At 59.3% G+C, this 57,671-nt stretch carries 35 protein-coding genes, 3 rRNA genes and 4 pseudogenes (2 of these 42 cut by a window edge); 29 read left to right on the forward strand and 13 right to left on the reverse strand.

Translation table 11 applies throughout. The features are described 5' to 3' along the window. From ACYZT3_RS01670 to rrf (ACYZT3_RS01680), 3 genes are all read left to right on the forward strand, one after another. Nucleotides 1-1,780, forward strand: a 23S ribosomal RNA gene (locus tag ACYZT3_RS01670) (it extends 1,112 nt beyond the left edge of the window). Between the two features lie 173 nt (nucleotides 1,781-1,953). Beyond that, nucleotides 1,954-2,069, forward strand: a 5S ribosomal RNA gene (gene rrf, locus ACYZT3_RS01675). Between the two features lie 107 nt (nucleotides 2,070-2,176). Further along, nucleotides 2,177-2,292 (forward strand): 5S ribosomal RNA (gene rrf / locus ACYZT3_RS01680). A 313-nt stretch (nucleotides 2,293-2,605) separates the two neighbouring features. On the opposite strand, the gene ACYZT3_RS01685 is transcribed toward rrf (ACYZT3_RS01680), so the two are convergent. The 3 genes and pseudogenes from ACYZT3_RS01685 to ACYZT3_RS01695 form a co-directional block, all read right to left on the reverse strand. Then, the gene (locus tag ACYZT3_RS01685) at nucleotides 2,606-2,740 is read right to left on the reverse strand and encodes a hypothetical protein (RefSeq protein ID WP_282383122.1); all 135 of its coding nucleotides are present in this window, start codon (nucleotides 2,738-2,740) and stop codon (nucleotides 2,606-2,608) included. A gap of 80 nt (nucleotides 2,741-2,820) precedes the next feature. Further along, a pseudogene (locus ACYZT3_RS01690) lies at nucleotides 2,821-3,306 on the reverse strand (STN domain-containing protein); the annotation flags it as partial. A gap of 11 nt (nucleotides 3,307-3,317) precedes the next feature. Next, complete coding sequence (locus tag ACYZT3_RS01695) at nucleotides 3,318-4,370, reverse strand: FecR domain-containing protein (protein ID WP_282383124.1); 1,053 nt, start codon at nucleotides 4,368-4,370, stop codon at nucleotides 3,318-3,320. Nucleotides 4,371-4,588: 218 nt separating this feature from the next. Between ACYZT3_RS01695 and ACYZT3_RS01700 the strand changes: the two genes are divergently transcribed. Further along, a complete protein-coding gene (locus tag ACYZT3_RS01700) occupies nucleotides 4,589-6,469 on the forward strand; it encodes a methyl-accepting chemotaxis protein (protein ID WP_462031368.1) in 1,881 nt (626 codons plus the stop codon). A 58-nt stretch (nucleotides 6,470-6,527) separates the two neighbouring features. Here ACYZT3_RS01700 and ACYZT3_RS01705 read toward each other — a convergent pair whose 3' ends face one another. The 5 genes from ACYZT3_RS01705 to ACYZT3_RS01725 all read right to left on the reverse strand — a co-directional run bounded on the left by ACYZT3_RS01705 (nucleotide 6,528) and on the right by ACYZT3_RS01725 (nucleotide 13,549). Beyond that, the gene (locus ACYZT3_RS01705; protein WP_282383128.1) at nucleotides 6,528-6,995 is read right to left on the reverse strand and encodes an SRPBCC family protein; all 468 of its coding nucleotides are present in this window, start codon (nucleotides 6,993-6,995) and stop codon (nucleotides 6,528-6,530) included. Nucleotides 6,996-7,026: 31 nt separating this feature from the next. Next, complete coding sequence (locus ACYZT3_RS01710) at nucleotides 7,027-10,443, reverse strand: amino acid adenylation domain-containing protein (protein WP_462031369.1); 3,417 nt, start codon at nucleotides 10,441-10,443, stop codon at nucleotides 7,027-7,029. A gap of 13 nt (nucleotides 10,444-10,456) precedes the next feature. Then, nucleotides 10,457-11,386: a diiron oxygenase gene (locus tag ACYZT3_RS01715; protein ID WP_282383133.1), complete on the reverse strand. Its 930-nt coding sequence runs from the start codon at nucleotides 11,384-11,386 to the stop codon at nucleotides 10,457-10,459. Next, the gene (locus ACYZT3_RS01720) at nucleotides 11,383-12,159 is read right to left on the reverse strand and encodes a DUF3050 domain-containing protein (protein ID WP_282383135.1); all 777 of its coding nucleotides are present in this window, start codon (nucleotides 12,157-12,159) and stop codon (nucleotides 11,383-11,385) included. Before ACYZT3_RS01720 ends, ACYZT3_RS01715 begins: the two co-directional genes overlap by 4 nt. 679 nt (nucleotides 12,160-12,838) lie before the next feature. Next, a complete protein-coding gene (locus ACYZT3_RS01725; protein WP_282383138.1) occupies nucleotides 12,839-13,549 on the reverse strand; it encodes a GntR family transcriptional regulator in 711 nt (236 codons plus the stop codon). Nucleotides 13,550-13,782: 233 nt separating this feature from the next. Here ACYZT3_RS01725 and lapG point away from each other — a divergent pair, with 233 nt between their 5' ends. Together lapG and lapD are read left to right on the forward strand one after the other, a co-directional pair. Then, nucleotides 13,783-14,475: a cysteine protease LapG gene (gene lapG, locus ACYZT3_RS01730; RefSeq protein WP_282383141.1), complete on the forward strand. Its 693-nt coding sequence runs from the start codon at nucleotides 13,783-13,785 to the stop codon at nucleotides 14,473-14,475. A 14-nt stretch (nucleotides 14,476-14,489) separates the two neighbouring features. After that, nucleotides 14,490-16,436 (forward strand): cyclic di-GMP receptor LapD, encoded by a 1,947-nt coding sequence (gene lapD / locus ACYZT3_RS01735; protein WP_282383142.1) that lies wholly within the window; start codon nucleotides 14,490-14,492, stop codon nucleotides 16,434-16,436. A gap of 162 nt (nucleotides 16,437-16,598) precedes the next feature. On the opposite strand, the gene ACYZT3_RS01740 is transcribed toward lapD, so the two are convergent. Both ACYZT3_RS01740 and ACYZT3_RS01745 read right to left on the reverse strand, forming a co-directional pair. Then, the gene (locus ACYZT3_RS01740) at nucleotides 16,599-16,937 is read right to left on the reverse strand and encodes a tryptophan synthase subunit beta (RefSeq protein ID WP_282383144.1); all 339 of its coding nucleotides are present in this window, start codon (nucleotides 16,935-16,937) and stop codon (nucleotides 16,599-16,601) included. A 148-nt stretch (nucleotides 16,938-17,085) separates the two neighbouring features. Continuing rightward, entirely contained in the window at nucleotides 17,086-29,121 is a 12,036-nt protein-coding gene (locus ACYZT3_RS01745) for a retention module-containing protein (RefSeq protein WP_462031370.1), read from the reverse strand. Between the two features lie 359 nt (nucleotides 29,122-29,480). Here ACYZT3_RS01745 and ACYZT3_RS01750 point away from each other — a divergent pair, with 359 nt between their 5' ends. From ACYZT3_RS01750 to ACYZT3_RS01785, 8 genes and pseudogenes are all read left to right on the forward strand, one after another. Next, complete coding sequence (locus tag ACYZT3_RS01750) at nucleotides 29,481-30,833, forward strand: TolC family outer membrane protein (protein ID WP_282383313.1); 1,353 nt, start codon at nucleotides 29,481-29,483, stop codon at nucleotides 30,831-30,833. A gap of 42 nt (nucleotides 30,834-30,875) precedes the next feature. Next, nucleotides 30,876-33,032, forward strand: a complete 2,157-nt coding sequence (locus ACYZT3_RS01755; protein ID WP_282383314.1) for a type I secretion system permease/ATPase — start codon at nucleotides 30,876-30,878, stop codon at nucleotides 33,030-33,032. Then, a complete protein-coding gene (locus ACYZT3_RS01760; protein WP_282383317.1) occupies nucleotides 33,022-34,389 on the forward strand; it encodes an HlyD family type I secretion periplasmic adaptor subunit in 1,368 nt (455 codons plus the stop codon). Before ACYZT3_RS01755 ends, ACYZT3_RS01760 begins: the two co-directional genes overlap by 11 nt. A 312-nt stretch (nucleotides 34,390-34,701) precedes the next feature. Beyond that, nucleotides 34,702-35,697: an IS110 family RNA-guided transposase gene (locus ACYZT3_RS01765; protein WP_462030744.1), complete on the forward strand. Its 996-nt coding sequence runs from the start codon at nucleotides 34,702-34,704 to the stop codon at nucleotides 35,695-35,697. Between the two features lie 291 nt (nucleotides 35,698-35,988). Then, nucleotides 35,989-36,628 (forward strand): annotated as a pseudogene (locus tag ACYZT3_RS01770) (TauD/TfdA dioxygenase family protein); the annotation flags it as partial. Next, nucleotides 36,606-37,283 (forward strand): annotated as a pseudogene (locus ACYZT3_RS01775) (ABC transporter substrate-binding protein); the annotation flags it as partial. The pseudogenes ACYZT3_RS01770 and ACYZT3_RS01775, both read left to right, overlap by 23 nt. 208 nt (nucleotides 37,284-37,491) lie before the next feature. Next, a pseudogene (locus ACYZT3_RS01780) lies at nucleotides 37,492-37,692 on the forward strand (ABC transporter ATP-binding protein); the annotation flags it as partial. A gap of 42 nt (nucleotides 37,693-37,734) precedes the next feature. Beyond that, complete coding sequence (locus tag ACYZT3_RS01785) at nucleotides 37,735-38,610, forward strand: ABC transporter permease (protein ID WP_462032328.1); 876 nt, start codon at nucleotides 37,735-37,737, stop codon at nucleotides 38,608-38,610. A gap of 109 nt (nucleotides 38,611-38,719) precedes the next feature. Here the strand turns inward: ACYZT3_RS01785 and ACYZT3_RS01790 are convergent, their stop codons facing one another. The 3 genes from ACYZT3_RS01790 to ACYZT3_RS01800 form a co-directional block, all read right to left on the reverse strand. Further along, nucleotides 38,720-39,103: a DUF6124 family protein gene (locus ACYZT3_RS01790; protein WP_462031371.1), complete on the reverse strand. Its 384-nt coding sequence runs from the start codon at nucleotides 39,101-39,103 to the stop codon at nucleotides 38,720-38,722. 358 nt (nucleotides 39,104-39,461) lie between these two features. Beyond that, nucleotides 39,462-40,220, reverse strand: a complete 759-nt coding sequence (locus tag ACYZT3_RS01795; protein WP_282383248.1) for a slipin family protein — start codon at nucleotides 40,218-40,220, stop codon at nucleotides 39,462-39,464. A 2-nt stretch (nucleotides 40,221-40,222) separates the two neighbouring features. Then, nucleotides 40,223-40,753, reverse strand: a complete 531-nt coding sequence (locus ACYZT3_RS01800; RefSeq protein WP_462031372.1) for an NfeD family protein — start codon at nucleotides 40,751-40,753, stop codon at nucleotides 40,223-40,225. A 198-nt stretch (nucleotides 40,754-40,951) separates the two neighbouring features. Between ACYZT3_RS01800 and ACYZT3_RS01805 the strand changes: the two genes are divergently transcribed. The 15 genes from ACYZT3_RS01805 to ACYZT3_RS01875 all read left to right on the forward strand — a co-directional run. Continuing rightward, nucleotides 40,952-41,413, forward strand: a complete 462-nt coding sequence (locus ACYZT3_RS01805) for an aminoacyl-tRNA deacylase (RefSeq protein ID WP_462031373.1) — start codon at nucleotides 40,952-40,954, stop codon at nucleotides 41,411-41,413. Between the two features lie 139 nt (nucleotides 41,414-41,552). Beyond that, entirely contained in the window at nucleotides 41,553-41,798 is a 246-nt protein-coding gene (locus ACYZT3_RS01810) for a DUF2789 domain-containing protein (RefSeq protein WP_282383253.1), read from the forward strand. A gap of 144 nt (nucleotides 41,799-41,942) precedes the next feature. Then, entirely contained in the window at nucleotides 41,943-42,188 is a 246-nt protein-coding gene (locus tag ACYZT3_RS01815) for a type II toxin-antitoxin system Phd/YefM family antitoxin (protein ID WP_462031374.1), read from the forward strand. Continuing rightward, the gene (locus ACYZT3_RS01820) at nucleotides 42,178-42,459 is read left to right on the forward strand and encodes a type II toxin-antitoxin system RelE family toxin (protein WP_462031375.1); all 282 of its coding nucleotides are present in this window, start codon (nucleotides 42,178-42,180) and stop codon (nucleotides 42,457-42,459) included. Before ACYZT3_RS01815 ends, ACYZT3_RS01820 begins: the two co-directional genes overlap by 11 nt. Before the next feature lie 395 nt (nucleotides 42,460-42,854). Continuing rightward, the gene (locus ACYZT3_RS01825) at nucleotides 42,855-43,283 is read left to right on the forward strand and encodes a MarR family winged helix-turn-helix transcriptional regulator (protein WP_282383258.1); all 429 of its coding nucleotides are present in this window, start codon (nucleotides 42,855-42,857) and stop codon (nucleotides 43,281-43,283) included. Next, nucleotides 43,280-45,352: an FUSC family protein gene (locus ACYZT3_RS01830; RefSeq protein WP_462031376.1), complete on the forward strand. Its 2,073-nt coding sequence runs from the start codon at nucleotides 43,280-43,282 to the stop codon at nucleotides 45,350-45,352. Before ACYZT3_RS01825 ends, ACYZT3_RS01830 begins: the two co-directional genes overlap by 4 nt. Continuing rightward, nucleotides 45,349-45,558, forward strand: a complete 210-nt coding sequence (locus ACYZT3_RS01835; protein ID WP_033058629.1) for a DUF1656 domain-containing protein — start codon at nucleotides 45,349-45,351, stop codon at nucleotides 45,556-45,558. The genes ACYZT3_RS01830 and ACYZT3_RS01835 overlap by 4 nt, the downstream gene beginning before the upstream one ends. After that, nucleotides 45,555-46,442 (forward strand): efflux RND transporter periplasmic adaptor subunit, encoded by an 888-nt coding sequence (locus ACYZT3_RS01840; RefSeq protein ID WP_462031377.1) that lies wholly within the window; start codon nucleotides 45,555-45,557, stop codon nucleotides 46,440-46,442. Before ACYZT3_RS01835 ends, ACYZT3_RS01840 begins: the two co-directional genes overlap by 4 nt. Continuing rightward, nucleotides 46,439-47,887, forward strand: coding sequence for an efflux transporter outer membrane subunit (locus tag ACYZT3_RS01845; RefSeq protein ID WP_282383270.1), 1,449 nt, complete (start codon nucleotides 46,439-46,441; stop codon nucleotides 47,885-47,887). Before ACYZT3_RS01840 ends, ACYZT3_RS01845 begins: the two co-directional genes overlap by 4 nt. 82 nt (nucleotides 47,888-47,969) lie before the next feature. Further along, the gene (locus tag ACYZT3_RS01850) at nucleotides 47,970-48,608 is read left to right on the forward strand and encodes an NADH:ubiquinone oxidoreductase subunit N (protein ID WP_462031378.1); all 639 of its coding nucleotides are present in this window, start codon (nucleotides 47,970-47,972) and stop codon (nucleotides 48,606-48,608) included. Between the two features lie 299 nt (nucleotides 48,609-48,907). Further along, a complete protein-coding gene (locus ACYZT3_RS01855; protein WP_462031379.1) occupies nucleotides 48,908-50,413 on the forward strand; it encodes a YdgA family protein in 1,506 nt (501 codons plus the stop codon). A gap of 251 nt (nucleotides 50,414-50,664) precedes the next feature. After that, nucleotides 50,665-52,734 carry a type VI secretion system Vgr family protein gene (locus ACYZT3_RS01860; protein ID WP_462031380.1) on the forward strand — a complete coding sequence of 690 codons (2,070 nt, stop codon included), beginning with the start codon at nucleotides 50,665-50,667 and terminating at the stop codon, nucleotides 52,732-52,734. Continuing rightward, nucleotides 52,731-53,564, forward strand: a complete 834-nt coding sequence (locus ACYZT3_RS01865) for a DUF4123 domain-containing protein (protein ID WP_462031381.1) — start codon at nucleotides 52,731-52,733, stop codon at nucleotides 53,562-53,564. Before ACYZT3_RS01860 ends, ACYZT3_RS01865 begins: the two co-directional genes overlap by 4 nt. Next, nucleotides 53,561-56,833, forward strand: a complete 3,273-nt coding sequence (locus ACYZT3_RS01870) for a toxin VasX (protein ID WP_462031382.1) — start codon at nucleotides 53,561-53,563, stop codon at nucleotides 56,831-56,833. Before ACYZT3_RS01865 ends, ACYZT3_RS01870 begins: the two co-directional genes overlap by 4 nt. Continuing rightward, nucleotides 56,830-57,671, forward strand: the 5' portion of a protein-coding gene (locus ACYZT3_RS01875) for a hypothetical protein (protein ID WP_462031383.1). 73 nt of this gene lie beyond the right edge of the window; only the first 842 of its 915 coding nucleotides appear in the window; its start codon is at nucleotides 56,830-56,832; its stop codon lies off the right edge, out of view. Before ACYZT3_RS01870 ends, ACYZT3_RS01875 begins: the two co-directional genes overlap by 4 nt.

A 57,671-nucleotide genomic window follows, 5' to 3' on the forward strand; every position in this document is an offset into this window, starting at 1 on the left:
GCGGAAGATGTAACGGGGCTCAAACCATACACCGAAGCTACGGGTATCACTTAGGTGATGCGGTAGAGGAGCGTTCTGTAAGCCTGTGAAGGTGAGTTGAGAAGCTTGCTGGAGGTATCAGAAGTGCGAATGCTGACATGAGTAACGACAATGGGTGTGAAAAACACCCACGCCGAAAGACCAAGGTTTCCTGCGCAACGTTAATCGACGCAGGGTTAGTCGGTCCCTAAGGCGAGGCTGAAAAGCGTAGTCGATGGAAAACAGGTTAATATTCCTGTACTTCTGGTTATTGCGATGGAGGGACGGAGAAGGCTAGGCCAGCTTGGCGTTGGTTGTCCAAGTTTAAGGTGGTAGGCTGGAATCTTAGGTAAATCCGGGATTCTAAGGCCGAGAGCTGATGACGAGTTACCCTTTGGGTGACGAAGTGGTTGATGCCATGCTTCCAAGAAAAGCTTCTAAGCTTCAGGTAACCAGGAACCGTACCCCAAACCGACACAGGTGGTTGGGTAGAGAATACCAAGGCGCTTGAGAGAACTCGGGTGAAGGAACTAGGCAAAATGGCACCGTAACTTCGGGAGAAGGTGCGCCGGTGAGGGTGAAGCATTTACTGCGTAAGCCCATGCCGGTCGAAGATACCAGGCCGCTGCGACTGTTTATTAAAAACACAGCACTCTGCAAACACGAAAGTGGACGTATAGGGTGTGACGCCTGCCCGGTGCCGGAAGGTTAATTGATGGGGTTAGCTAACGCGAAGCTCTTGATCGAAGCCCCGGTAAACGGCGGCCGTAACTATAACGGTCCTAAGGTAGCGAAATTCCTTGTCGGGTAAGTTCCGACCTGCACGAATGGCGTAACGATGGCGGCGCTGTCTCCACCCGAGACTCAGTGAAATTGAAATCGCTGTGAAGATGCAGTGTATCCGCGGCTAGACGGAAAGACCCCGTGAACCTTTACTATAGCTTTGCACTGGACTTTGAATTTGCTTGTGTAGGATAGGTGGGAGGCTTTGAAGCGTGGACGCCAGTTCGCGTGGAGCCAACCTTGAAATACCACCCTGGCAACTTTGAGGTTCTAACTCAGGTCCGTTATCCGGATCGAGGACAGTGTATGGTGGGTAGTTTGACTGGGGCGGTCTCCTCCTAAAGAGTAACGGAGGAGTACGAAGGTGCGCTCAGACCGGTCGGAAATCGGTCGTAGAGTATAAAGGCAAAAGCGCGCTTGACTGCGAGACAGACACGTCGAGCAGGTACGAAAGTAGGTCTTAGTGATCCGGTGGTTCTGTATGGAAGGGCCATCGCTCAACGGATAAAAGGTACTCCGGGGATAACAGGCTGATACCGCCCAAGAGTTCATATCGACGGCGGTGTTTGGCACCTCGATGTCGGCTCATCACATCCTGGGGCTGAAGCCGGTCCCAAGGGTATGGCTGTTCGCCATTTAAAGTGGTACGCGAGCTGGGTTTAGAACGTCGTGAGACAGTTCGGTCCCTATCTGCCGTGGACGTTTGAGATTTGAGAGGGGCTGCTCCTAGTACGAGAGGACCGGAGTGGACGAACCTCTGGTGTTCCGGTTGTCACGCCAGTGGCATTGCCGGGTAGCTATGTTCGGAATAGATAACCGCTGAAAGCATCTAAGCGGGAAACTAGCCTCAAGATGAGATCTCACTGGGACCTTGAGTCCCCTGAAGGGCCGTCGAAGACTACGACGTTGATAGGTTGGGTGTGTAAGCGCTGTGAGGCGTTGAGCTAACCAATACTAATTGCCCGTGAGGCTTGACCATATAACACCCAAGCAATTTGCAGGCTTTGAGCTGAAAAGCGAAAGAGCACCAGATTGCGGTGTGTGAAGACGAAATGAACCGAAAGTTCGAGATACTCACAAAACACCAAACTATCACTTACCCATTCGCTGGAGCGTGAACCTGAAAAGGCCCACGACCTGGCTCCCGAATTTCTTGACGACCATAGAGCATTGGAACCACCTGATCCCATCCCGAACTCAGCAGTGAAACGATGCATCGCCGATGGTAGTGTGGGGTTTCCCCATGTGAGAGTAGGTCATCGTCAAGATTAAATTCCGAAACCCCTATCTGCGTATGCAGGTAGGGGTTTTGTTTTAGTAGAAGTCACCAATTTTGCTGGCACGTTACCGCGGTAACGGGCTGGTCACAGAATTTCTTGACGACCATAGAGCATTGGAACCACCTGATCCCATCCCGAACTCAGCAGTGAAACGATGCATCGCCGATGGTAGTGTGGGGTTTCCCCATGTGAGAGTAGGTCATCGTCAAGATTGAATTCCGAAACCCCTGTCTGCTAACACAGACAGGGGTTTTGTCGTTATGGGCCCCTAAACGCTCAGTGACACCATATCCAAACCAATGGAATGTTCCCGACGAGATGACAAAGCCAGTCCCTGGAATCGGGTGCTGGCTTCATTTTTTGAGGAGTACTTAGAACTGGTAGCTTACCGTGGCGGCGACATTGCGTTCCTCGCCCAGGTAGCAGAAGTTCAGGTTGGCACAGGGGGCCACGTAGGACTCATTCGTCAGGTTGTTCGCATTCAAGCTGGACTTGCCCCTACCAAACCGGACACCAACTCCCTGTTAAATTGATGCTGCCGCCAAGCGCCTGAACTCCCTCGGCGAGCGATAGTTCAAGGTGCTGATCATCGGCTTCGAGTACTCGATGTCGATGAAGGTGTAGCTGCCGAGTACTTTAAGGTTGTCGGTCAGCCGCATGTGTGCTTCCAGTTCCAGGCCTTGGGAGCGGACAGCACCAACGGCGCGGTAGAAGTTTCCCTGCGGTAGTTTGGTAGCCAGGTTTTCCTGGTTTCCAGCAGCACAGTACTGGTCTTGGTGGAGATCTGGCCATGCATCGCGTTGGAGCCATCCATGCTGCCCAGTGCGTTACCGAGAGCAAAGCCTTTGATGTCGGTAGTGGGCAATGCCAGCGCTTCGGTTTCGGCGACCGGGCGCAGTACATAGCTGTTGCCATCCTGGCTCACGGCCTCCAAACCCGAACCGCTGAGCAAACGACGCAGTGCCTGATCTGCCGAATACTCGCCCTGTACGCCCGGTGACTGAAGGCCCCGGTTTGCTAAGGCGTCATAGACAAGGTAATGCCCGCCTGACGCGCAAACTGGTTGAGTACATCGCTCAATGGACCCGCGGCAATGTCGTAGCGGTGGCTGCTGACCTCGCTGACCTCGCTGCCCTCTGCCGCTACGCCCAGTGTCGCCAACACGCCGAGAACTCAGTGCAGTAGAAAGCAGCGCAGCGCAGGACGTCTGAATCGGCAGCGAAATGAAGAGGGTGCTTACTGGTGACTAAGCCGGACTTGCCCGCGCAACCCGCCAAAAATAATCCAGGCCTGTCGCTCCAGTGTCACCCACCAGCGAGTGCGATAACGCAGTTGCACCGGCAGGGTTTGCGGCAGGATGGCCAGCAACGTGTCGGTGTTCTCCAAGCGGAAAACACCGGACAGCCGCAAGTCCACAATGTCCGTTGAGCACGTCAGATATCCGTGGCGATAGCGTCCGACTTCATTAAGAAAATCCCCCAACCGCATGTTGCGGGTAACGATCAACCCGTCAACCCAGGCACCAACATCCCTGTTCAGAGGTGTCGCTAACCTCGCCTGGTGGCGATCGACCAGATAGCTCTGCCCTGCCTGCACCTGAGTCGGCATGCCATCGGCGGCAAGCGGCGAATGGATGACGACCCTGCCAGCGGTAACACTAAGTCGCGTGCAATCGCTCTCCTGACGCAGGATAAAACGTGCCCCAACGTCTTCATAAACACCGTGGCGACTTTGCACCCGAAGCGGTCGATCAAACGAAGATCCTTCGTCGATCCCGCCGCACGTCACGATGATCTCGCCGCGAGTCAGTTTGATCAGCCGCTGCTGCGCGTTGTAATCCAGATCCACTGCACTGGCGGTGTTGAGTTCCAGTCGTGTGCCGTCGGGCAATTGGAAACCGCGCCGTTCGCCGGTGGCGGTGGCGAAATCGGCGGTCCACTGTTGCCAGCCCGCATCTTTGCTCAGCCACGCCGCCGACCCTATCAGCAATGCACCCGACAGCAGCTTCAAGGCTTGGCGTCGTCCCAGTCCCTGGGCGCTGTTTTCCAACGTATTGAAGGCCACTTGAGCACCGGGCACAGCCCGCAGGTTACTGCTCAACTCGGCTTGCAGCGACTGCACTCGTTGCCAGGCAAGTTCGTGCTCATGATGTTCGGCCCGCCAGACATCGCATTGCTGACGTAGCCTGGAATTGGTCGAGTTGTTACGCAGACGCAGCAGCCAATGGATGGCTTGTTTGACCACCTGCTGGTGCGGTTCACCGTGCCGACTCAGCGACGAGTTATCCAAAAAGGCTGATCAGACGCTCTGGCACGCCGTTCGGCGGGTATCTGACAGGAATGTCGACCATTTCGTACAAACGCCTAAGTTTTCTCCGGTTTGTGCCGACAGCCTGATGAGACATGCGTGCACCAAAGTAGAGCGGCCCCAGAGCCCTGCCTGCGCTGTTACATGGAATGTTGCAACCCGGAACGCATCCCCACTTTTTGCATAAGAAGTCCCATGAAATGAATCTCAAATTCAGCCATAAAATCCTTCTGGCCGCCTCCGGCGTCGTGGTGCTGGCTTTTGCGTTGTTCACTTTGTACAACGACTATCTGCAGCGAAACACCATCCGTCAAAACCTTGAATCGAGCGTCCAGCAGGCCGGCGATCTGACCGCCAGCAGCGTGCAGAACTGGTTGAGCGGCCGCGTGCTGGTGCTGGAAAACCTCGCGCAGAACGTCGCTCATCAAGGCACCAATGCCGACCTCCCAGGGCTGGTCAATCAACCGGCCCTGACCTCGAACTTCCAGTTCACCTACGTGGGTCAGGCCAACGGCGTGTTTACTCAGCGCCCGGACGCGAAGATGCCTGACGGTTACGACCCGCGTCAGCGTCCCTGGTACAAACAGGCCGTGGCTGCCGACAAGACTATGCTGACTCCGCCTTACATGGCCGCCGTCGGTGGCCTTGTGGTGACCATCGCCCTGCCGGTGAAAAAGAACGGCGAGTTGCTCGGTGTGGTCGGTGGTGACCTGAGCCTGGAAACACTGGTGAAGATCATCAACTCGGTGGATTTCGGTGGCATCGGCCACGCATTCCTGGTCAGCGCCGACGGTCAGGTGATCGTCAGCCCGGACAAAGACCAGGTGATGAAAAACCTGAAGGACATCTACCCGAACGCCGGCGTGCGCATCGAGAAGGGCAATCAGGAAGTCACCCTGAACAAGCAGGACCGTATCCTTTCGTTCACGCCGGTCAGTGGTTTGCCCAATGCCGAGTGGTACATCGGTCTGTCGATCGACAAGGACAAGGCCTACGCACCACTCAGCCAGTTCCGTACTTCTGCGCTGATCGCGATGTTCATCGCCGTGACGGCCATTGCCGTGCTGCTGAGCCTGCTGATCAACGTGCTGATGCGTCCGCTGACCACCATGGGTCGTGCGATGCAGGACATCGCTCAAGGCGAAGGCGACTTGACCCGTCGCTTGGCCGTGGAAAGCAAAGACGAGTTCGGTGAGCTGGGCGGTTCGTTCAACCAGTTCGTGGAGCGAATTCACGCGTCGATTTCCGAAGTGTCGTCGGCCACCCGCCAGGTTCACGACCTGTCGCAACGGGTGATGGCTTCGTCCAACGCTTCGATCGTCGGCTCCGACGAACAAAGCGCCCGCACCAACAGCGTGGCCGCGGCGATCAACCAGTTGGGCGCCGCCACCCAGGAAATCGCCCGCAACGCCGCCGATGCTTCCCAGCACGCCAGCGGCGCGAGCGAGCAGGCCGATGATGGTCGTCAGGTGGTGGAGAAAACCATTCTGGCGATGACCGAGTTGTCGCAGAAAATCAGCCTGTCCTGCACGCAAATCGAAACCCTGAATGCCAGCACCGACAACATCGGGCACATTCTGGATGTGATCAAAGGCATCTCCCAGCAGACCAACTTGCTTGCGCTCAACGCGGCCATCGAAGCGGCCCGTGCCGGTGAAGCCGGTCGTGGTTTTGCGGTGGTGGCGGACGAGGTGCGTAACCTCGCTCACCGTACCCAGGAATCGGCGGAAGAGATCCACAAGATGATCACCTCGCTGCAGATCGGTTCTCGCGAAGCGGTGACGACCATGAACGCCAGTCAGGTCTCCAGCGAACAGAGCGTTGAAGTGGCGAACCAGGCAGGCTTGCGATTGGTCAGCGTGACCCAGCGCATCGGCGAAATCGACGGCATGAACCAGTCGGTGGCCGCCGCGACCGAAGAGCAGACGGCGGTCGTGGAAACCCTCAACGTCGACGTTAACCAGATCAACCTGCTGAACCAGCAGAGCGTGGCCAACCTCAATGAAACGTTGAAGGATTGCGATGCGTTGTCCCTGCAGGCAAACCGGTTGAAGCAGTTGGTTGATAGCTTCAAGATCTGATCAAACGATGTAAAAAAGAGCCCGCTGTGGAGTGATCCGCAGCGGGCTTTCTTATGCCTTACGCAAACCGCTTCAGCACATTGTTCATCGCATCATCGGCAAAACCCTGGACGAAATCCTTGAACCCCGGCAACGCCTCGGCACCGCCCTGTGCGGGTTCGGCGATGATGGTCCAAGTCGCCCGCGACTTACCCGCATCCAGCGGTTGGACACTCATCGCCGCCCACAAATTGGCCACGCCCAACGTGTTGTAAATCGTGGTCCACGTCATGTTCAATGCCTGGTCATCCCGCGAGTTAAGTTGCTCGACCACCAAGTTGCCGTCCTTGAAGAATTTCTTGCGCAGGGACGACACGCCTTCGCCGGTCATTTCGATGTGCGACAGCGCCGGAATGAATTGATCGAAGCCGGCAAAGTTACCGACCACTGCCCAGACTTTCTCGGCATCGGCCGGCACTTCCACCGAGGACACCACGTGGCAGCCTTGAGGATTTTTGATCAGGGTATCGGGTTGTAGAGTGCTCATGGTCTTGCTCCATTCTTGGGGTTGGGTTGAATCAGATGAAGTTGATTTCTTTGAGGTAGTCGCAGCCGCGCCGCAGCAGCGCCGGGGATTTTTCCGGGTAATGCGCGCCCATCTGCCGCACGCCCGCCTGGGCGTTGGCGTGGCCGATCATTGAGATGTCGCCGATGTCTTCCTCGAAGCCATTGAGGTAGAAACCAAGCACGCCGAACAAAGCGTTGTCGCTGTCGACCCGACCCAGTTGCTGCTGCCAGTCAGCGATGCTGACCATGGAAAACTCCCGACCGGCCTCACGAAATGACGCGACGTAGCTGTCCCAGCTCAGAGGCTCGGGGTTGTGCAGGTTGAACACCGCTTTTTCGGGTGAATAACGGCTGGCATGGAAGGCGATGAACCGGGCGAGAAAGTCCACCGGCATCAGGTCGAAATTCAGCGCGAACTCCGGCACCTGGCCGAGCTGGATCGAGCCTTTGAGCATCAGCATCAAGCGATTCTTGTGAGGCTGGCAGACACCCGTGAGGCTGTTGAAACTGATGTTGCCGGGGCGATAAAGATTGACCCGTACGCCACGCTCGCGAGCCCGTTCGAGGATCCGCTCACCCACCCATTTGGACAGGTTGTAGCCGTTCTTGATGTAGATCGGTGGCGTCTGCGCGGCAGGCAATTCCAGCACCCGGCCATCGGCGGCAATCGTGCTGGAGGCCGAGAGCGTCGAGACGAAGTTGAAGATCTTTTTGCTGCGTCCTTCGCACAACCGAAGGCACTCGAAGATCGGCTCGACGTTGTCCCGCGCCAGCGACTCGTAATCGAGTACGTGATTGACGTTGGCGGCGTTGTGCACCAACGCACCGAACTGCCGATCCAGTCGCTCGTAAACATCCGCTTCGAGCCCCAATGACGGACGCGTAATGTCCGCCGCATAAACCCGCACCCGACTCAGGTCCAGATGCTCCAGGCGGTTTTCTCGCAGCGCATGGGCAAAACGCTCGGCCGCCGATTGCCCACCGCCATCGCGCACCAGGCAGGCGACTTCGCTGGCGCCCCAGGCGAGTAATGCTTCGACAATGTGCACGCCGACAAAGCTGTTGGCGCCGGTAACGATCACCTTGTGCACATCGCCCATGCGGTTGACTGGCAACGGCTGGATATCCAGTTCGCGGAAGGCATCGGCCAAGGCCTTTTCGCTCAGCACTTCTTCGGTGCCGGAGCCACGCACCAAGGTCGCCAGCTTGGCTATGGTCGGCAATTCGATGAAGCGGTTGATCGAGATGCTGCGACCGAACGCTTCCCGCAAACGCAAAAGCATGCGCGAGAGCAGGATCGAGTGGCCGCCCAGGTTGAAGAAGCTTTCGTCGGTGGAAATATCGCTGGCCGGCAGCTCCAGCAGCTCGGCCCAGATCTCCAACAACAGCGCCTCATCGGCACTGGCGGGCAAGCGCCGCAGCGTGTTTTCGGAGACATTCACGGGCATCGCCAGCAGCGCCTTGCGGTCGACCTTGCCGTTGCTGGCAAACGGCATGCTCGGCAGTTCGGTCCACGCTGTGGGCTGCATGTAATCCGGCAGAAACTGCATCGAGTGAGCTTTCAGCGCTTCGCGAGCGGTGCCGGGTTGATCCTCCTGAGGCTGGGCGAGGAAGGCCAGAATCCGTCGATGGCTGTCGATGACCACCGCCACCTGGCGGTACAGCTGACTGTCGCGCAGGCAGCGTTCGATCTCTTCCGGCTCGACGCGAAAGCCGCGAATCTTCACCTGGTTGTCGCGCCGTCCGCACAGCTCAATGCCGTCGCGAGTCCACTTCGCCATGTCGCCGGTGCGGTAGGCGCGCAGGCTCCGGTCATTCGGCAGGCTCAGGTTCAGATAACGTTCGGCGGTCTGCTGCGGATTGTTCAGGTAACCCAGGCACACACCCGGGCCGACGATGTACAACTCACCGACGGTTTGCTCGGCGACCGGTTGAAAATCCTCATCGAGAATCAGTACCTGACTGTTGGCGATTGGCGCGCCGAGAGTGCGGTTGCTGTCGCCGGTGCGCAGTTGCCGCGCGGTGATCAACACCGTCGCTTCGGTCGGGCCATAGAGGTTGTAGAGGTTGCCCTGACGGGTGAGCTGCTCGATGACGTAGGGTTCGCAGACATCGCCGCCGGTCATCACGTGATCGAGGCATTGCAATTGATCCAGCGGCAGAATGCTCAACAACGCCGGCGGCAAAAAGGCGTGACTCAGATGCTGATGGCGGATCAGCTCGACCAGTTGCAACGGATCGCGGCGCTGATCGTCGTCGGGCACGATCAGCTCGGCGCCCTGGAGCAGGGTCGGGAAGATATCGATCAGCGATGAGTCGAAACTCAACGACGAAAACTGCAGCACCCGACTCTGCTTGGTCAGCTGCACGTAGTCGGCGTACCACGCGGTGAAATGGGCGAGGTTGGTCTGGCTGAGCAACACGCCTTTGGGATGGCCGGTGGTGCCCGAGGTGTAGAGCGCCATGCACGGCGCATCTAGATCGGGTCGTTGGCGCATCAAAGGTTGATCGAGATCCAGGTCATCGATGTCGATGCTACTGATGTCGAGTCCCGGTATTTGCGCAGCGAGCGGATGTTCACCGTCATGCAGCAACAACACGGCCCCGGCGTTTTCCAGAATGTACTGCTGGCGTTGCAGGGGATGGCTTGGCTCCAGCGGCAAATACACCGCGCCGCTGCCGAGAATCGCCAGAATTCCCGCATACAACGCGCTGCATTTTGGCAGGCAGATCCCGACCACCAATGGCCCCTGATGCCGAGCGAGCAACGGCAGCAATCGCTGCTGGATCGCACGGCTGTGGGCGTGCAAATGCTGATAGCTGAGGGACGTGCCGGCAATGTTCAGCGCGGGTCGTTCGGCACACTGGATGAAGCGCTGCTCAAGGCGCTCAATCATCGGGATCTGGCTGAGTTCCAGCAGCGCGGGTGCAGCCGTGATATTGAGCCGATGGAAAAACGCGAGGCTCTCCAAATAAAGCAGGTTTTCCACGTGCTCAAAGTGAGCGGGAACCGCAGAGTCGGTCTGCCGAAAATAGTCGGTATCGCGAGAGTAACGGCTGACCAGCAGCGCCACGTGATTGACCAGTTCCTCCACTGCCCTCAGGCGCAATGCCTGGCCGTTGCCCGAAGGTTCGTCGGTGATCGGCACGCGAGTGAACAGCGTCGAACCGTAGGTGCACAGCAAGTCCAGCGGCGGCAGGCCAGAAACCCCAGGCTCACCGATACCCAGTTGCAGCGTCAGTCGCGGCGCATCGCCGACGTCTTGAACAGGCAGGCTGGCGTCGTCGATCAGCAAATCAGCGTTACCCAACGGCTGCTTGTCGACGGTAGTCAGGCGCACCAGAGAATGACCGTGTTGTTCAAGTTCCAGCGCCAGGTCGGTCAGGGCTTGGCTGTGTCCAATGAGCAGAATGTCGAGACGTCTCATGATGTGCTCCTCGTTAAACCAGGTAATCGCTGAGGGCGTCTTGCACGCACGGCGAATCGAGCAGCGAACTGCTGCGGAAAAACCGCACGATGTTGGCGACCAATGGGTGATGGCGATTGATCGGGAAGGCCAGTCCCGACACTTCGCTCTTGAGTGCGTGGCGCGCGGCATCGCTGATCTTCAAGGACTCGATCAGCCGGAAGTCGAACGACTTCTGAATGTCGTTGGTCAGGTAATGGCCAATGAATATCGGCAGGATGTGCGCGATGCATCGACGGTCGTCTTCGCTCGCGGTGTGCCAGTAGATGCGCACCAGCCGCGCCCAGAACCCGGAGTGGCGACCTTCGTCGAGCAAGTGGTCGGCCATCAGGCCCTTGATCGACTGCTTGACCGTGTCGTCCTTGGCGAACGCCGCGACATCGCCGGTCACGGTGTTCTCGGCGATGGCCACGCAGATTAATTCCACGGCGCTGCGCAGGTGTTCCGGGGCAAGCGCCACGGCCGCTGGAATGGCTCGGCTCAGTTCGATTTCATCCGGCAGGTCGATGGGCGTGATGCCGGTCATGGCGACGGTCTGTTGCATGAAATCCATCGCCACCAGCGCGTGGTAGTCCTCGTCCACCACCACGGTCATGGCGTCGTAGCGGCAGGCGAACGGGAAGGCCACGGCGAAGCGATTCTTGGCGATGCTGCGGGCAGTCTTGTCGACGATTTCGGTTTCGAAAATCACCACGTCGTTGATGAATTTGTAGAGCGTCTGCACCAGTGCAAAGTCGCGCTGCTCCGGGCATTCGCGCAGGAAGGTTTCGCTCAGCACTAACGGTTGGCGGCTCAACGGGTAGATCAGCTTGTCGTCGTTCTCCAGTACGCGCCGGGGGCGGGTACGGATGGTCGCGCGGCTTTCCCAGGCATCGGCGAAGGATTGGTAGTCGGCGGCATTCATGCGATCACCTCAGCAACAGGTTCGCTCATGCTCAGACGCAGGCCGTCCCACAAGGCGATGCGGCTTTCCACAGCGGCGATGGCGCTGGCATAGACGTCTTCTTCGCGTTGCGGATCGCCATCGACCAGCCGGGCGAGAAGTTTTTCCGCCGCCGGGCCATGGTCTTCGGAGTCGACTTCGATGTGGCGCTCAAGGTAGTAACGAAAGGTCGGCGCTTGATCCAGACCAATGCCCCAATCATCGAGAATTCGTTGGAACATCTGCGGAATCACACTTTCCCGGCCATGCAGGAATACCGCCGCAACGCTATGACCAGGCGCATGCAGCGCGATGTGCAAGGTATGACGCACGAACTGTGCGGCGGCCGGGTCAACGTCCACACTTTGCAGCGCCACGTCATAGCTCACCCCTTCCTTTTGCAGTGTCACGAAGCGCTCGACCGCGACTGTGCTCGCACCGACTTCGCGCATCGCATCCAGGTACAACTCGAAATGGCTGTAGTGACCTTGAGTCGGACGATCATCGGACTCTTCGCCCAGCACGATCTCGTTGATCAAGCGCGCTGCCTGCGGATCTCGCGGTGGCAGCCAGGGCAGCTGAACGCAGGTCAGTTCCTGCTGCAGGCGTTTGGTCAGTGACATGAAATCCCATACTGCAAACACATGGGTTTCCATGAAGCGTTGCAAAACCGCAAGTGAGTTGATTTCGGAAAAGATTGGATGAGCGCTAAGTTCTGCTTTCTTCTGGTTGAGACGGTCTTTAGTCGGTTTCATGGGCGGGCCTATAAGTGAGCTGGAAATACCGTGGGAGCGTTTGATAAATAAGCGATAGTTGGTTGTGAGTTTCTGTTGGCGAGCGGAGGCCTCAAGAGAGTTGATATAGTGAGTTGCAATAAGTCGTTAAGTGACGGCCTGGCCCCAGTGTTCAGGGCGGCGGAGAAAAACTAATACAGTAATAAAGTGTCGGGCAAGTTATTTTTTCACTATTTGAAAGTTTAACTTTCTTGCGCGCGACAAGTTCCAATAAGACTTTTAGTTTGAGTTTTATTTGGGTGTGGTTACTCCTTCCGGCTTATATAAGTCAGAATTCAAATGAAGAGTGAATGCCTCACTCGAAGCAACTTTCTAACTGAATCGTTGAAGTAAATTGAGGGGGCGGAAGTTGACTGGGATCAACGCCGGTTCTTCCTTTCCCGTGGCAAGACTCCTTCCGTAGGTTCTTGGTGCGGGGCCTGCTCCGCTCGCGCGATGCGTCGCCCGTTCATTATTCGTTGACCGGCCAAGAGTGAGCGTAATTCACAGCAGCCGCTATCACCGACGCGTCATCTACGCGGGGTAAATATTGATCTTCAGAGGGGGCAATCGAGGGCAGGGCTTTGGAGAGGGGCGCAGCGCAGTCGCGACAAGCGAAAACGAGCAGTTCGATCTGCTCGCTCAGGCTTGCCGTCGTTTTTTACCGGGAGGTTTTTTTGTTCAGTGCTTCAGGGCTGTTGAGGTAGCGTGTGATGACCTCGACGCCCCGGTTGAGGTGATGCTCGAGCAGCTTCACCGAGCGTTCGACGTCTCGGTCTTCTACGGCCTGCAAAAGCGCCCGGTGATCTTCCTGGGACAGTTTGCCCAGGCCCATGGCTTCCAGGTTGAAGCGCAGGAAGCGCTCCTCTTCGTTCAATCCGTCTTCCACCAGCCTCAACAGCCGCCCGTTCGGCGCCTTGCTGTACAGCGACATGTGGAAGAGCCGGTTGAACCGGCCGATCTCGGTGTAATTGTGTTCCGTTTCCAGGTCGTCGATATGACGGGCAGCCTGTTCGAAGTCTTCCTTCTCAAGCAACGGAATCGACAGGCGCAGCGCTTCGGATTCCAGCAGGATCCGCAGTGCATAGGTTTCCACGGCATCGCCCTGAACCAGCGGTGCAACCACAGCACCTTTATGGGCGATTACGTTAAGCAGCGCCTGGGCTTCGAGCTGGCGCAACGCTTCGCGCACCGGCATGCGGCTGACACCGAAAAGATCGGCCAAATCTTGCTGACGCAGTGCTGTGCCGCAGGGAATGCGACCGTCGAGAATGGCCGAACGCAGGGTTTCTTCGATCACCGAGCGTGCCAGATGAGCCGGAATCGGCCCGTTGACCTTGATGCTGTTAAGAGGATTGGGCTTCTGTGTCACAACTACGCACCCTGTTTGACTGAAAAAATTTGGATCCAAGAAGACACTAGTGACTGCCTGACAGGTTGTCAAACGCACACAAGGTCACAGCCTGACGTGGCCACGGTGTTTTTAATGACACCTGCCATACAAAGTCTAGCGCGCCACCGGTGATCTCACCGTGCCATTGTCTTTTACCGGGCTAACCTGCACCATCAAACGCTTTCCCACCTGCCTGACCTGGATGCCTCGCATTGGCGGTATGTTTCGCGATCCCTCGGACTTTGCGCTGGCTGTGCTGCGCGTTGCTGCTGGCCGGCGTTATGCTGGGCGGGCTGCATGCCGATTGGGATTTTTCGCTGATCAGCCGTCGCGCGCAGGCATTGTACGGGCCATTGGGCGAAGGGCAGCAACGCATTGATGCCTGGCAGTACTTATTGGCTACGCAAAAGCAGGTCAACGAGCTCGAACAGCTTAAAGTGGTCAACCAATTCTTCAACAAGCAGATGCGCTATGAGGAAGACATCGACCTGTGGCACGAGGTCGATTATTGGGAAACGCCCATCGAGGCCCTGTGGAAGGGCGCCGGCGATTGCGAAGATTACGCGATCGCCAAGTATTTCAGCCTGCGCCATCTCGGCGTTTCCAGTGACAAGCTGCGCATTACGTACGTCAAGGCTTTGCGCCTGAATCGGGCGCACATGGTGTTGACCTACTACTCAAGCGCCGAGGCCATGCCGCTGGTACTCGACAGCTTGATCGACGCGATCAAACCGGCCAGCCAACGAACCGATTTGCTGCCGGTCTACTCTTTTAATGCGGAAGGGTTGTGGTTGCCGGGCGCCAAGGGCAACAAGAAAGTCGGTGATACCAAGCGCCTGTCTCGTTGGCAGGATGTGCTGAAAAAAATGCAGGCCGAAGGTTTCCCGGTCGAGACGACTAACTAGGAGCACGCGCTCAGATGTCTTTGTTCAAACAGCTGTTGATCGCTATCTGTCTGTTCCTGGTGATTGCCTTCACCGGCAGCTTCATGGTCAGCCTGGAAAGCTCGCGCACCCAGTACGTCAACCAGTTGCGCTCCCACGCCCAGGACGCCGCGACCGCATTGGCACTGTCCCTGACGCCGAACATCGACGACCCGGCAATGGTCGAGTTGCTGGTCAGTTCAATCTTCGACAGCGGTTATTACGCGAGCATCCGTGTGGTCGATCTCAAGACCGATCAGACCATCGTCGAGCGCAGCGGTATCCCTGCGATGAACAATGTGCCGGACTGGTTCGTCAAACTGATCGGCCTGGAACCGGCCGGTGGCGACGCGATTGTCAGTCGTGGCTGGGAGCAGGCGGCGCGGGTCGAGGTGGTCAGCCATCCGATGTTCGCGTTGGCCAAACTCTGGCAGAGCGCGCTGGGCAGTCTTGGCTGGTTGCTGATCTGCGGTGCGGTGAGTGCGGTGCTGGGCGCGCTGTTGTTGCGCCGGCAACTGAAGCCGCTGGATTACATGGTCAAGCAATCCCACGCCATTGCTCGCCGCGAGTTCCTCAGCCTGCCGGAACTGCCGCGCACACCCGAACTGCGCCGCGTGGTGCAGGCCATGAATCAGATGGTCGAGAAGCTCAAGGCGTTGTTTCAGGAGCAGGCCGTGCGTAGTGAAAAACTGCGGGTCGAATCCTATCAAGACAACCTGACCGGCCTGGCCAACCGTCGCTATTTCGAAATGCAGTTGAACGCCCGGGTGAGCAATCCGGAGCAGGCGAGTTCCGGTTATCTGCTGTTGTTGCGGGTCAAGGACCTGGCCGGGTTGAACCAGCGGTTGGGCGGTCAACGCACCGACCAGCTGTTGATTGCGGTAGGTGAGCAGCTGTCCCGCGAGTGTGCCAAGTACCCGGAAACCCTGAACCTCGTGACGCGGATTCGCGGCGGTGAGTTCGCCGTGCTGGCGCCGGGGCTGGTGCGCGAAGAAGCGCTGCAACTGGCGCAGAACCTCGACAGTGCGCTGGCGAGTCTGCACGCGACGGGCGCCACCGATGTCGCCTCGGTGGCCTCGATCGGGCTGGCGCCGTTTGTTTATGGTGACTTGCCGCAAGCCGTGCTTGGGCTGGGCGATCAGGCGTTGGCTCAGGCGGAAAGCCAGGGTGAACCGAGCTGGGCGTGCCTCGATCACAGCGCCTCGGCCAGCGTCGGTGATGACCATCATGCCTGGCACAACTTGCTGGATCAGGCGTTGGATCAGAAGCGTTTCGAACTGTATTTCCAACCGGTCGTGGCCGCCCAGGACACGCAGTTGGTGCTGCATTACAAGGTGCTGTCGCGTCTGATCGACGACGAGGGCAAGACCATCCCCGCCGGGCGCTTCCTGCCGTGGCTCGAGCGCTTTGGCTGGACCGCGCGGTTGGACCGGCTGATGTTGGAGCTGGTGCTTGAGCAGATGGCCAACCATGAAGAGTCGCTGGCACTGAACCTGTCTTCAGCGACGTTGGCCGACCCGCAGGCGTTGAGTAAAGCCTTTGAAATCCTGCGTCAGCATTCGAATCTGGGGGAGCGATTGACCCTGGAAATCGGCGAGGAGCAGCTGCCGGATCAAGCCATGCTGGAAGAACTGACGCGACGTCTGCACGAACTCGGGTTCTCCCTGAGCCTGCAACGCTTTGGCGGGCGTTTCAGCATGATCGGCAACTTGGCGCGGCTTGGGTTGGCGTATTTGAAGATTGATGGCAGTTACATTCGGGCGATTGATCAGGAAGGTGACAAGCGATTGTTTATTGAGGCGATTCAGCGGGCGGCGCATAGCATTGATCTGCCGTTGATTGCCGAGCGGGTCGAGACAGAAGGGGAGTTGATGGTGATTCGTGAGATGGGGTTGTATGGGGTTCAGGGGCAGTTGTTTGGTGAGCCGAAGCCTTGGCGCTAACCCACTGATCATTCCCACGCTTTGCGTGGGAATGCAGCCCGTAACGCTCTGCGTCACAACAGTGTCAGGCGCAACATCAGCGGTGAGGCCGGAACGCGGAGCGTCCCTTGAGGCATTCCTTTGCGGCGCGTGGGAACGATCAGCGTCAGAAAGTCTGATTGCCTAGATCAACCCCGTCTCGTCATCGTCGATCAAATGGCTCAACCCACCCAACGCTTCACGGGCATGTGACCGGTCCATCAGCTTGGCCTGGGCGGCGGCCGGCAGGTCGGTGACGCGGATCACGCCTTTACTGGTTAACACTTGAATCAAGTCGTCGAGTACCCGGATCATTTCCAGGTCGCTCTGCTTGAGCTGTTTGAGGCTGGTTTCCACTACCTCGTTGGCGTACCAGTCCTGGATTTCATGGTGGTCGGCCGGCAGCGTTTCCGTGGCCTCGGCGTAGGCCGCAGCTTCCACGCGCACTAACTGACCTTGCGCATCGCGTTGCACGTAGAACATTGAGCATCCCTCGGAAATGGACCAGCGTCATGCTGTCAGCAGCATAGGCCAACTGGACGCGAGTATGCGGTGCGGCGACGAAATCGTCACCGGGTTGATGGGCGCAAAACTGACGGCCGCCCCATAAAGGCGGCCGTTTTTCGTTGGATCAGCTGTTGTTGTGATCGATCTTGATGGTTGGGTCACTGCCGGCAATCAACGAGTGAATGTTGGCGGTGGACCAGTTGTTGCCTTCCAGTTTGATCGTCACATCCGGTGCCGCGGCTGCGGCGTCGGCGCCGTTGAACTTGCCGGCGGAGCTGACTTGCAGGGACGAAACGCCGTCCACGGTGGTGATCTTCAGGAAGTTGTCGATGGTGCTGCCGGTTTCGCCCTGCAGCAGATCGCGCAAGTCGATACGATCACCTTCACTGGCCTTGAAGTCCTTGATCACGTCGCTGCCGGTGTCGCCAGCCTTCCAGACGAAGGTGTCGGCGCCCGAACCACCAATCAGAATATCGTTGCCCTGGCCGCCCATCAGCGAGTCGTTACCCGAACCACCGAGCAGGATGTCATTGCCCTTGCCGGCGTCGAGGAGGTCGTTGCCACCCTGGCCGAAGAGAATGTCATTGCCGGCACCGCCCAGCAGCGAGTCATTACCGTCATGCGCCCCCGACATATCGAACGCGGTGTAGTGCTCGGTGATGAACTGGTGCACGTTGCTGGTGGTGACTTTGCTGACATCTACGCCGGTTTGCTGGGCGACGAACGCTTGCAGGGCCTGATAACCCTCGCCGGCGACGCCGTTGAAGCTCACCAGGTCGCCGAACAGGATGTCGTTGCCGTCGCCACCATTGACCGTGTCGGCGCCAGGCATCGTCGCTTCGGTGTGCCCGATGATCGAGTTGGCCAGGTCTTTCGGGTCGATGTTGGTTTGCGGTGTTTTATCCGAGTCGTACGGCTTCAGATCGGCAAGGGTGACGTCTTTATTTATGCCGATGGCTTCTACCGTCGAGACCTTGCTCAGCAGCGCGAAGCTGTCGGTGGAGTTGTCGATGGCGCTGGAGCCGGTGCTGCTGCCGTTGCCACCGCGGGACGAGAACTCATACGTACCATCGCCTTGGGCGTGCAGTGTGCCGAAATCTTTATTTGACCAGCCGTCGCCGGACTTGGTCCAGACTGTGACGTTGCCCGAAGCGGTGATATCGATCTGGTGGTTGCTGTCCGGGTACAGGCTGATCGCTTTGCCCAACTGGTAGTTGCTGGTGGTGATTACGCTGTCGAGTTTGGCGCCGTTATACAGATTCGGGTTGGTCGATTCATCACTCTGGTAGTAAGTCGGTTTGCCGTCGGTGATGAAGTACGTGAGGTTCGTCGCGCCCTTGTTGGCAACGGCATCGGCGCTCTGGAACCAGTTGGCCGTGGTTTTGAACACGTCCTCGTAGTTGGTACCGCCGCCGGAAGCCATCGAATCCAGTACCGCTTTGAGCAGGATCAGGGCATTCGGATCGTTCAGGTTGACCGACACCGACTTGTTGACCTGGTTATCAAAGTCCGCCAGGAAGATGTTCACCGTTCCCGAATTGCCGCCCATGCTCTGTTTGAGGGTGTTGAACACCGAGGTCAGCGAGTCCTTGGCTGAGCTGACCGACGACGGGCTCATACTGCCCGAGCTGTCGACCATGAACGCAATGTTGTAGTTGGTGCCCGGCACCACGGTCAGCCCGCCGATGTCGGCGACCATGATGTCGTTGCCGTCAGTGCCGCTGATGGTGTCGTCAGCCGCCGTGGCGGTGACGGCGTTGTAGACCGCCGGGTAAACCGTGACCGGGATCGTCGCGGTGCTTTGCGCCGAACCACCAAGCGATTCGGTGGAGGTCGAGGTTACGGTCAGGTTGAACTGGCCGTTGTAGTACGGCGGCGGAGTGACGGTGAGGGAGCCGAGGTTCCAGCCCGTGACGTTGGCTTCGCCGGATGTCGCGCTGGCGGTGAAAGTGTGGCCGGCGCCATCAGTGAGCACCGAACCTGCCGGAATACCGCTGATCTTCACGCTCAGGCTTTCGGAGCCGTCGATATCCGTCAGGGCCGTCTTGATGGCAGACAGGTGAACGCTGGTGCCTTCCGCGGCTTCATTGAGTTTGTAGCCTTCGTAGTAGCCTTCGCCGCTGGTGCCGTGCAAATCGGACACCGTCACGCCGGAAGCGGCAAGGTCCGCCACGCCGGTGTACAGCGGCACGCCGGCGCTGCTCAGGTCGACCGCGGCACTGCCGTTGACCGACAGGTTGACGTCATAGCTACCCGGGCCGTTCTGGTTGTGGTGGTAGATGTCCAGGGTGTAGTAACCGCTGGTGGTCGGGATAAACGAACCGTTCAGCTTGCCGCCCGCGCCCCACGTGATGGCCGCGACGTTCTTGCCGCCGATGGTCACCAACAGGCTGTCATCGCCGGTGCCGCTGAAGGTGTAAGTCTTGCCAGCTTCGAGGTAGATCAGGCCGGAGGTTTTCGACGCCGTGCCAGCCGCGACGCTGCCGTCGGACTGCACGTTGGTCACCGTACCACTGGAGTTCGGTTTACCCGCGCCGTCGATGACGCTTTTCAGCGTGCCCGAAGACGCGCCGCTGCCATCGGTGCCGAGGCCTGACAGGCCGGTCCAGACTTCTTTGATCAGCCCGGTGGATTTGACGCTGTTGTCCGCAACGTTGAGGGAAGGCGCGTCGGCCACTGGCGTGATGTCGATTTTGATCGTGCCGGTGTTGCCCAGCAGCGAGCCGTCGGTTGGCTGGAATTGGATCTGTGCGTAGTCCGCCAGTTTGTTACCCAGGCCGGCGTTGTAGCCGTTGCTGCCGGACTCGTTGGTATCCGGCAGGAAGCGCAACTTGCCAGCGTCGATGTCAGCCTTGGTGAACGTCTGGTTGTTCGCTACATCGGTCCAGGTCTTGCCGTCAGTGGCCAGGAACTGCAATTTGCCTTCGCCCGGCAGTTGAGTGATTTTCACGCCCAGGTTGGCGGCGGCGCTGTCGACATCGCTGACGCCGAAGGTCGACCAGCCGAGAATCAGCGGGGTGTCTTCGGTTCCGGTGACGTTAACCGGTGCGGCAGTCGGTGCATCGTTCACGCCGACTACGTTGACGGTGGTGGTCGCGGTGTTGGAGTAGTTGCTGCCATCCGTCACGGACACGGTGATGATCCGCGGCACGCTGCTCGGGTTTTCACTACTGTTGGTGAAGCTGATGTTCTTGATCTGCTGCATGTAGTCGGCAAGTGTCGCGCTACCGGACAGGGTCAGCGTGACCGTGCCATTCGTGCTGTTGGCATTGATGGTGATGCCGTTGACGCTGTTGCCCAGGTTCAGCGCATCGCCCTCCTGACGGTTGGTCAGCACGATCGTCGCGCCGGTCAGCAGCGTGCTGTCCGGGTCGGTGATTGTCAGGTCGGTGTCGCCGATCGATACGCCTTGGCCGGTGGTGCCTTCGGTGAACGTCACGTTGTAGTTGGCACCGGTGGCGCCGCTGGAGTTGTTGGCATCCAGGTCGAGCACCGGCGGCGCATCGTTGTCGATGATCGAGGTGCTGACGCTGCCGTTGGAACCGCTGATTGCCAGGTTTTCGAAGTTGCCTCCGGTGGCCGAATCGATCTTGACCACGAAGTTTTCAGTGCGTTCGGTGATCCTGTCGTCCAGGGTCGCGACGTTGAAGTTCGCGCTGCTCGCGCCGGCCGGAATCTTCACGGTGTACACGCCGGCGAAGTCCGAACCGTCGGCGGCGGTGCCGCTGTAGACGATTTTCAGGGTGACTTCGGTCTGCGCCGGGTTAGTCAGGTTGACGGTGTAGCTGGCGGTCTGACCTTCGGTCACCGAGGTGCTGCCGGTGATGCTGACTTCGGTCTTGTCGACGGTGTCGGTGACGTTGGTCACGACTGCCGTTTTGTTAGGGACCAGGTTCTCGAAGTTGCCGCCGGTCGCGGTGCTGATGCTCGCCTGAACAGAGCCAGCGTCTTTGTAAGCATCGTCCTTCGGCGCATCGACGGTCGCGGTGCCGGTGGTTTTGCCGGCGTCGATGGTGATCACGGCGCCGTTGCTCAACGTCACGGTCACGGGTGTGCCGGCGGCGTTGGTCAGGGTGGCGGTGTAGATGATCGAACCACCTTCGGCGACCGAGTTGGTGGCGCTCAGAGTCAGGTTGGTCGTGTCAGCGGTGTCAGTCACAGTGGTGCTGACCGGGGTTTTGTCAGCGACCAGGTTTTCGTAGTTACCGCCGCTGACGTTGGTGATCGAGTTGGTCAGCGGAGTGTGGCCGGTCAACGCGTCGTTGGGTGCGAGGGTGGTCACGGTGCCAGTGGTTTTGCCGACTTCGATGGTGATGTTTTGACCATTGGCCAACGTCACGGTGACCGGCGCGCCAGTCACAGGCTGGCCGACCGTCGCGGTGTAGGTGACGGTGCCACCTTCAGCTGCAGTAACGGTGGCGGTCAGTTTGACTGTCGAGGTGTCGATGGTATCGGTGACATTGGTGACCGCAGGCGTGCTGCTGGTGACCAGGTTCTCGAAGGTACCGCCGGTGGCTTTAGTGATTGTCGCCTGCACGGTGCCGGCGTCTTTGTAGACGTCATCGGCCGGAGCCGGGACGGTCACGGTGCCGGTGGTTTTGCCGGCGTCGATAGTGATTGCCGAGCCGTTGCTCAGGGTCACGGTCATTGGCGAGCCAGCGGCGTTGGTCAGGTTCGCGGTGTAAACGATCGAACCACCTTCAGCAACCGACTCAGTCGCGCTGAGGCTGATAGTCGTGGTGTCGGCAGAATCCGTCACCGCGGTATTCGCAGGCTTGCCGTCGACTTCCAGTTTTTCGAAGTTGCCGCCCTTGGCGTCGTTGATTTTGACGCTCAGCGAACCGCCACCGGCGAGAGCGTCGTTTGGCGCAACAAAGTTCACGCTGGCGCTGCTCGAACCGACCGGAATGGTGATGGTCTGGCCGTTGGACAAGGTCACCACAACCGGCGAGCCGGTGACTTCAGCAGACACGGACGCGGTGTAAACCACGATGCCGCCTTCGGCCACAGTGCCGTTGGCGGTCAGGCTGACTGTCGACGTATTGATCGTGTCAGTCACTTCGGTGACCGCAGCCGCCGGGCTGGTGACCAGGTTCTCGAAGTTGCCACCGCTGGCGTTCTTGATGGTCGCTTCAATTTTGCCGGCGTCTTTGTAGACGTCATCGGCAGGTGCCTTGACGGTGACGGAGCCGCTGGTAGCGTTGGCGGCGATGGTGATCACGGCGCCGTTGCTCAACGTCACGGTCACGGGTGTGCCGGCGGCGTTGGTCAGGTTCGCGGTGTAAACGATCGAACCACCTTCAGCAACCGACTCAGTCGCGCTGAGGCTGATAGTCGTGGTGTCGGCAGAATCCGTCACCGAGGTATTCGCAGGCTTGCCGTCGACTTCCAGCTTCTCGTAATTGCCACCCTTGGCGTCGTTGATTTTGACGCTCAGCGAACCGCCACCGGCGAGAGCGTCGTTTGGCGCAACAAAGTTCACGCTGGCGCTGCTCGAACCGATCGGAATGGTGATGGTCTGGCCGTTGGACAAGGTCACCACAACCGGCGAGCCGGTGACTTCAGCAGACACGGACGCGGTGTAAACCACGATGCCGCCTTCGGCCACAGTGCCGTTGGCGGTCAGGCTGACTGTCGACGTATTGATCGTGTCAGTCACTTCGGTGACCGCAGCCGCCGGGCTGGTGACCAGGTTCTCGAAGTTGCCACCGCTGGCGTTCTTGATGGTCGCTTCAATTTTGCCGGCGTCTTTGTAGACGTCATCGGCAGGTGCCTTGACGGTGACGGAGCCGCTGGTAGCGTTGGCGGCGATGGTGATCACGGCGCCGTTGCTCAACGTCACGGTCACGGGTGTGCCGGCGGCGTTGGTCAGGTTCGCGGTGTAAACGATCGAACCACCTTCAGCAACCGACTCAGTCGCGCTGAGGCTGATAGTCGTGGTGTCGGCAGAATCCGTCACCGAGGTATTCGCAGGCTTGCCGTCGACTTCCAGCTTCTCGTAATTGCCACCCTTGGCGTCGTTGATTTTGACGCTCAGCGAACCGCCACCGGCGAGAGCGTCGTTTGGCGCAACAAAGTTCACGCTGGCGCTGCTCGAACCGATCGGAATGGTGATGGTCTGGCCGTTGGACAAGGTCACAACGACCGGCGAGCCGGTGACTTCAGCAGACACGGACGCGGTGTAAACCACGGTGCCGCCTTCGGCCACAGTGCCGTCAGCGGTCAGGCTGACCGTCGAAGTATTGATCGTGTCAGTCACTTCGGTGACCGCAGCCGCCGGGCTGGTGACCAGGTTTTCGAAGTTGCCGCCGCTGGCGTTCTTGATGGTCGCTTCAACTTTGCCGGCGTCTTTGTAGACGTCATCGGCAGGTGCCTTGACGGTGACGGAGCCGCTGGTAGCGTTGGCGGCGATGGTGATCACTGCGCCGTTCGAAAGAGTCACGGTAACTGGTGTGCCGGCCGGATTGGTCAGGTTCGCGGTGTAAACAATCGAACCACCTTCAGCGACCGACTCAGTCGCGCTGAGGCTGATAGTCGTGGTGTCGGCAGAATCCGTCACCGAGGTATTCGCAGGCTTGCCGTCGACTTCCAGTTTTTCGAAGTTGCCGCCCTTGGCGTCGTTGATTTTGACGCTCAGCGAACCGCCACCGGCGAGGGCGTCGTTTGGCGCAACAAAGTTCACGCTGGCGCTGCTCGAACCGACCGGAATGGTGATGGTCTGGCCGTTGGACAAGGTCACAACGACCGGCGAGCCGGTGACTTCAGCAGACACGGACGCGGTGTAAACCACGGTGCCGCCTTCGGCCACAGTGCCGTTGGCGGTCAGGCTGACTGTCGACGTATTGATCGTGTCAGTCACTTCGGTGACCGCAGCCGCCGGGCTGGTGACCAGGTTCTCGAAGTTGCCACCGCTGGCGTTCTTGATGGTCGCTTCAACTTTGCCGGCGTCTTTGTAGACGTCATCGGCAGGTGCCTTGACGGTAACGGAGCCGCTGGTAGCGTTGGCGGCGATGGTGATCACTGCGCCGTTCGACAGATTCACGGTAACCGGAGTGCCGGCAGCGTGAGTCAGCGTCGCGGAGTAGACAATCGAACCGCCTTCCGCTACCGAATCCGTAGCGCTCAGGCTCAGGGTGGTGGTGTCTTTAACGTCGGTCACCGAAGTGACTGCCGGGGTTTGATTCGCCACCAGGTTTTCGTAGTTGCCACCGGTGGTGCCGTCGATTTTCACGCTCAGCGAACCGCCGCCAGCCAGTGCGTCGTTCGGTGCGGTGAATTTCACGCTGGCGCTGCTCGATCCGACCGGAATGGTGATGGTCTGGCCGTTGGACAAGGTCACCACAACCGGCGAACCGGTCACTGGCGCGGTGACAGACGCGGTGTACACCACGGTGCCGCCTTCAGCCACAGTGCTGTTGGCCGTCAGACTGACTGTCGACGTATTGAGGGTGTCGGTCACGTCGGTAACCGCTGGGGTCTTGTCGGCCACCAGGTTTTCGAAGTTGCCGCCGGTGGTCTTGGTGATGCTGGCTTCAACTTTTCCGGCGTCTTTGTAGACGTCATCCTTGGGTGCGGCGAAGTTCACCGAACCGGTGGTGGCGCCCTTGGCAATGTGGATCACCGCACCGTTGTTCAACGTCACGGTCATGGCGGTGCCAGCGGCATTGGTCAGGGTCGCGGTGTAGACGATCGAACCACCCTCGGCGACCGAACCGGTGGCGCTCAGGCTCAGGCCAGTGGTGTCGGCAGAATCGGTGACCGTGGTGACCGCCGGCGAATGATTGACGACGACTTTTTCGAAGTTGCCGCCGCTCTGGCTGGCGATCGTAGCCTGAACTTTGCCGCCGTCGATGTACGGGCTGTTCGCCGGAGCGGCGAAGTTGACCGAACCGGTGGTGGCGCCAGCGGCGATGTTGATCGCTGCGCCATTGCTCAACTTCACGGTCATGGCCGTGTCTGTCGGGTTGTTCAGGGTGGCGGTGTAGGTGATCTGGCCACCTTCGCTGACGGTGTGGCTGGCCGACAGGGACAGGGACGTCGTGTCGACCGTGTCTTTGACGGTGGTGCTTACTGACGCCTTGCTGATGTCGAGTTTTTCGAAGTTGCCACCGCTGGCATCAGTCATTTTTACGGTGAGTTTGCCGGCATCTTTGTAGACGTCATCGCTTGGCGCCGCGATGGTGACCGAACCGCTGGTTTTGCCGGCGTCGATGGTGATGGTCTCGCCGTTGCTCAGCTTGACGGTCACCGGCGTTTGCGCGGCGTTGGTGAGGGTCGCGGTGTAGGTGATGTGCGAGCCTTCAAGTACAGTTTTTTCAGCGCTGAGCGTCAGGTGCGTCGTGTTGATTGTGTCGGCGACGTTGGTCACGGCCGGGGTCGGGCTGGTGACCAGGTTTTCAAAGTTGCCGCCCGCGGCGTCCTTGATGGTGACTTCCAGTTTGCCGGCGTCCTTGTAGACGTCGTCTTTCGGTGCGTCGACTTTCACGGTGCCGGTGGTTTTACCGGCATCGATGGTGATGGTCGCGCCGTTGCTCAACGTCACGGTCACTGGGGTGCCGGCCGCATGGGTCAGGGTGGCGGTGTAGGTGATCTGGCCACCTTCTTTGACGTTGCCAGTGGCGCTCAGCGACAGGGTGGTGGTGTCGACGGTGTCGGTCACGCTGGTGCTGATCGAGGTTTTATCCGCGACCAGGTTTTCGTAGTTGCCGCCGCTGACTTTCGTGATCGAATTGGTCAACGGCGCATGGCCGCTGAGCACATCGTTAGAGACCACGGCATTGACCGTGCCGCTGCTTTTGCCAATGCCAATGGTGATGGTCTGACCGTTGGACAAGGTCACAACAACCGGCGAGCCGGTGACCGGTGCGCCGACAGAGGCGGTGTAAACCACGGTGCCGCCTTCGGCCACGCTGCTGGTGGCGGTCAGGGTGACCGCCGAAGTGTCGAGGGTGTCGGTGACGGTGGTGACGGCCGCAGCCGGGTCTTTGACCAGGTTTTCAAAGTTGCCGCCCGTGGCGTCCTTGATGGTGGCTTGGACTTTTCCGGCGTCTTTGTAGACGTCATCGGCGGGGGCGGCGACGGTCACGGAACCGCTGTTGGCGCCGGCGGCGATGGTGATCACCGCGCCGTTGCTCAGGGTGACGGTCACTGGCGTGCCAGCAGCGTTTGTCAGGTTCGCGGTGTAAACAATCGAACCGCCTTCGGCGACCGACTCAGTCGCGCTGACGCTAACAGTCGTGGTGTCGGCAGAATCCGTCACCGAGGTATTCGCAGGCTTGCCGTCGACTTCCAGCTTCTCGTAATTGCCACCCTTGGCGTCGTTGATTTTGACGCTCAAAGAGCCGCCGCCGGCGAGGGCATCGTTTGGCGCAACAAAGTTCACGCTGGCGCTGCTCGAACCCACCGCAATGGTGATGGTTTGACCGTTGGACAAGGTCACGACAACCGGCGAACCGGTCACTGGCGCGGTGACGGACGCGGTGTAAACCACGGTGCCGCCTTCGGCCACAGTGCTATTGGCCGTCAGGCTGACTGTCGACGTATTGATCGTGTCAGTCACTTCGGTGACCGCAGCCGCCGGGTTGGTGACCAGGTTCTCAAAGTTGCCGCCCGTGGCGTCCTTGATGGTCGCTTCAACTTTGCCGGCGTCATTGTAGACGTCGTCTTTCGGCGCATCGACGGTGACGGAGCCGCTGGTCGCGTTGGCGGCGATGGTAATCACCGCGCCGTTCGAAAGAGTCACGGTGACCGGAGTGCCGGCAGCGTGGGTCAGGTTCGCGGTGTAAACGATCGAACCACCTTCAGCGACCGACTCAGTCGCGCTGAGGCTAACAGTCGTGGTGTCGGCAGAATCCGTCACCGAGGTATTCGCAGGCTTGCCGTCGACTTCCAGCTTCTCGTAATTGCCACCCTTGGCGTCGTTGATTTTGACGCTCAGAGAGCCGCCGCCGGCGAGGGCATCGTTTGGCGCAACAAAGTTCACGCTGGCGCTGCTCGAACCCACCGCAATGGTGATGGTTTGACCGTTGGACAAGGTCACGACAACCGGCGAACCGGTCACTGGCGCGGTGACGGACGCGGTGTAAACCACGGTGCCGCCTTCGGCCACAGTGCTATTGGCCGTCAGGCTGACTGTCGACGTATTGATCGTGTCAGTCACTTCGGTGACCGCAGCCGCCGGGTTGGTGACCAGGTTCTCAAAGTTGCCGCCCGTGGCGTCCTTGATGGTCGCTTCAACTTTGCCGGCGTCCTTGTAGACGTCATCGGCCGGTGCCGGGACGCTCACGCTGCCAGTGGTCGCGTCGGCAGCAATGGTGATGACCGCGCCGTTCGAAAGGGTCACGGTGACTGGCGTGCCGGCCGGATTGGTCAGGGTCGCGGTGTATACAATCTGACCGCCCTCGGCCACTTCGGTGGACGCCGACAGGCTCAGGCCGGTCTCATCCTTGGAGTCGGTAATGGTGGTCAGCGCCGGCTCGGTGCTCGGGGTCAACTGCTCGAAATTACCGCCGGTGGTTCCGGTGATGGTGGTGCTGACGGTGCTGCCATTGTTGTAAACGTCATTGGCTGCGGTGTCGACGGTCACGCTGCCAGTGGTCGCGTCGGCAGCAATGGTGATGACTGCGCCGTTCGAAAGGGTCACGGTGACTGGCGTGCCCGCCGGGTTGGTCAGTGTCGCGGTATAGGTGATCTGGCCGCCTTCGACGACGGTACCCGTGGCAGTCAGGCTCAAGCCAGTGTTGTCGGCCGAGTCGGTAATGGTGGTGACCGCTGGCGCGGTGCTCGGCACCAGGTTCTCGAAATTGCCGCCGGTGGCGCCGGTGATCGTGGTGCTAACGGTGCTGCCGTTCTGATAAACGTCATTGGCCGGGGTGTCGACGTTCACGGTGCCGGTGGTTTTGCCGGCTTCGATGGTGATGGTCGAGCCGTTGGACAGGGTGACAGTGACCGGTGTTTGAGACGGGTTGGTCAGGGTGGCGGTGTAAGTGATCTGGCCGCCTTCGGTGACCGTCGAACCCGCCGTCAGCGTGACGGTGGTGGTGTCCGGCGAATCGGTAATGGTGGTCACGGCCGGGGCCGGGTTTGGCACCAGGTTTTCAAAGTTGCCGCCGGTGGCACCGGTAATGGTGGTGGTGACCGTGCTGCCGTTGTTATAGGCATCGTTGACCGGTGTCGGCACGTTCACGCTGCCGGTTGTGTTACCGGCGTCGATGGTGATGATCGAGCCGTTGGACAACGTAATGGTGACCGGCGTCTGGGCCGGGTTGGTCAAGGTCGCGGTGTAGGTGATCTGGCCGCTTTCGGTAACGTTGGCGCCGGCGGTCAAGGTGACCGTGGAGGTATCAACGGTGTCAGTGACCTGGGTCACGGCCGGGGTCGTCGGCGGGGTGACGATGATGCCGCTGCCACCCGTGGTGCCGGTGACGGTCACGTCGATCTGGGTCGGATCGTTATAGACGGTGTCGTTTGGCGCGAGCGGGACGTTGACGGTACCGGTCAACTGACCGGCCTGGATCACGATCACCGAGCCGTTGGATAACGTGATGATCAGGTCCGTCAGCGGAGCCTGGCTCAGCGTCGCGGTGTAAACCAGCACACCACCGGCCTCGGTGATGGTCGGCGTGGCGCTCAAGGCCAGGGTCGACTCGCGCTGCACGTTGGCGCTGGTATCGGCAGTCTGGCCGCCGATGGTGTTCTGTGCAGCCAAAGCGGCAGTGCCGATGCCCGCAGTCGGGAAACCAATGGTCGGGTCGACCCGGCCAGCGGTTGCGTCCAGCATCACAACGCTGTGGCCGCCACCTGCCGCGCCGCCCGTGCCGGCAGCCGTCGGGCCGGCCGCGGTGGCTTCAAGATCGGTGGTCGGGTCGGCGCCGGCAACGATGGCTTGCTGCAGCTCTTCAACCGATGGCGCGGCTTGTGCAGTGGCTTGTGCAAGGTCAGTGCTGGAATCCGAATCGCTGCCGCTCCATTGAGTGTCGCGGCCCAGGTCCAGGGTCCGGCCGTCAGCCAGTTCGAGCGTAATGGCGCCAGCCGCACCGGTGTCTACCTGATCGCCGACAAACAACCGATCGCCTTCAACGAGTACGCGGCGCACGCCCTCTGGGGACACAGCGAAAACCTGACCGACAATGCTTTTGACGATGGCCACAACACTGCTCATTGAAGACTCTCCGGGTGTCACATTCAGTAGACGTCCATGGACCTGAGAGCGGTTGATCGCGTTCAGTCTGGATGTACTTTCAAGATATTAGAGGCACAACTTTGACGCGGTTATTCGTCAATAAATTGGCTGTATTTTTTCGCTATAAACTTTATGCCAAACTATTGACCTTGCGCCTGTCATCCTAAACACTCGCCTCTGTAATGTCACATTGATATTTCGGCGCCGACCGCTCTCGCAGAGTGTGATTCAGTTCCAACATTCAACTTTCCGACATACGGTCATTCCAGTTGTCATCATCCGATGCAGCGGCACCATCTGCAGTGATTCAAGACAAGCAATTCCGGGAAACTTCAATAATGCGCTTGCACCTGCTCAAGGCTTTACCCTTCGCCGTAGCCGCCAGTTTTGTTCAGGCGCAGACCCTTCCGGAGGCCATGCAACAGGCACTGGATGTCCATCCGGAAATCCAGGCAGGCGTTAACAGTCGATTGGCCGCGGATTATCAGTTAAAGGCAGCAAAAGGTGGATACCTGCCACGGGTCGATCTGCTGGGCGGTTATGGTCGCGAAGGCACTGACAGCGTCACCACGCGTGCTGCCGGCAACAACAATCACTGGGAAACCCTGAACCGCAGCGAGTCGAGTGTGCGGTTGTCGCAAATGGTTTTTGACGGTTTTGCGACGTCGAGTGAAGTGGGGCGTCAACAAGCCACCGTTAACTCCCGCGCTTATTCTTTGTTGGGCACGTCCGAACGCACTGCGCTCACCGTCGCGCAGGTGTATCTCGATGTACTGACCCGCCGTGAGTTCGTGCGCCTGGCGACCGACAACCTGAAGAGCCACGAACGGATTTTCGACCAGATCAAACTGCGCACCCAGCGCGGCGTGGGCAGCGGCGCCGACCTCGATCAGGCCGAAGCGCGTATGGCTCAGGCCCGCAACAACCTGATCACCGAGCAGACCAACCTGGCCGACGCCGAGACCAACTTCCTCAGCGCCGTCGGCCAGATGCCCGATCAGCTGGAGCGTCCTGCCGATTTCATGGCGCTGTTGCCGGCCAACCTCAATGAAGCCCGGGCGCAGATGCTGGAAAACAGCCCGATCCTGCGTTCCGCCGAGTCTGACATTGCCGCTGCCGAGAAACAGTACGCAGCCGCCAAGTCGAGCTTCTACCCGCGCTTCGATGCCGAATTGGGTCGCAGTGCCGACAACGATCTCGACGGCCAGAACGGTCACAGCAATGAATGGCAGGCCATGTTGCGCATGCGCTTCAATCTGTATGCCGGCGGCAGTAACAAGGCTGATCTGGAATCCAAGTCCTACCTGTCCAACCAGGCACTGGATATTCGCAACAACGCCTTGCGCGTGTTGAACGAAGAGCTGGGTCTGGCCTGGAATGCCTTGAACAATGCCAATGCTCAAGTGCCGATCGCCCAGCAATATGTCGATCACAGCACCCGCGTGCGCACCGCCTATCAGAAGCAGTTCGGTCTCGGCGAGCGCACGTTGCTCGACCTGCTCGACAGTGAAAACGAGCTGTTCTCGGCTTCTCGTCGCCTGGCGGAGATCAAAAACATTCAGTTATTTACTCAGTACCGAATCAAGGCGACCATGGGCGAGTTGCTCAAGAGCCAGGGAGTGGTCGCACCGTTGGCATCCGTTGTGCAAAACGACGTGAAGCCGAAGGTTCAACTGCCCGGTATGAATTGAGCAGAACCTTCATTGTTCAATTGTTAGCCAAGAGTGCCGAGCGTGGAATCAGAAGTCAGTCGAGTTCAACTCAGTCATGATCCACGCGCGCTGCACGACGATCCGTTACTGGACGGCTTGCTGGCTCTCTGCACCCTGCATCAGAAACCGGCCAGCGCCGCGATGTTGACCACCGGCCTGCCGTTGCCCAAGCAGCGTCTGAGTGTTGAACTGCTACCCCGCGCGGCCGCTCGCGCCGGTCTGCAAGGGCGGGTGCTGGTACGCAAACTGGAGCAGATCCCGGCGATTGCCATGCCGGCACTGTTGCTGCTCAAGGATGGCCGCAGTGCCGTCCTGCTCGGTTGGCTAGGTGACGACCAGGCGCGGCTGCTGCTCAGCGAAAGCGATGGCGGCGAAAGCGTTGTCAGCCGCGAGCTGCTGGCCGATGACTACATCGGCAAAGTGTTCTTCGCTCAACCCCAGCACAAATTCGACGTCAATCACGGCACGCTGATCCCGCGTGCGCGCTCGTGGTTCCGCGACACCCTCAAGCGTTCGCGCTGGCTGTACGCCGACGCCATCGCCGCCAGCTTCCTGATCAACATCATTGCCATGGCCGCGCCGCTGTTCGTGATGAACGTTTACGACCGCGTCGTGCCGAACCAGGCCGAATCGACCCTGTGGGTGTTGGCCATCGGTATCACCGGGGCTTACCTGTTCGACCTGATCCTCAAGAGCCTGCGCAGCCTCTGTCTGGACTTGGCGGGGAAGAAAACCGACCTGATCATCTCGGCCACGTTGTTCGAGCGCATCGTCGGTATGGCCATGAAGTACCGCCCGGCACGGGTCGGCAGCTTTGCCCAGAACATCCATGAGTTTCAGAGCCTGCGGGACTTCCTCGCCTCACTGACCCTCACCAGCCTGATCGACCTGCCTTTTACGCTGCTGATCTTCATGGTCATCGCGATTCTCGGCGGGCATCTGGTGTGGATTCCGGTGCTGGCGTTCCCGATTGCCTTGCTGATTGGCTATGCGCTGCAGAAACCGCTGGTGGCGACCATGGAACGGACCATGGCCCTGGGCGCCGAGCGTCAGTCGAGCCTGATCGAAACCCTCGCCGGCCTTGATGCAGTGAAGGTCAACAATGCCGAAAGCGAACGCCAGTATCAGTGGGAGCAGACCATCGGCACCCTCAGCCGCCTCGAGTTGCGGGTGAAAATGCTCTCCGGTCTGGCGATGAACATCACCTTGCTGATCCAGCAACTGGCCGGGGTGATCATGATCGTCTTCGGCGTGTACCAGATCATCGACGGTCACCTGAGCATGGGCGGTTTGATCGCCTGCTACATGCTCAGCGGCCGCGCCCTCAGCCCGCTGGCCTCGCTGTCTGGCCTGCTGACCCGCTACCAGCAAGCGCGGGTGACCATGACCTCGGTCGATCAGATGATGGAGCTGCCGCAAGAGCGCAACTTCGAGGAGCGTCCACTGAGCCGCAAGGTCCTGCAAGGCGCCATTGAGTGCCGGCAGATGAACTTCACTTACCCGAACCAACAGAACGCAGCGCTGAAGAACATCAACCTGATCATCAAGCCTGGCGAGAAGATCGGCATTATCGGTCGCAGCGGCTCGGGTAAAAGCTCCCTGGCCAAATTGCTCGTAGGCCTCTACCAGCCGGACGACGGCGCGCTGTTGGTGGATGGCGTCGACATCCGCCAGATCGACGTCAGCGAATTGCGCCACAACATCGGTTACGTGGCTCAGGACATCCAGCTGCTCGCCGGGACCCTGCGCGACAACCTGGTGTCGGGTGCGCGCTATGTAGAAGACGAAATGGTGCTGCAAGCTGCCGAGTTGGCCGGCGTCCACGAATTTGTCCGTCTGCACCCGCAAGGTTATGAGCTGCAAGTCGGCGAGCGTGGGCAGAACCTGTCTGGCGGTCAGCGCCAGAACGTTGCCCTGGCCCGTGCGTTGCTGCTCAACCCGCCGATCCTGCTGCTCGACGAACCGACCAGCGCCATGGACAACACGGGTGAAGAACGCCTCAAGCAACGCCTCGCGGCGGTGATTGAAAACAAGACCGTGGTGCTGGTGACGCACCGGGCTTCGCTGTTGTCGCTGGTGGATCGGCTGATCGTCATCGACCGCGGGCAGATTCTCGCCGACGGCCCGAAAGCCGCTGTAATGGAAGCGTTGAAGAAGGGGCAGATCAGTGTTGCTTAAGTCGGGTTTCAAGAATTCGATCGGCCGTTATTTCAAAGGCTCCGAGTCGCTGCATGGCCAGCCACTTCCCGAGGTCAATAAAGCGCTGATCGAAGACGCCCCACGCGTGGTGCGGCTGACCATCTGGGCAATCATCGGCTTCTTCGTGTTCCTGATGCTCTGGGCCAACTTCGCCGTGATCGACGAAGTCACCAAGGGCGACGGCAAGGCGATTCCGTCGTCGAAGATCCAGAAAATCCAGAACCTTGAGGGCGGTATCGTCTCCGAGTTGTTCGTGACCGAAGGGCAGATCGTCGAGGCCGGCGCGCCGCTGATTCGCCTGGACGACACGCGATTCGCCTCCAACGTCGGCGAAACCGAAGCCGATCGGCTGTCGATGCTACTGCGAGTAGAGCGCTTGAGCGCGGAAGTCGATGACCGTCCGCTGAATTTCCCCGCTGACGTGCTGAAGGCCGTACCTGGTCAGGCGGCCAGCGAGGAGTCGCTGTACATCAGTCGCCGTCAGCAACTGCACGATGAGATTGGTGGTTTGGCGGAGCAGTTGATCCAGCGTCAGCAAGAGCTGCGCGAGTTCACCTCCAAGCAGTCGCAGTACCGTAACGGCCTCGCGTTGCAGCGTCAGGAAATCGACATGTCCGAGCCGTTGGTGGCCCAGGGCGCGGTATCGCCGGTTGAAGTGCTGCGACTCAAGCGCGCCGAGGTTGAAACCCGCGGGCAACTGGACGCGACCACCCTGGCCATTCCTCGCGCCCAATCGGCGATCAAGGAAGTGCAGCGCAAGATCGACGAGACTCGCGGCAAGTTCCGCAGCGAAGCACTGACTCAACTCAATGAAGCACGCACTGATCTGAACAAGGCCCAGGCCACTGGCAAGGCGCTGGAAGACCGGGTCAGCCGGACGCTGGTGACATCGCCGGTGCGCGGTATCGTCAACAAATTGCTGGTGAACACCATTGGTGGCGTGATCCAGCCGGGCAGCGACCTGGTGGAAATCGTGCCGCTGGACGACACCTTGCTGGTAGAGGCGAAAGTTCGCCCGCAAGACATCGCGTTCCTGCATCCGGGGCAAGAAGCGACGGTGAAGTTCACGGCGTATGACTACACCATTTATGGTGGGCTCAAAGCCAGGCTTGAGCAGATTGGTGCCGACACCCTCACCGACGAAGACAAGAAAACCACCTACTACATCATCAAACTGCGTACCGATCGCAGCCACTTGGGGACGGATGAAAAGCCGTTGCTGATCATCCCGGGGATGGTGGCTTCGGTGGACATCATCACCGGCAAAAAGACCGTGCTGAGCTATTTGCTGAAACCGATTATTCGGGCGCGGGCTGAAGCGCTGCACGAGCGGTAGTTCTCGAGCGCAGCTGACGGCCTCTTCGCGGGCAAGCCTCGCTCCTTGTATGTTGACCCTGACTCCAGCGAGAGAGGTTACGCTCAAGGATTCATTCAACAGCAAGTGCGTTTCTGGGGGAGGCCGATCGCTCCTGAAGGCAGGATTTGCTCCTGACCTTGTCTGTAGAGAGGCCCCCCCGCCTCATTGCCCACCACGAAGAGTATCGAGAAGCCGACAAGTCGGACTTCGCATTACAAGGTTGCAGTGGCATGAAGTTCGAGGTCGGGGGAACCGGAAGCAATCTTACCTAAAGTCAGGGAAGTGAAAAGCATGAATACTCATGTCGGCATAGACATTGGTGCCAAAACGTCTGCCATGGGATGGCGGCAGAACGGCAAAACAGTCGGCCAGTGGGACATTCAGCACACGCCCAAGGGTCGTAAGGCCGCGGTGAATAAGATGATGGGCCTCAAACCGCTGAGCGTGGTCATGGAGGCCACCGGTATTTACTACCTGGATCTTGCGTTGGAGTTGCATGCCGCGGGCTTACCGGTCTCGGTGATCAACCCAAAAAGCTTCCACAACTTTGCCAAGTTGATGTTGCAAAACAGCAAGACTGACCAGATCGATGCGCAGTTGCTGGCTGAATATGGCGAGCGCATGGCACCCAGGCTTTGGGTCCCGCCTACGGCGGATCAAATGATGCTGCGTGCGATTGGCCGTCATATCAATCGACTGATTGGCCATCGGACCAGAGCCAAGAATGAGCTGCATGCGCTACAAGCGACAGATACGAGTATTGAGTTGCTAATCGCAGATGAGAAAGACGCGATTGCTGCATTGGATATACGCGTTGACCGTTTGAAAAAGGCTGCGCGCGACGCCATCGCCAAGTGCCCGAACCTGACCTTGCAGTTTCGCTGCATGATGGCGGCACCCGGCGTGGGAGAGGCTTCAGCGATTGCTGCACTGGCTGAGTTGACGACGCTACCTGTAACGCTCAAATCGGCACAGGTGAGCCGTTATGCGGGGCTGGACGTGAGATTGACCCAGTCAGGAACAAGTGTGAACCGCCCTGGCCGAATGTCGAAATGTGGCAACGCCTACTTACGCGCAGCGATGTTCATGCCGGCAATGACGGCAATCCGTTGCGATGAGAACGTGAAAGCCTTCTACGAAGCTCTGGTGGCCCGGGGCAAGAAGAAAATGCAGGCCATTGGAGCGGTGATGCGCAAGTACCTGACGGGTTTATGGGCTTGCATGCGCTCCGGCGAAGAATTTGATACGGCCAAGCTTTTTAGCGAAAAACATCTCGCGAAAGCTTGACCGTGAACAGAGTATCTACAGGATTTGTATCGTTCACATATTTGGCATACGACACAAACCTCTGTAGGAGCGAGGCTTGCCCGCGAAAGCGTCCTCAAGAACGGCGCATTCCAAAAGCCATATCGTTATTCGCTAACGGTATTTAAATTTCAGTTCTTATATCTATAAAGTCATCCTCCTGCGTACCTGCCGACCAATCGGCGCGCCGCACGACACGAACCAACACGGGACCTCCGTGAGTTTCTTGATCGACGCGCGCGCCCTTGAGCGTGCCGTGCGTGGGAGTGATTTATGTCTGCAGCAACGGCTTCCCCAAGCGCCGCGAACATCGCCGCAAACCTTCGACATCCGCCCGTTCAGTGGCGCCGTCGGTGCCGAAATCATCGGCCTCGACCTGTCCCGCCCGATCAATGATCCGGACTTCGCCCGCATCCACCGCGCGCACCTGGATCATCACGTCGTGGTGTTCCGCGACCAACGCATTACCCCCGAGCAGCACATCGCCTTCAGCCGCCGTTTCGGCGTGTTGCAGATCCATGTGCTCAAGCAATTCCTGCTGGCCGGGCATCCGGAAATTCTCATCGTTTCCAACATCATCGAAAACGGCCAATCCATCGGCCTCGGTGACGCCGGCAAGTTCTGGCATTCCGACCTTTCCTATAAAGAGCTGCCAAGCCTGGGCTCGATGCTGCACGCCCAAGAGCTGCCGTCCGAAGGCGGCGACACGCTCTTCGCCGATATGCACAAAGCCTGGGACAACCTGCCCGAAGCGCTGCGCAAAGCCGTCGAAGGCCGATCGGCGGCGCACGCTTACACCGCGCGCTACAGCGAGAGCAAATTCGAAGGCAACTGGCGCCCGACGCTGACACCGGAACAGCTGGCGCAGGTCGCTGAAGTGGTCCACCCGATTGCTCAACGTCGTGCGCGATCAGAACTTGATCGAGAAGTACGGCAAGCAGGAAGGCATCGACATCAAGGTCGACTGGACCCAGCTCTCCAGCGGTGCCGCTGTCAACGATGCGCTGCTCTCCGGTTCCATCGACTTTGCCGGTGCCGGCGTCGGTCCGCTGCTGACCATCTGGGACCGCACCCACGGCAAGCAGAACGTCAAAGCCGTGGCTTCCCTCGGCAACTTCCCTTACTACCTGGTGAGCAACAATCCCAAGGTCAAAACCATCGCCGATTTCACCGAGAAGGACCGCATCGCGGTGCCGGCGGTCGGCGTGTCGGTGCAGTCGCGCATCCTGCAATACGCGGCCGCCAAGCAGTGGGGCGACAAGGAATTCAATCGCCTCGACAAGTACACCGTCGCCGTTCCGCACCCCGACGCCACGGCGGCTTTGATTGCCGGCGGCACCGAGTTGACCGGACACTTTTCCAACCCGCCGTACCAGGATCAAGAGCTGGCCAACCCTAACGTCCACGTTGTGCTGAATTCCAATGACGTACTCGGCCCGAACTCGCCGACGGTGCTGTTCGCCACCGAGAAATTCCGCGACGAAACCCCGAAAACCTATAAAGCGTCTGTCCAAGCACTGACGGAAGCCGCCGAGTTTGCTCAGAACGATAAGGGCGCGGCGGCTGACCGCCAAACCGCTGCAAGGGAGCTGACCGAGATGAACGCCCCTTTGCAAGGCCACACGGTCAGCAAACCGATCGCGGCAGCCCAAGCGCTGCTGTCGGTCGACAACGTCAGCCTCGAATACCGCACGCCTCAGCGGGTGGTTCGGGCTGCCGTGTGAGGGCGAGATTCATCTTCAGGGGCAAACCGTTAATGCCCCGGGGCCGGACCGGATCGTGGTGTTCCAGGAATTCGACCAGTTGCCGCCGTGGAAAACCGTCAAACAGAACGTGATGTTTCCGCTGCTGGCGTCCAGGACGCTCAAGCGCAAAGAGGCCGAGGAGCGAGCGCTGCACCATCTGGACAAGGTCGGTCTGGCGGCGGTTGCCGATGCTTATCCGCATACTCTGTCTGGAGGAATGAAGGCGCGTATAGCGATCGCCCGGGCGTTGGCGATGCAGCCGAAAATCCTCTTGATGGACGAACCCTTCGCCGCCCTCGATGCGCTGACCCGCCGCAAGATGCAGGAAGAATTGCTGCTAAGCGTGCCGCTGGAACGTGAGCTGCCACTGGGTCAGCGCCTCTGGCAACAGGGCTGGGTGCGCAAAAGCCTGATCCTGATTTTGCTCGCGGTGCTCTGGGAAGTGGTTGCCCGTGTTCAGAACAACGACCTGTTGCTGCCAAGTTTTCTGCAAACCGGCAGCGCGCTGTATGACGGTCTGCTCAGTGGCGAGTTGCTGGGCAAGGTGTGGATTTCGCTGGTGGTGTTGCTCAAGGGTTACCTGATCGGCATCGTGCTGGCATTGGCCCTGACCACCCTGGCGGTGTCGACGCAGTTCGGTCGCGATCTGCTGAGTACGTTGACCTCGATGTTCAACCCGCTGCCGGCGATTGCGCTGTTGCCGCTGGCGCTGTTGTGGTTCGGCCTGGGGCAGAACAGCCTGATTTTCGTGTTGGTGCATTCGGTGCTTTGGGCATTGGCGTTGAACACCTATGCCGGGTTTCTCGGTGTTTCGGAAACCCTGCGCATGGCCGGGCGCAATTACGGTTTGAAAGGCATGCGTTTCGTGCTGTTCATCCTGATTCCGGCAGCACTGCCATCGATTCTCGCCGGACTCAAAATTGGCTGGGCCTTTGCCTGGCGCACGCTGATCGCCGCCGAACTGGTGTTCGGCGCCACCAGCGGCAAGGGTGGCTTGGGCTGGTACATCTTCCAGAACCGTAATGAGCTGTACACCGACAAAGTGTTTGCCGGGTTGGCGGTCGTGATCCTGATCGGCTTGCTGGTGGAAAATCTGGTGTTCGACACCTTGGAGCGGGTGACGGTGAAGCGTTGGGGGATGCAACGCTAAGTGCTGCGGCGTCTGGTCAGACCCCATCGTCGTATCGCCGCCCGGAGCAAGCTCGTTCCGGGCGGCGATACGACAATGGCGGCGGTCAATTCACCACAAATCTCCCCGGCTAAACCTTGACCCGAGCCTGCATGATCTCTGACTCCTCCCAATGATCCAGCGCTCGCTCTACGAGCAACTGCACGCCATCGGCCATGCGGCTGAGCGCCAGGGCTACCGAGCGCCGTGTCCCGTCCACATCGTCCGCCAGATTGGCAGCGATGGCGCTGATGGACAGCAGGTCTTCGGAGGCGTTGGCCAGAAGGGTTTCGGTGTTGACATCGGGGGCGACGGTGAAGAGGTTGCCTTTGCGGTGCTTGGGCGGTTTTTCGATGGTCGGGGGGAAGTAGTGGGCGAAGGCGCGGTCGGCGGCTTCTTTGAGTTTTTCGGCTTCGAGAGAATCTTCGGAATCGGTTCCAGAGTTCTCTGGAGGATTCGGCGTTGGTTTGAACATGGTCTGACCTCATTTTTTAAAAAAGGCGCTGACCCGGTTCGCTTGCACGCGAAGTTAGGGTGGCAGCTATGTGCGGGGTGCAAGACCGAGTAAACCGCCAGACCAAAAAACCTCGGCAGACCCGAAGGTCTCCCGCACATAGCCGCCATAAAGCGAATACAGCGAGCACAAAGTGCCCGACGAATGCCTACGCGAAATTGGTCAACGTTTTACCCGGACTTGCACGTCCGTGTCACCGTTTATTCAGTGACAAAGCCAGACTAGACCTGGGTTCGAACCGGAACAAGTTCACCAACACCACTACAACTTGAAGGAAATCTCCGACGGGATTACCGGACGTTGGTGTCTGTGGTGAAGGTCACTCTTTGGACGACAAATCCGCCATCCCCTTGAGCAACTCGATCGGCAGCGGAAAGACGATCGTCGACGTCTTGTCCCCGGCAATCGAACTCAACGTCTGCATATACCGCAACTGCATGGCCCCAGGCTGGCGCCCGAGCATTTCAGCGGCCTGCATGAGTTTTTCCGAGGCCTGCAATTCACCTTCGGCGTGGATCACCTTGGCCCGACGTTCCCGCTCGGCTTCGGCCTGTCTGGCGATGGCGCGGACCATTGATTCGTTGAGGTCCACATGCTTGATCTCGACGTTGGCGACCTTGATGCCCCAGGCATCGGTCTGGGCATCGAGCACTTGCTGAATGTCGGTGTTCAACCGCTCACGCTCGGCGAGCAGTTCATCGAGCTCATGTTTACCGAGCACCGCCCGCAAGGTGGTTTGGGCCAATTGGCTGGTGGCCATGAGAAAGTCTTCGACCTGGATGATGGCCTTCTGCGGATCGAGGACGCGGAAATACAGCACCGCGTTGACCTTGACCGAGACGTTGTCGCGGGTGATCACGTCTTGTGGCGGCACGTCGAGGACCACGGTGCGCAAGTCGACGCGAACCATTTGCTGCACCACCGGAATCAGCAGGATCAGGCCAGGGCCTTTGACCTGCCAGAAGCGCCCGAGCTGGAAGACTACCCCGCGCTCGTATTCGCGCAGGATGCGGAAGGTCGACCCCGCCAGTGCAATCACCAGTAACAGCAGCGCGGCAAAACCCAGTTGCAGGCCCATGGTTATTCTCCACCCGGCGCCGCGTCAGCCGCGGCCACTTCCAGCAATAATCCCTTGCGTGCCACCACCCGAACCCTTTGCCCGGGTTGCAGCGGCGTGGCGCTGAGTACTTGCCACTTTTCTCCTTGCAGGTGCACCCAACCGTTGTAGGCGTTGCCGGCCAGCGACATCACCGGGGCCACGCTACCCACCAGTCCTGCATCGCCACTGACGTTTTCGCGCGGTCGGGTTTTCAGAGCGTGGATCAGCAGGAAGATCAGCAACAGCGCACTGATCAGTCCCATGCCGATTATCAACGGAACAGGGACCTCGGTGTTGGTCAGAATCACCGCACCGATCACGAACATCACAATGCCGCCCAGACCGATCACGCCGTAATTGGGCAAGGCCGCCTCGGCGATCAGAAACGCGATGCCGAACGTGATCAGCCAGATCCCGATGGGGTTGGGCACCAGCAGGACGACGGTGTCCGCTGCGAATACCGATCCGCTCAAAGCCAACAGCAGCGCAACTGCACAATACCGAGTGTTCACGTGACCCTCCGGGAGAGTCATTGATGGTTCTTTATACAGTCTAGTCGAGCTCTAGGTTGTACGAATTTTGATCAGTTGTTGACGTTGTTCCGGCGGGCAGATTTCCCGCGAGATTGCGCCAGCGGGCCTAGACTTTTAGTGGAGAGAAAAAGTTTAACCATCGTCCGCGAACAGTGGTTGCGGACACCGAGGTGCATCATGCGTATGGCAAGAACTGTGCAGGACAGTCTGAACAAGGCTCAATGCGAATTTGACGTCGTCACCCATCCGCACTCGGCCAGCAGCCTTGAAACGGCGCGGGTCGCGGGCATTCCTGCCGAACGGGTGGCCAAATCGGTGATCCTCGACGACCACCACGGCCATTATCTAATGGCCGTGCTGCCGGCGAGCCGTCACCTGGACCTGAGTAAAGTACGCGGCAGCGGCGAATGGCAGATCACCCGGGAAAGCACCCTGGCGCATCTGTTCACCGACTGCGAACGCGGCGCGGTGCCGGCGTTGGGCGAATCCTATGGCATGGACATGGTCATCGACCCACTGCTGACCCGGCAAAAAGACATCTACCTGGAGGCTGGTAACCACAACAACCTGGTGCACATGAGCATGCCGGAATTCCTGAAAATGGTGCCGCATGCTGAGGTGTGTGAATTGAGTCAATGAGTTTTGTAGCGTCAGTTACACCGCTATCGCGGGCAAGCCACGCTCCCACAGGGTTCTCGCAGTTCCTGTGGGAGCGTGGCTTGCCCGCGATTGACTGCAAAGCAGTCACCAATCACTTGCCATAAAAAAGGAGCCCGACATGGAATCCCCAACCCACAGCCTCCCATCCCTATTCAAACAACTCGGCCTGCCCGATGATGCCCAAAGCATCGACCAATTCATCGCTACCCATTCACCGCTCAAACCTGAATTGCATTTGGCTGATGCGTTTTTCTGGACTAAGAGTCAGGCGGCATTTTTGCGGGACGAGATTCTGGATGACGCGGATTGGGCGGAGGTGGTGGATCAGTTGGATGTGCTGTTGAGGAAGGGGCGTGGGGTGTAAAAAAATCTGAGAGAAAATGGCGAAATGTAAAAAAACTGGTGAGTGGTAAAAAAATCTGGGGGGAAATCCAATTTTAGGGTTTTTTCCAGGTTGCTCATAAAGCATGAATAGACCAGAATCATGACCTGAATTGAGGTCTTAATTATGCAAAATGTTCTGGCCGACATGGCTGTCAGTGTGTCTGAGTTGAAGAAAAATCCATCAGCGGTTTTGAGTGGCTCCCATGGTGGGGCCGTCGCAGTGCTGAATCACAATCGAGTTATGGGCTACATGGTCCCGGCCGATGTTTTCGAGTCCATGATGGAACGCCTCGATGATCTTGAATTGGCAGAAATTGTTCGCTCTCGCAAGCATGAAACACCGGTCCCGGTAAATCTGGATGACCTATAAGCTCGAATTCCTGCCGTCCGCACGCAAGGAGTGGGACAAACTGGGTCATACATTGCGAGAGCAATTCAAAAAGAAACTGGCAGAGCGACTCGAGCTCCCTCGAGTGCCATCAGATTCACTGCATGGAATGCCTGATTGCTACAAAATCAAGTTGCGCTCATCGGGGTACAGGTTGGTGTACGAAGTTATTGATGAACGTGTAGTCGTTTCGGTGGTGGCAGTGGGTAGGCGTGAACGCAGCGCTGTTTACGACCGAGCCAAGAAACGTTAATAGCTTTCCGATCTTTCTATTCCGCCGCCTGCGCCCGCCTGGCGGCAAATTCTGTTTCGATCTCTTCATTGCTGAAGTATTGGCCTTGACGCTGTGATAGCCGTGCCGCGTCCACTTTCCTTTGCAGGAAACCGCGGTATTGTTTTGAGTCTGCAGAATCCAAGGTATTTTCAGATTCTGATGCAGGAGGTTTAGTCACTGGTTAAGTCTCGGTCCGGTCGCAAAGCGTTACGCAGTTTCGAATGCTACGGCGATTCCTGCCGAAGCTAGTCATGGGTCATGCCCACCAATTTGTTTCAAAACTTGACCAACTTTCCCCTCCAATGCCATATTGATAGTTAGCAAACTAACAGTGTGTGTTTCCCCTCGTGCCGAAGAACCTCGACGCTCTCCAGATGACCATCAGCAGCTCCATGGTGGTGGCCGCCAGGCATTGGCGGAAGATCTGCCAGACCACGCTGGTCAACTATGGAATCTCCGAAGCCTGCGCCGTCCCGTTGTTGATGATCGGGCGCTTGGGCGAGGGTGTGCGGCAGGTGACGGTGGCGCAGGCGGCCGGGATGGAGAGCCCGTCCCTGGTGCGCCTGCTGGATCAACTCTGTCATGCCGGCTACGTCTGCCGCACCGAAGACGCCCATGACCGGCGCGCCAAATGCCTGAGCCTGACCGAGACGGGCCGGGAGTTGGTGCAAGCCGTCGAAATCGAGCTGGTGCGCCTGCGCCATGAAGTGCTCGAAGGGATTGATCAGAGTGATCTGGAAGCGGCGTTGCGGGTACTGAGAGCGTTTGAATCGGCCAATCATCTGCCGGTGATCACCCCTTGAACGGATTTTTTACCGGCATGCCCCCGGCGCGGGACTGGTTCTACGGTGTACGGACGTTCGCGGCATCGATGATTGCGCTGTACATCGCCATGCTCATGCAAATGCCCCGTCCTTATTGGGCGATGGCTACGGTCTACATCGTTTCCAGTCCGTTTGTCGGCCCTACCAGTTCCAAGGCGTTGTACCGCGCGGTCGGCACCTTTCTCGGCGCCGCTGCGGCGGTTTTTTTCGTGCCGCTGTTTGTCCAGAGTCCCTATGTGCTGGTGGTGGTCATTGCGCTGTGGACCGGGATTCTGCTTTTTCTGTCGCTGCACCTGCGCACCGCCAACAGTTACGCCCTGATGCTCGCCGGTTACACCTTACCGCTGATCGCCCTGCCCGTAGTGGATAACCCGTTGGCGGTGTGGGACGTGGCCGAAGCGCGGACTGAAGAAATCTTCCTCGGCATCGCCGTGGCGGCGGTGGTCGGCGCCATGTTCTGGCCCCGCCGGCTGGCGCCGGTGTTCAACGATTCAGTGAACAAATGGTTCGCCGATGCCTCGACCTACAGCCTGCGTTTCCTCAGCCGCAACGTGCAGCCGGACGAAGTCAGCGCGTTGCGCTCCTCGATGGTTGCGACCTTCAACACGCTGGAATTGATGATCGGTCAGTTGCCCCACGAAGGCGCGCGCCCGCAAACGGTGCGCAACACTAAGGAACTGCGCGGTCGCATGATTCACCTGCTGCCAGTGATCGACGCCCTGGACGACGCGCTTTATGCCCTTGAGCGGCGCACGCCCGAGCTTGTGGATAAGTTCGCGCCGTTGCTGGCCGCGACCACCGAATGGCTCGGCCACAAAGACGCCGACCTGGACCGCTGGCAAACGCTGAAAGACCAGCTCGAGGCCCTGCAACCCAGTGCCGAGGCGCTGAATGATCGCAAGCAATTGCTGTTTTCCAACGCCCTGTATCGCCTCGGCGAGTGGATTGATGTGTGGCAGGACTGTCGCAGCCTGCAATACGCCATCCAGTGCGAAAGCCAGGACAGCTGGCGCGCGGTCTATCGGCACTGGCGGCTCGGTCGGCTGTCGCCGTTTCTCGACCGTGGGCTGATGCTCTATTCGGCGGCGTCCACGGTCACCGCCATCATCGTCGCTTCGGTGCTGTGGATTCTGCTCGGCTGGACCGACGGTGGCGCCGCAGTGATTCTGGCGGCGGTGGCGTGCAGCTTTTTCGCGTCGATGGACGACCCGGCACCGCAGATCTTCCGATTCTTTTTCTGGACGGCGATGTCGGTGTTGTTCGCCAGCCTCTATCTGTTTTTGGTCCTGCCCAACCTGCATGACTTCCCGATGCTGGTGCTGGCGTTTGCCGTGCCGTTCATTTGCATCGGCACCCTGACGGTGAAACCGCAGTTTTATCTGGGCATGCTGCTCACCCTCGTCAACACCTCGTCCTTCATCAGCATTCAGGGCGCCTACGACGCCGATTTCCTCAGCTTCGCCAACTCCAACCTGGCCGGTCCCGTGGGCTTGTTGTTCGCCTTCGTCTGGACCCTGATCGCCCGGCCGTTCGGCGCCGAACTGGCGACCAAGCGTCTGACCCGTTTCAGCTGGCGCGACATTGTCAGCCTGACCGAACCGGCCACGTTGTCTGAGCACCGGCACTTGGGCGTGCAGATGCTCGATCGCCTGATGCAGCATCTACCGCGCCTGGCCATGACTGGCCAGGACACCGGCATCGCCCTGCGGGAAGTGCGCGTGGCGCTGAATCTGCTGGATTTGCTCGCCTATACACCGCGAGTCCTCGGCGTACCGCAAGCGCTGCTGCACCAAGTGGTGGCCGAGGTCGGCGAGTATTTCAAAGCCTGCCTCAAGGCTGGCGAACGTTTGCCGGCACCGAGTCCGTTGCTGATGACCCTGGACCGCACCCGTCGCGCCCTCAACACGGAGTGCGATGAGGGCGCCCGTGTGCATTTGCTGCACGCCTTGAGCGGCCTGCGCTTGTCGCTGCTGCCAGGGGTGGAGTTTGTCGGCAACGGCGAGCTCGAAGAACCGCTTCCCCATGGCATCGATGGAGCGCCTTTATGATCGGTGATCTGGATATCAGCGGGGTGTTTCTGCCCACGCTGCTGGTGCTGATGGGCATTACGTACGTGTTGTTCCTGCTGGTGCACGGGTTGCTGACGCGTCTGCACTTTTACCGTCTGGTCTGGCACCGGGCATTGTTTAACGTGGCTCTCTACGCCGTGCTGCTCGGCGCCGTGGACTCACTCAGTCGATACCTGATGACATGAAAAAACCTTTTTTGACCCTCGGTCGCGTGGTCCTGACCCTGCTGATCGTGACCTTTGCCGTTGTCGTGGTTTGGCGCATGGTGATGTATTACATGTTCGCGCCCTGGACCCGGGACGGCCACATTCGTGCCGACATCGTGCAGATCGCACCGGACGTGTCCGGGTTGATCCAGCGCGTCGACGTGCGTGACAACCAACGGGTGAAACGTGGCCAGGTGCTGTTCAGCATTGATCAGGACCGTTTCAACCTAGCCCTGCGACAGGCCAAGGCAGCGGCCGCCGACCGTCAGGAAACCCTGGCTCAGGCGCAACGCGAAGCCAAGCGTAACCGTGGCCTCGGCAATCTGGTGCCGGGCGAGCAACTGGAAGAAAGCCAGTCCCGGGTGGCCCGTGCCGAAGTGGCGTTGATGGAAGCTCAGGTGGCCGTGGACAGCGCTCAGCTCAACCTCGACCGCTCGACCATCCGCAGCCCGGTGGATGGCTACGTCAACGACCGGGCACCGCGAACTCAGGAATTTGTCACGGCCGGGCGGCCGGTGTTGTCGGTGGTGGACAGCCATTCGTTCCATATCGACGGTTATTTCGAGGAAACCAAACTGGACGGCATTCATGTCGGCCAGAGCGTCGATATTCGGGTCATCGGCGACCGAGCTCGCCTGCGCGGGCATGTGGAAAGCATCGTCGCCGGCATTGAAGACCGCGACCGCAGCAGCGGCAGTAACCTGCTGCCCAACGTCAACCCGGCGTTCAGTTGGGTGCGGCTGGCACAGCGGATTCCGGTGCGGATCGCTTTCGATGACGTGCCGACGGATTTCCGCATGATCGCCGGGCGTACCGCCACGGTGTCGATCATTGACGATCAAACCCAGGAGCCGGTGAAATGAGCAGGGCCTCGGGTTTGGCTATCGCCGGATTAGGCCTGTTGTTGTCAGCCTGCCAAGTGGTCGGGCCGGACTATCAATTGCCGGACGAGGCCGCCGTACACCGTGAAGACTTGCAGGGCGACTTGGCGGTGAACGGCAAAAATGTCGTCTCGGCACCGGTGCCCAGCGATTGGTGGCGCTTGTATCAGGACCCGCGCCTCGATCAATTGGTCCAGCAGGCCATGGCCTCCAACACTGATTTGCGCGTGGCGGCGGCGAACCTTTCCCGGGCCCGCGCGCAGGTCGATGAGGCTCAAGCTGCCGGTGGCTGGAGCGGCGGCGTGAAGATCGGCGCCCAGCGTTTGCAGGAGTCCGGTGAAGCGTTCTTGCTACCGGAGAAAGTGCCAGTGGCCAACGTCGGCGACATTGGCATTACCACCTCGTATCAGTTCGACCTGTTTGGCACGTTGCAACGCGGCATCGAGGCGGCCAAGGCCAATGCCGACGCGACTCAAGCCGCGGCGGATACCGCGCGGATTACCCTGGTGGCCGATGTGGTTCGGGCGTATACCCAAGTCTGCGCGGCCAACGAAGAGCAGGTAATTGCCCAGCATTCCCTCGACTTGCAAGCCCAGGGCACCACGCTGATCCAGCGCTTGCGCGACGCCGGGCGTGGCGATGAAACCCAGGTCACCCGCTCACAAACCCAATTCAAATCCTTGCGCGCCGACATGCCGCGTTATGAGGCGGCGCGTCAGGCCGGTTTGTTCCGGTTGTCGATGCTGCTGGCCAAGCCGCTGGATCAACTGCCGGCCGGCACCGACAGCTGCGCCGAACTGCCAAAAATTGCGCAATTGTTGCCGGTGGGTGACGGCGCGACGTTGCTCAAGCGTCGCCCCGATGTGCGGCAGGCCGAGCGACGACTGGCTGCCGCGACCGCCGGCATCGGCATCGCCACCGGCGAGTTGTACCCGGACATCAGCATCGGCGCGACCGTTGGTACCGTCGGTATCCTGGAAAGCCTCGGCAAGCCAGCAACCAATCGCTGGGGCTTCGGGCCGTTGCTGACCTGGACCGTGCCGTCCAACGGCTCCCGCGCACGAATTCGCGAGGCCGAAGCCGCCACCCAAGGCGCGCTGGCACATTTCGATGGCGTGGTGCTCAACGCCATCCGCGAAACCCAGACGGGGCTGGCCCAGTACTCCGCATTGTTGCAACGTCGCGATGCCCTGGCCGATGCCGACCAATCGGCGCAACTGGCGGCAGACCAGACCCACCGCTTCTTCCAGGCCGGTCGCGCATCGTTCCTGGCGGACCTGCAAGCGACCCGCACCTACACCGATGTGCGGGCGCAACTGGCCTCGGCCAACACGCAAGTTGCCATGAGCCAGATCGATTTGTTCCTGGCATTGGGCGGCGGGTGGGAAAGCGGACGAACGCAAGCGTCACAGCCCGGCAAACCCTGAGGCCGTTGCTATGCTTTGACTTGATGAGGTCGCGCGTCGAGCTCATCAATCAAGGCTCGCGTTGGTCATGGGGATTCCAATAATGAAAAACCCTTATGCTCCCGGCTTCTGGTGCGCTATAGCGGCATTGGTGTTGCTGTCGGCCACCTATTTCTACGGCATCATGCTGGCCCACCAGATCGACAAGGCGCTGGTGTTCCTCGACAGTGCTTCAGCACTGATTGCCGTGATGGCAATCGTGGTGGTGGCCTGGGCGTCGCTCCAGGGCCTGCGCATCAAAAAAAGACAGCTCGAACAAGGCAAGACTCTGGTGTTGATCTGGGACACCAAGGTCGCGCTGCGCCGTGTCGAAACGGTGTTCGATCGGTATTTCTGGGGCAGTTACTGGCAACCGGGGCGTACGTTCCAGGAAGTCATGGGCGAACTCACCGGCACGCCGCTGGAAAAAAGCCTCGAAACCCTGAAAAAACAATGCCAGGCGCTGGACAAGCAAGTGTCCGAGGACGGCAGGCACTGGCTCAACAACGCCCGTGAACTCTGCGATGTCGCCAACGCCATGGCCCGCGAACGTTATCAACTGGACTTCTGCGACCCGCGCTCGGAATCCCCAAGCGGCACGGCGGTGATCAATCGCGACTTCGAGGTGCTGGTCTATACATGGACCGCACGGCTCAAGAGCTTTGATCATCAGCTGGATGAGATCGAGGTTCAGTATTCCTGAATTGATGTTGCCTGTACTGACGCCTTCGCGGGCAAGTCGGGTCGCCGCATCGCTCGCTCCTACAAGGGCACCACAGTCCCTGTAGGAGCGAGGCTTGCCCGCGAAGGCGATTGCATGACCGCCGAAACTCTCAACCCCTGCGCGCGGTCCATAGACACTCTTTAACCTTTAATCATTGGGTTGCCCGGCGCACCTGATGCTAATCTGCATCCCACTTTTTGCGCAGTCGTGACCGCAACCCGTCATGGGTTCAGGGAAGACGACCACACCTTCAACAACGGACATTGATCGGGTCATTCATGAATAAATCTGCAGGCGTGCTTCTAGGAATTGTGGTCGCCATCGGTGCAATCAGCGCCGGCGGTGCCTGGTACACCGGGACCAAACTCGAAGGTGTGCTGAATACCTCGATCGCCGACGCCAACAAAGAGCTGCAAGCCGCGCTGGTCGGTTCCAACGGCAAAGCGTCGCTGGAACTGGTGTCGCTGGAGCGCCATGTGTTCAGCAGCACCGCGCACTACCGCCTCAAGGGCCAAGGCGAGATGTTCGGTGAAGCACCGGTCGAGCTGCTGTTCGTCGATCGCATTGAACACGGTCCGCTGCCGTTCTCGCGCCTGGTGTCGCTGAAGTGGTTGCCGGTCCTGGCCACCAGTCACTACGAACTGGAAAGAGCCCCGACCACCGAAAAGTGGTTCGCCGCTGCCAAGGACAAATCCCCTCTGACGGGCGTGGTCAACATCGGCTACGACAACTCCACCAACGGCACCCTCCAATTGCTGCCGCTGGACGTGGCGCTTGACGACAAATCCAACCTGAAATTTTCCGGGCTGAACCTCGAAGTCGCCGCCAGCGCTCAAGCGCAGAAGGTCAAGGCCAATGGCTACATGGACAGCCTGACGCTAAGCACGGTCGCCGAAGATCAGACGCCGGTGAAGGTCGAACTGAACGGCCTGACCCTGGCCAGCAACCTGAAAAAAAGTACTTACGGTTACTACACCGGCGAGAACACCGTCGAGCTGACCGACAGCAAGACCACCTTCGGCGCCAAGCAGTCGGTATTGGGTTTCAAGAAATTTGAAATGAAGAACCAGACCGAGGAATCGGGCACCAGCGCTTCGGGGCGCGCCGATTACAAGGTGGGTGAGGTGACCTTGAACGGCAAGGCTGTCGGGTCTGCGCAAATGGCCATGAGCCTGAAGAACCTCGACATCCCGGCAACAGTGTCGCTGATGCAGATTTACCAGACCAAACTGCAACCGTACGAGAAGGCCGCCGCTGAGGCCGCTGCTGCGGGCGAACCGGCTCCAGAGTTGGTCTTGACCCCGGCCGAAGAGGCGCAAGTCAAAACCGGACTGGAGAAACTGCTGGCTGCCGGCCCGCAGGTCGCCCTGGAGAATCTGTCGTTCAACACCCCCAATGGCGAAAGCCGCGCCAACCTGGTGCTCGACCTGACCAAACCACAATCCATGGACCTGCCGCCAGACCAGCTGACCCAACAACTGATCGCGCTGCTGGACGTTAACGTGCGAGTGTCCAAGCCAATGCTCGTTGACCTGCTGAGCGTGCAATCGCAAATCGACGGTCAGACCGACGCCAAGCTCATCGCCGATCAGGCCACCGCCACCGCCGACATGTTCAGCAGCATGGCGGTCGGCACGCAGTTGGCAAAACTGGAAGGCAACAACATCGTCACCAAACTGCACTACGCCAATAATCAGGTGGAATTCAACGGCCAGAAAATGACCGTCGAAGAGTTTGTCGGGTTCGTCATGGGCAAATTCGGCGGAAGTGTCACCGTCCAGTAAAACCAGGACTTACCCGCCGACGCCCGGCCTCTGCGCAACGCAGATGCCGGGCGTTTTGCTGTCTGGCGTTTGAAACGGGACAAGGAGCGATGCCCAATTTTCTGAAGAACGGAAAGCTCTGGCTGTATTCGAAGACCCTTCCTACATAAATCCCTTTTCCCCGTTGTTAACGTGCCCGCCAGTTTCGCGTGCACAGACCATGGACGGTTTAGACGTCGCGCTTCATTTCCTCTTTGCTTAAGGATAAGCGTATGTTCGGATCGGCCAATACGGCGCATTTTGCGCTGCACATCCCCGCTGTTCGTAACGATTTCAAAGTGCTCGTCTTTGACGGTGTAGAGGCCATCAGTGCTTTGTATGCGATCCAGGTTGAACTGGTCAGCGAACACCCGGATTTCGATCTCGAAAGTCTGCTCAGCCAACCCGCATTTCTCCAGTTCGGTCTTAACGGCGAAGGCCTTCACGGTCGGATCGAAGACGTGTTCGTGGGTGAGGCCGGCAAGCGCCTGACTCGTTATCACCTGACCCTCGTACCGACGCTGCATTATTTGCAGTTCAGCCACAATCAGCGGATTTTCCAGCACCTGACGGTGCCGCAAATCATTGCTCAGGTGCTCAAAGGTCACGGCGTTCAGGCCGATGCGTTTACCTTCCATGTCAGCACCAGCCCCGAGCGCGAGTACTGCACGCAATATGGGGAAAGCGATTTCGAACTCGTCCAGCGCCTGTGCGCCGAGGACGGCATCGCGTGGCATCACCAGCACTCGGCAGACGGTCATTTGTTGGTGTTCACCGACGACCAGACCTGGTTCCCCAAACTGGGCGAAACCCCTTATCTACAAGACTCCGGCATGGTGGCCGAGCACCCGGTCGTCAGCCAGTTTTCCATGCGTTTCAGCACCCGGACCAGCACGGTCACGCGCCGGGACTATGACCTGAAACGACCGAATCTGCTGCTGGAAAGTCGCTTTACTGCCGAGTTCAGCCCAGAGCTGGAAGACTATCGTTACCCCGCATTAATCGAGAACGAAAAACGCGGTAAACAGCTCGCTCGTCAGGCCTTGGAGCGGCACCGTGCCGATTACCAGTTGACCGAGGGCAAAAGTGACCAGCCGACGCTGCGCTGCGGTCACTACTTCGACCTGACCGAACACCCGCGCAAAACCTGCAACGATTTGTGGTTGTTGCTCAGCGTGACGCACGCTGGAAAACAACCGCAGTCACTGGAAGAGGCCATCACCAGCGACGTCAAACCCGAAGACGGCTTTACCCAAGGCTATCGCAACAGCTTTCGCGCCATTCCATGGGACGTGCTCTACCGTCCGCCGATGCGTTCACGCAAAACCGTGCTGGTCAGCCAGACCGCCCGTGTTACCGGGCCGGTCGGCGAAGAGGTTTATTGCGATGAATATGGCCGTGTCCGTGTCGAGCTGCCTTGGGATCGGGCCGAACTCAACAGTGAAAAAAGCAGTTGCTGGCTGCGGGTGTCATCCAGCTGGGCGGGTGAAAGCTTTGGGGCGGTGACCATCCCGCGCATCGGCATGGAAGTGGTGGTGACTTATCTGGAAGGCGACCCCGACCAACCGTTGATCACCGGGTGTGTGGCCAACACCGTCACGTCCGTGCCGTACGCCTTGCCCGAGCACAAAACTAAAACCGTACTGCGCAGCCACAGCTCCCCGCACACCGGTGGTTACAACGAACTGTCGATTGAAGACCGCGCCGGGCAGGAGCAAATCTATCTACGGGCGCAGCGCGATATCGAGCAACTGATCCTCAACGACAGCGACACCAAGATCGGCAACGACCGCCGTGAACAGATCACTCGCGACAGCCACAGCCTGATCAGCAACGACCGTTTCGAACAGGTGGGCAACCACAGCGCCAGCCTGATCAAGGGCGACGAGTTGCACACCACCCAAGGCGTGCGCAACACGGTGGTCGGCACCGACGACCTGCTCACCATCAGCGGCAACAGCAGCACCACGGCCGGCGGCACGTTGGTGATTCAGGCCGGTTCACAGGCCCACGTCACCGCTGCCAACGTGGTGATTGATGCGGGGATGAGCCTGACGCTTAAGGCTGGCGGTCACCACATCGTGATCAACTCGGGCGGGATTTTCAGCAGCGTGGCCATTGTCGAGGGTGGGGCTCCGGTAGCCGGTGTGCCTGTTCAATCCGCGGTTTCATTGGTTCCAGTGGCTGCGCAGGCCCTGATTGCGCCATCCCTGGCCGCGCAAAAACTGGCGTTGACTCAGGCCGCACAACAGGCCTCAGCGATCTGTGCCGTGTGTCAAAAACTGGCGGAGATATCGGAATGAGTCAGGCTTATCTGCTGCTGGATCGCGCCCAGATTGAACGTCTGCCCGAGCGTCTGTTTGAGCTGGGGAGCACAACGTTTCAATCGCTCTATCAGACAACTGCCTATAGCCCATTGGAGGAAGTCGGGCCGGTACTGCTGCCTGTTTCCCCTAATAGTCCGCTAGCCCAGACCTTTTTTCGGGACTGGAGCGCGACGTGTGGCATCTGGTTGGAGTCAGAGGCGCAAGAAGCTGTTGTGCTTGAGCATTTACGGAGCCTGATTCACGTCCGTGTCGCGGGGGATGTCACGGTCTTGTTCCGTTACCACGACCCGCGTATCTCGGCATTGTGGCTAGCGCAGTTGGCCGCCTGCGAGCGTGATCGCCTGATGGGTCCTATACGACTGATCCGGCTCCCGGAATTGGATATCCATCAAGAAAACCCGGATCAACCCGCTGCCCAGTATGCGCAAGAGCCTTGGTTGTTCTTGCCTGCGGAACAACTGGATCACTTGGGCACGGCCCAACGGCAGCGTTTCGCTCAACAATTGATCGAACATTGCCAGCAGTACTTTCCTGAATGCCTGCAAGGACTGGACGCCTTTGCACTGCAACAGTGGGCATCTCACTGTCAGCACAGTGCCGAACGTCACGGTTACAGCGCCATCGATGAAGTCCTGCTCTGGGCTCGCTTCCACGCTGCGCTGGGCACTGACTTTCCCGATGCACCTGATCACGCCGCTTACCGAAGGATGTTGGCCGAGCCCGGTGTATCGCCCGAGCAACGGCTGGATAACCTGAATGCCGAACTGACGCGTCAGCAGCTCACCGGCAAGGAGTCCTGCCCATGAGCGCAGAAAAACTGGCGATGGTCGACCGAGCCGCTCAGGCCGAACGCGCCGCCAAGGCTCAGCCTCACGTCGATATCAACAGTACGCTTACGCCGTGCCCGGCCAGCCAGGCCGAGATTTTCGTCGTGCCCGTGCGTTATGCCTTGGCTGAAGAAAAGGCCGCCAATCCTTGCTGCGTCCCAGGCGTGACCACTCAAAGCCGTCCCATGGCGGCGCGTCGCTTGCGGGCCGGATTTGTTTATCTGTGGCAGGACAAAGGCCCCCTTAAACGGTATGCCGTCTCGCCGAATGGTCTGCTCAAAGAGCAAACGCTCGACGCCGATGCGACCCTGGTACTTGACGCCACCCTGACGGGGCTGGCCCTGGAAAAAATCCACGACGCGTGGATGCTCTACAGCGAGTTCCCATTGAACCCCGAGCACTGCCAATCGCTGAGCGACAGCAGCGCCAAGCGGCGTGAACACATGCGTCATGTGGCGTTGCGCACCGTGGCCAATGAACTGCAAGCCGAGCATTGCCCACCGTTGGAAAAAGCCGTTGAGGTCATGGCTGAACTCATCCCCGGCACCTTCGCCCAGTTCATGAAGGCTGACCCACAATGGGGCGCTGAGGATACCGGCGCGCTGGGCGAAACCGTGATGAAAGACCCGACGCCGGCCAACATCAAGGCCTACACCGACGCCATGCACCGCGTGCGTGAGCGCGACAAAGCCATCGCCCAATATCCCGGCGCCCGCAACCAGCTGCCAGGCGAGTGGAGCGCCGAACCATGGGATGGCCAGGGCACTCAGGATTGGTTGGACAGCGCCAAGTCACAGGCCAAGGAATTATTTCCCGTGTTCGCATGCCTGGATGACGACCTGGGCGTGCTGCGTGACATCAATCACGAGCAGGAATGGGTTGAGGCTGGTCACGAAAAATGGTTGGGCGAGAATAATGTTCGGCTGAGCATCGGCGGGTTTGTGCGCAGCCTGATCAGCGAAGACGGGGCCGAACTGGCCGGGTCCATCAGCTACCGCTACAAGGCTCGCGAAATCACCCTCACGCCCGAACAGGGCCAAGTCATGCTCGACACCCAGCATCGGCTGGATGAAGAACTCAAGGCTGAAACCCGGGTTCGTCAATACGGTGGCCAGCCCACTCAGGCCGAAGCCAGCGGCCGGGATGCGCGTATCGCAGCCATCGTCGCACCAGTGCGAGCCTTTATTCCGGCGGACTTGTACACCGAAGTAGAATTCATCGTCCGCGAATACCGCGCCGAAAAACACGCCAACCTCAACAACCATTTCTTCAGCGCCAAGGTCGGCGAATACATCGACCTCGAGGCGATGAATACCTGGTTCGCGCAGACCGCAGCGGCGCACTACCAACAGATCGAACAGCGTCACACCGCGTTGTTTGCCGACCGGGGCGTGTACCTCAACCGCTCGCTCAGCGGCACCTGGTTTGTCGATTACGACGACCTGACGACGCGGCACTGGCTGACCGAACTGGCCACCGGCTGCCTGACCGCCCAATGCCTGCGCGCCCAGGGCGCCGAGCAATATGCGGACTACGTGCGAGCCGCCGACGGCGGTGCCCTGAACCAACTGTTCAACGCCTGGACGCCCTCAATCGATGCGGCCATTAACAACACCTCTCGCCTGGGCGAGTTGATGGCGGCACTGGCCTCCGACAACATTAGCGCCACCTATCAGGTATTGGCGCCGTTGAGCGCAGCGGTTCTGGAAGACATCGCGGCCATGGCGCGGGACGTCAGCAACCAATGGAGTGTATTGGTCAACCGTCTGGCGGCTTCGCTGTTGTTGCTCAAGGGGGACGGCGCCTTCAGCCGCTCCTGGATGGGCGTCTTCATCGCCGCGCGGCTGGGCAGCGACACGCGTTTGCAGTTCGTGACCGAGGCCGGCCGGCAGGTGTGGAAGTTGTTGGGGCAACAGGGTGAAGCGCTGGGCGACTGGGCGAAGGCGACCGGGAAGGCCATCGGTGCAGGGCGTGTGGAGCGGATTGTTAAATCCAGTCTGGTGATCAACAGCGGTGGGGTGGTGCCGTTGGCGGCGTTGTTGTTGAACGTGCTGAATGCGCATAACCATTTGAGCAAGGCCGGGGTGGTGGAGGGGATGGACAGTCGGCGGGTGAATGACACGGTGTCGGCGACGTTGTATGCGGCGGCGGCTTTGGTGGCAGTGGTTGATAATCAGGTGCGGAAGGGGTTGGGGAAGGATCGGTTCTTTATTCGCTCATCTGCCGCGCCAACACTTACGCTGTTTGGTGGGGTGATTGGTGGATTGTCATTTGCCGCCGCAGTGAACGAATACAGATCTCTGCAAACTCAGCTAGAGCGAGCCCATACTCATGTCGATCCGTGGCTGGAGATGCGTCAGAACGTGGTCGCTGGGCAGGTCGGTGCTTTTGGTGCTCAGGCACTGTTGGGGATGGCCCAAACCGGCAGAGCCTTGGCGGGATTAGTCGAGGTCGAAGTCGCCATCTTGCGTTACACGCTGTACATGGGACCGTTGAACTGGATCATTGCCGTGTTGGGCGTGCTGTACCTGACTGCCTGGTTCTTTGAGCGGACGCCGCTGCAAAACTTCCTGAACTTCTGCTGCTGGTCAAAAGCGCGGGCGATCGACTTGGAGCCTATCGCCCCCAAAGTCCAACAGGACGAGCTCGACCGGCTATACCTCATTCTTTATACGCCTCGGGTCAGCATGCAAAGCAGCTCGGAGTCGACCACTGATCATGGCCCTTCCGGCCTTGCTTTCGTCAGTTCCATCAATGCCCTGACCATCGACTTGCCAGGTGCCGAGCCCGGCAGTGTCTACCTGGAACTGAGCATGGTCGGTGACCCGGAGGACACTCAGGGCTACCGCCATCTGATCAAAAACAGCCCGACCAGTAACTTCAAGCCACCTCGTCCTTGGCGAGATATGACACCTCATTGGCTGTCCAGCAGCGTTTGTCAGTGGATACCGTTCAAGGAAGGTCAGGGCTTACGGTTGAGCGGCCCCTTCAAAGAGCTGATAAATGTATTGAGGACAAAACCCAGCACTGTTTCCCTGCGTTTGCGATATCGAACGCCATTGACCGCGATACTCGGCGCCCGCACTTTTATCGGCGGTGAGCGAGGGCTCGCCTTTACCCTGAATGACTCAACTGGTGTGATAGAACTGCGGGCCGACCCGACACCCCAACTGGATCGTGTGCCCAATTACCCGCTCGGCGAGGACCACCCCGGCGCTATTTACCTGCAACCCAAGGACAAACGATGAGCACCCCACCGGCAGGCACCACGAAAAAACGGACTTTTTCGCGCAATGACTACCTGGCGCCATTACCCATCCCTACGGGTAGAAAACCCTCAGATGTGCTCAACACCATCTGGCGCAAGAACGAGGTGTTTCTCGATATTGGTAGCTACAGCATCGGTTCGGCGGTGATGGTTCTGTGGCCGATGGTATTGCTGTTTGCGCTTTTGAACTACATCACTCCCGATCCTCTTATATGGGGCGGAGGGCTAATCATCGTGGGCATCCCTATTTTGCTTGTGGTCTATGGCCTATTCCGCGAAGTGCCCTTACCCGTGCGCTTCAATCGCCAGCGCCGAGAAGTCTGCGTACCCCGCGACGATGGCGAGTACTGGATCGTGCCATGGGAGACCGTCACGGCAGCGGCCACACAGCACTCGTCGGTCAGTCAGGCCGGTAAAGCCACGATGGGCTTATTAATCATCGGTTTCGAAAACCCGGACCCGCAGGCCAAAGAAGACGACAAGCATTTCTCCCTAGGCTTCAACTGTGGGGGCGGCACCACGGCGATGGCGCTGTGGGAGTGCATGCGCAGCTACATGGAGATTGGTCCGGAGGCTGTTGAGGATCAGACGGCACGTTTCGACAGGTCTAAAGGGATATGGGCGACCTATCTGGACGATCTTGTAAAAGCTGCAAAATTGAGAGGTTGGCCTTTAACCATCTTGTGGGAAGGTTTCTGCGGGATCTTCATTTTCAATACGTTGCTAATCGACGTCCTTGAGCGGTGGAAACTGAATCCGCCGCCAGACCTGCCCTATCCCGACATAATCGAATGGTCAAAGCCACTACCTCCCGAACA

This window comes from Pseudomonas sp. MDT1-16, from assembly GCF_054898115.1.

Excerpts from the sequence above, each read along its gene's own strand:
- ACYZT3_RS01795 (WP_282383248.1), bottom strand. The coding sequence starts at position 40,220 with ATGGGCCTGCAACTGGGTTTTGCCGCGCTGCTGTTACTGGTGATTGCA.
- ACYZT3_RS01790 (WP_462031371.1), bottom strand. The coding sequence starts at position 39,103 with ATGTTCAAACCAACGCCGAATCCTCCAGAGAACTCTGGAACCGATTCC.
- ACYZT3_RS01765 (WP_462030744.1), top strand. The coding sequence starts at position 34,702 with ATGAATACTCATGTCGGCATAGACATTGGTGCCAAAACGTCTGCCATG.
- ACYZT3_RS01785 (WP_462032328.1), top strand. The coding sequence starts at position 37,735 with ATGGACGAACCCTTCGCCGCCCTCGATGCGCTGACCCGCCGCAAGATG.
- ACYZT3_RS01850 (WP_462031378.1), top strand. The coding sequence starts at position 47,970 with ATGAAAAACCCTTATGCTCCCGGCTTCTGGTGCGCTATAGCGGCATTG.
- ACYZT3_RS01870 (WP_462031382.1), top strand. The coding sequence starts at position 53,561 with ATGAGCGCAGAAAAACTGGCGATGGTCGACCGAGCCGCTCAGGCCGAA.
- ACYZT3_RS01710 (WP_462031369.1), bottom strand. The coding sequence starts at position 10,443 with ATGAGACGTCTCGACATTCTGCTCATTGGACACAGCCAAGCCCTGACC.
- ACYZT3_RS01740 (WP_282383144.1), bottom strand. The coding sequence starts at position 16,937 with ATGTTCTACGTGCAACGCGATGCGCAAGGTCAGTTAGTGCGCGTGGAA.
- ACYZT3_RS01820 (WP_462031375.1), top strand. The coding sequence starts at position 42,178 with ATGACCTATAAGCTCGAATTCCTGCCGTCCGCACGCAAGGAGTGGGAC.
- ACYZT3_RS01720 (WP_282383135.1), bottom strand. The coding sequence starts at position 12,159 with ATGAAACCGACTAAAGACCGTCTCAACCAGAAGAAAGCAGAACTTAGC.
- ACYZT3_RS01825 (WP_282383258.1), top strand. The coding sequence starts at position 42,855 with ATGACCATCAGCAGCTCCATGGTGGTGGCCGCCAGGCATTGGCGGAAG.
- ACYZT3_RS01835 (WP_033058629.1), top strand. The coding sequence starts at position 45,349 with ATGATCGGTGATCTGGATATCAGCGGGGTGTTTCTGCCCACGCTGCTG.
- ACYZT3_RS01815 (WP_462031374.1), top strand. The coding sequence starts at position 41,943 with ATGCAAAATGTTCTGGCCGACATGGCTGTCAGTGTGTCTGAGTTGAAG.
- ACYZT3_RS01715 (WP_282383133.1), bottom strand. The coding sequence starts at position 11,386 with ATGAATGCCGCCGACTACCAATCCTTCGCCGATGCCTGGGAAAGCCGC.
- ACYZT3_RS01865 (WP_462031381.1), top strand. The coding sequence starts at position 52,731 with ATGAGTCAGGCTTATCTGCTGCTGGATCGCGCCCAGATTGAACGTCTG.
- ACYZT3_RS01845 (WP_282383270.1), top strand. The coding sequence starts at position 46,439 with ATGAGCAGGGCCTCGGGTTTGGCTATCGCCGGATTAGGCCTGTTGTTG.
- ACYZT3_RS01705 (WP_282383128.1), bottom strand. The coding sequence starts at position 6,995 with ATGAGCACTCTACAACCCGATACCCTGATCAAAAATCCTCAAGGCTGC.
- ACYZT3_RS01750 (WP_282383313.1), top strand. The coding sequence starts at position 29,481 with ATGCGCTTGCACCTGCTCAAGGCTTTACCCTTCGCCGTAGCCGCCAGT.
- ACYZT3_RS01855 (WP_462031379.1), top strand. The coding sequence starts at position 48,908 with ATGAATAAATCTGCAGGCGTGCTTCTAGGAATTGTGGTCGCCATCGGT.
- ACYZT3_RS01745 (WP_462031370.1), bottom strand. The coding sequence starts at position 29,121 with ATGAGCAGTGTTGTGGCCATCGTCAAAAGCATTGTCGGTCAGGTTTTC.
- lapD (WP_282383142.1), top strand. The coding sequence starts at position 14,490 with ATGTCTTTGTTCAAACAGCTGTTGATCGCTATCTGTCTGTTCCTGGTG.
- ACYZT3_RS01805 (WP_462031373.1), top strand. The coding sequence starts at position 40,952 with ATGCGTATGGCAAGAACTGTGCAGGACAGTCTGAACAAGGCTCAATGC.
- ACYZT3_RS01700 (WP_462031368.1), top strand. The coding sequence starts at position 4,589 with ATGAATCTCAAATTCAGCCATAAAATCCTTCTGGCCGCCTCCGGCGTC.
- ACYZT3_RS01685 (WP_282383122.1), bottom strand. The coding sequence starts at position 2,740 with ATGCGGCTGACCGACAACCTTAAAGTACTCGGCAGCTACACCTTCATC.
- ACYZT3_RS01840 (WP_462031377.1), top strand. The coding sequence starts at position 45,555 with ATGAAAAAACCTTTTTTGACCCTCGGTCGCGTGGTCCTGACCCTGCTG.
- ACYZT3_RS01810 (WP_282383253.1), top strand. The coding sequence starts at position 41,553 with ATGGAATCCCCAACCCACAGCCTCCCATCCCTATTCAAACAACTCGGC.
- ACYZT3_RS01860 (WP_462031380.1), top strand. The coding sequence starts at position 50,665 with ATGTTCGGATCGGCCAATACGGCGCATTTTGCGCTGCACATCCCCGCT.